The sequence below is a fragment of the Paenibacillus taichungensis genome (assembly GCF_013359905.1).
Taxonomy (GTDB): Bacteria; Bacillota; Bacilli; order Paenibacillales; family Paenibacillaceae; genus Paenibacillus; species Paenibacillus taichungensis.
Genome location: NZ_JABMCC010000121.1, coordinates 807,400 through 865,070 on the forward strand (window position 1 = coordinate 807,400; position 57,671 = coordinate 865,070).

The 57,671-nt window shown below is 46.1% G+C and carries 60 protein-coding genes (1 of these 60 running past the window's edge); 53 read left to right on the forward strand and 7 right to left on the reverse strand.

Features of this window, described 5'->3' with window-relative positions; translation table 11 throughout:
- The 15 genes from HP548_RS31510 to HP548_RS31580 all read left to right on the forward strand — a co-directional run.
- A protein-coding gene (locus tag HP548_RS31510; protein ID WP_175384038.1) for an inositol monophosphatase family protein crosses the window boundary here: on the forward strand, positions 1-68 show its end. The gene continues 733 nt to the left of window position 1, outside the view; only the last 68 of its 801 coding nucleotides appear in the window; its start codon lies beyond the left edge, outside the window; the stop codon is at positions 66-68.
- 42 nt (positions 69-110) lie between these two features.
- Positions 111-713, forward strand: a complete 603-nt coding sequence (locus tag HP548_RS31515; RefSeq protein ID WP_175384039.1) for an HD domain-containing protein — start codon at positions 111-113, stop codon at positions 711-713.
- Positions 714-758: 45 nt separating this feature from the next.
- A complete protein-coding gene (locus HP548_RS31520) occupies positions 759-1,208 on the forward strand; it encodes an NUDIX hydrolase (protein ID WP_175383871.1) in 450 nt (149 codons plus the stop codon).
- A gap of 20 nt (positions 1,209-1,228) precedes the next feature.
- A complete protein-coding gene (locus tag HP548_RS31525) occupies positions 1,229-1,561 on the forward strand; it encodes an HIT domain-containing protein (protein ID WP_163754937.1) in 333 nt (110 codons plus the stop codon).
- Positions 1,562-1,785: 224 nt separating this feature from the next.
- Complete coding sequence (locus tag HP548_RS31530; RefSeq protein WP_162842428.1) at positions 1,786-1,941, forward strand: hypothetical protein; 156 nt, start codon at positions 1,786-1,788, stop codon at positions 1,939-1,941.
- Between the two features lie 109 nt (positions 1,942-2,050).
- Positions 2,051-2,827 carry a hypothetical protein gene (locus HP548_RS31535; RefSeq protein ID WP_175383872.1) on the forward strand — a complete coding sequence of 259 codons (777 nt, stop codon included), beginning with the start codon at positions 2,051-2,053 and terminating at the stop codon, positions 2,825-2,827.
- Positions 2,828-3,025: 198 nt separating this feature from the next.
- A complete protein-coding gene (locus HP548_RS31540; RefSeq protein ID WP_175383873.1) occupies positions 3,026-3,454 on the forward strand; it encodes a hypothetical protein in 429 nt (142 codons plus the stop codon).
- A 297-nt stretch (positions 3,455-3,751) separates the two neighbouring features.
- Complete coding sequence (locus HP548_RS31545) at positions 3,752-4,318, forward strand: GNAT family N-acetyltransferase (RefSeq protein WP_175383874.1); 567 nt, start codon at positions 3,752-3,754, stop codon at positions 4,316-4,318.
- 104 nt (positions 4,319-4,422) lie between these two features.
- Positions 4,423-4,920 (forward strand): PH domain-containing protein, encoded by a 498-nt coding sequence (locus HP548_RS31550; protein WP_175383875.1) that lies wholly within the window; start codon positions 4,423-4,425, stop codon positions 4,918-4,920.
- Complete coding sequence (locus HP548_RS31555) at positions 4,917-6,452, forward strand: PH domain-containing protein (RefSeq protein ID WP_175383876.1); 1,536 nt, start codon at positions 4,917-4,919, stop codon at positions 6,450-6,452. The genes HP548_RS31550 and HP548_RS31555 overlap by 4 nt, the downstream gene beginning before the upstream one ends.
- Before the next feature lie 89 nt (positions 6,453-6,541).
- Entirely contained in the window at positions 6,542-6,904 is a 363-nt protein-coding gene (locus tag HP548_RS31560) for a DUF3139 domain-containing protein (RefSeq protein ID WP_175383877.1), read from the forward strand.
- An 11-nt stretch (positions 6,905-6,915) separates the two neighbouring features.
- Positions 6,916-7,695, forward strand: a complete 780-nt coding sequence (locus HP548_RS31565; RefSeq protein WP_175383878.1) for a Cof-type HAD-IIB family hydrolase — start codon at positions 6,916-6,918, stop codon at positions 7,693-7,695.
- A 103-nt stretch (positions 7,696-7,798) separates the two neighbouring features.
- Positions 7,799-7,969 carry a YHYH domain-containing protein gene (locus HP548_RS31570; RefSeq protein ID WP_094030628.1) on the forward strand — a complete coding sequence of 57 codons (171 nt, stop codon included), beginning with the start codon at positions 7,799-7,801 and terminating at the stop codon, positions 7,967-7,969.
- A gap of 286 nt (positions 7,970-8,255) precedes the next feature.
- The gene (locus HP548_RS31575; protein WP_175383879.1) at positions 8,256-8,918 is read left to right on the forward strand and encodes an HAD family hydrolase; all 663 of its coding nucleotides are present in this window, start codon (positions 8,256-8,258) and stop codon (positions 8,916-8,918) included.
- 91 nt (positions 8,919-9,009) lie between these two features.
- Positions 9,010-9,513 (forward strand): NUDIX domain-containing protein, encoded by a 504-nt coding sequence (locus HP548_RS31580; RefSeq protein ID WP_175383880.1) that lies wholly within the window; start codon positions 9,010-9,012, stop codon positions 9,511-9,513.
- Positions 9,514-9,754: 241 nt separating this feature from the next.
- Here the strand turns inward: HP548_RS31580 and HP548_RS31585 are convergent, their stop codons facing one another.
- Positions 9,755-10,912, reverse strand: coding sequence for a glycosyltransferase family 4 protein (locus HP548_RS31585; protein WP_175383881.1), 1,158 nt, complete (start codon positions 10,910-10,912; stop codon positions 9,755-9,757).
- Between the two features lie 243 nt (positions 10,913-11,155).
- Between HP548_RS31585 and HP548_RS31590 the strand changes: the two genes are divergently transcribed.
- The 3 genes from HP548_RS31590 to HP548_RS31600 are packed head-to-tail and all read left to right on the forward strand — an operon-like array spanning position 11,156 to position 12,590.
- Positions 11,156-11,731 (forward strand): DMP19 family protein, encoded by a 576-nt coding sequence (locus tag HP548_RS31590; RefSeq protein WP_090808513.1) that lies wholly within the window; start codon positions 11,156-11,158, stop codon positions 11,729-11,731.
- Positions 11,732-11,750: 19 nt separating this feature from the next.
- On the forward strand, positions 11,751-12,287 hold the full coding sequence (locus HP548_RS31595) for an AAA family ATPase (RefSeq protein WP_090808515.1): 537 nt from the start codon (positions 11,751-11,753) through the stop codon (positions 12,285-12,287).
- A gap of 12 nt (positions 12,288-12,299) precedes the next feature.
- The gene (locus HP548_RS31600; RefSeq protein ID WP_175383882.1) at positions 12,300-12,590 is read left to right on the forward strand and encodes a hypothetical protein; all 291 of its coding nucleotides are present in this window, start codon (positions 12,300-12,302) and stop codon (positions 12,588-12,590) included.
- A 99-nt stretch (positions 12,591-12,689) separates the two neighbouring features.
- On the opposite strand, the gene HP548_RS31605 is transcribed toward HP548_RS31600, so the two are convergent.
- Positions 12,690-13,463 carry a sporulation protein gene (locus HP548_RS31605; protein WP_175383883.1) on the reverse strand — a complete coding sequence of 258 codons (774 nt, stop codon included), beginning with the start codon at positions 13,461-13,463 and terminating at the stop codon, positions 12,690-12,692.
- Positions 13,464-13,688: 225 nt separating this feature from the next.
- Between HP548_RS31605 and HP548_RS31610 the strand changes: the two genes are divergently transcribed.
- The 20 genes from HP548_RS31610 to HP548_RS31705 all read left to right on the forward strand — a co-directional run bounded on the left by HP548_RS31610 (position 13,689) and on the right by HP548_RS31705 (position 33,680).
- Positions 13,689-14,360 (forward strand): class I SAM-dependent methyltransferase, encoded by a 672-nt coding sequence (locus tag HP548_RS31610; protein WP_246318306.1) that lies wholly within the window; start codon positions 13,689-13,691, stop codon positions 14,358-14,360.
- A gap of 57 nt (positions 14,361-14,417) precedes the next feature.
- The gene (locus HP548_RS31615; protein WP_175383885.1) at positions 14,418-14,858 is read left to right on the forward strand and encodes a cupin domain-containing protein; all 441 of its coding nucleotides are present in this window, start codon (positions 14,418-14,420) and stop codon (positions 14,856-14,858) included.
- Positions 14,859-14,877: 19 nt separating this feature from the next.
- Positions 14,878-15,420, forward strand: a complete 543-nt coding sequence (locus HP548_RS31620; protein WP_175383886.1) for a hypothetical protein — start codon at positions 14,878-14,880, stop codon at positions 15,418-15,420.
- Positions 15,420-15,959: a GNAT family N-acetyltransferase gene (locus HP548_RS31625; protein ID WP_175383887.1), complete on the forward strand. Its 540-nt coding sequence runs from the start codon at positions 15,420-15,422 to the stop codon at positions 15,957-15,959. The genes HP548_RS31620 and HP548_RS31625 overlap by 1 nt, the downstream gene beginning before the upstream one ends.
- Positions 15,960-16,006: 47 nt before the next feature.
- A complete protein-coding gene (locus HP548_RS31630; RefSeq protein ID WP_076290004.1) occupies positions 16,007-16,531 on the forward strand; it encodes a YfiT family bacillithiol transferase in 525 nt (174 codons plus the stop codon).
- A 36-nt stretch (positions 16,532-16,567) separates the two neighbouring features.
- The gene (locus HP548_RS31635) at positions 16,568-17,074 is read left to right on the forward strand and encodes a GNAT family N-acetyltransferase (RefSeq protein WP_076290003.1); all 507 of its coding nucleotides are present in this window, start codon (positions 16,568-16,570) and stop codon (positions 17,072-17,074) included.
- Positions 17,075-17,379: 305 nt separating this feature from the next.
- Positions 17,380-18,060, forward strand: a complete 681-nt coding sequence (locus tag HP548_RS31640; protein ID WP_246318307.1) for a class I SAM-dependent methyltransferase — start codon at positions 17,380-17,382, stop codon at positions 18,058-18,060.
- A gap of 72 nt (positions 18,061-18,132) precedes the next feature.
- Complete coding sequence (locus HP548_RS31645; RefSeq protein ID WP_076290001.1) at positions 18,133-18,873, forward strand: SDR family NAD(P)-dependent oxidoreductase; 741 nt, start codon at positions 18,133-18,135, stop codon at positions 18,871-18,873.
- A gap of 300 nt (positions 18,874-19,173) precedes the next feature.
- Positions 19,174-19,863 (forward strand): response regulator transcription factor, encoded by a 690-nt coding sequence (locus HP548_RS31650; protein WP_076290000.1) that lies wholly within the window; start codon positions 19,174-19,176, stop codon positions 19,861-19,863.
- Positions 19,860-20,864: a sensor histidine kinase gene (locus HP548_RS31655; protein ID WP_175383889.1), complete on the forward strand. Its 1,005-nt coding sequence runs from the start codon at positions 19,860-19,862 to the stop codon at positions 20,862-20,864. The genes HP548_RS31650 and HP548_RS31655 overlap by 4 nt, the downstream gene beginning before the upstream one ends.
- A 100-nt stretch (positions 20,865-20,964) precedes the next feature.
- Positions 20,965-21,720 carry an ABC transporter ATP-binding protein gene (locus tag HP548_RS31660; protein ID WP_175383890.1) on the forward strand — a complete coding sequence of 252 codons (756 nt, stop codon included), beginning with the start codon at positions 20,965-20,967 and terminating at the stop codon, positions 21,718-21,720.
- The gene (locus tag HP548_RS31665; RefSeq protein WP_175383891.1) at positions 21,717-23,642 is read left to right on the forward strand and encodes an ABC transporter permease; all 1,926 of its coding nucleotides are present in this window, start codon (positions 21,717-21,719) and stop codon (positions 23,640-23,642) included. Before HP548_RS31660 ends, HP548_RS31665 begins: the two co-directional genes overlap by 4 nt.
- A gap of 183 nt (positions 23,643-23,825) precedes the next feature.
- Positions 23,826-26,528 carry a LuxR C-terminal-related transcriptional regulator gene (locus tag HP548_RS31670; protein ID WP_175383892.1) on the forward strand — a complete coding sequence of 901 codons (2,703 nt, stop codon included), beginning with the start codon at positions 23,826-23,828 and terminating at the stop codon, positions 26,526-26,528.
- Between the two features lie 135 nt (positions 26,529-26,663).
- On the forward strand, positions 26,664-28,727 hold the full coding sequence (locus HP548_RS31675; protein ID WP_175383893.1) for an S-layer homology domain-containing protein: 2,064 nt from the start codon (positions 26,664-26,666) through the stop codon (positions 28,725-28,727).
- A gap of 180 nt (positions 28,728-28,907) precedes the next feature.
- Positions 28,908-29,390 carry a GNAT family N-acetyltransferase gene (locus HP548_RS31680; protein WP_175383894.1) on the forward strand — a complete coding sequence of 161 codons (483 nt, stop codon included), beginning with the start codon at positions 28,908-28,910 and terminating at the stop codon, positions 29,388-29,390.
- A 21-nt stretch (positions 29,391-29,411) separates the two neighbouring features.
- Positions 29,412-29,837 carry a GNAT family N-acetyltransferase gene (locus HP548_RS31685; RefSeq protein ID WP_175383895.1) on the forward strand — a complete coding sequence of 142 codons (426 nt, stop codon included), beginning with the start codon at positions 29,412-29,414 and terminating at the stop codon, positions 29,835-29,837.
- Between the two features lie 38 nt (positions 29,838-29,875).
- The gene (locus HP548_RS31690; protein WP_076289992.1) at positions 29,876-30,313 is read left to right on the forward strand and encodes a GNAT family N-acetyltransferase; all 438 of its coding nucleotides are present in this window, start codon (positions 29,876-29,878) and stop codon (positions 30,311-30,313) included.
- Between the two features lie 106 nt (positions 30,314-30,419).
- Positions 30,420-30,842, forward strand: a complete 423-nt coding sequence (locus tag HP548_RS31695; RefSeq protein ID WP_257219424.1) for a hypothetical protein — start codon at positions 30,420-30,422, stop codon at positions 30,840-30,842.
- A 185-nt stretch (positions 30,843-31,027) separates the two neighbouring features.
- Positions 31,028-32,248, forward strand: coding sequence for an RtcB family protein (locus HP548_RS31700; protein WP_175383896.1), 1,221 nt, complete (start codon positions 31,028-31,030; stop codon positions 32,246-32,248).
- A 253-nt stretch (positions 32,249-32,501) separates the two neighbouring features.
- Positions 32,502-33,680 carry a DUF4272 domain-containing protein gene (locus HP548_RS31705; RefSeq protein WP_175383897.1) on the forward strand — a complete coding sequence of 393 codons (1,179 nt, stop codon included), beginning with the start codon at positions 32,502-32,504 and terminating at the stop codon, positions 33,678-33,680.
- A 111-nt stretch (positions 33,681-33,791) separates the two neighbouring features.
- Here the strand turns inward: HP548_RS31705 and HP548_RS31710 are convergent, their stop codons facing one another.
- Positions 33,792-34,829: a LacI family DNA-binding transcriptional regulator gene (locus HP548_RS31710; RefSeq protein WP_175383898.1), complete on the reverse strand. Its 1,038-nt coding sequence runs from the start codon at positions 34,827-34,829 to the stop codon at positions 33,792-33,794.
- 552 nt (positions 34,830-35,381) lie between these two features.
- Between HP548_RS31710 and HP548_RS31715 the strand changes: the two genes are divergently transcribed.
- The 10 genes from HP548_RS31715 (at position 35,382) to HP548_RS31760 (ending at position 49,297) form a co-directional block, all read left to right on the forward strand.
- Positions 35,382-36,728 (forward strand): ABC transporter substrate-binding protein, encoded by a 1,347-nt coding sequence (locus HP548_RS31715; protein ID WP_175384040.1) that lies wholly within the window; start codon positions 35,382-35,384, stop codon positions 36,726-36,728.
- A gap of 116 nt (positions 36,729-36,844) precedes the next feature.
- The gene (locus HP548_RS31720; RefSeq protein WP_175383899.1) at positions 36,845-39,772 is read left to right on the forward strand and encodes an extracellular solute-binding protein; all 2,928 of its coding nucleotides are present in this window, start codon (positions 36,845-36,847) and stop codon (positions 39,770-39,772) included.
- A 75-nt stretch (positions 39,773-39,847) separates the two neighbouring features.
- Positions 39,848-40,759, forward strand: a complete 912-nt coding sequence (locus HP548_RS31725) for a carbohydrate ABC transporter permease (protein WP_064641001.1) — start codon at positions 39,848-39,850, stop codon at positions 40,757-40,759.
- A 2-nt stretch (positions 40,760-40,761) separates the two neighbouring features.
- A complete protein-coding gene (locus HP548_RS31730) occupies positions 40,762-41,625 on the forward strand; it encodes a carbohydrate ABC transporter permease (RefSeq protein ID WP_076289986.1) in 864 nt (287 codons plus the stop codon).
- A gap of 11 nt (positions 41,626-41,636) precedes the next feature.
- The gene (locus HP548_RS31735; RefSeq protein ID WP_175383900.1) at positions 41,637-43,103 is read left to right on the forward strand and encodes an NHL repeat-containing protein; all 1,467 of its coding nucleotides are present in this window, start codon (positions 41,637-41,639) and stop codon (positions 43,101-43,103) included.
- The gene (locus tag HP548_RS31740; RefSeq protein WP_175383901.1) at positions 43,084-43,704 is read left to right on the forward strand and encodes a YIP1 family protein; all 621 of its coding nucleotides are present in this window, start codon (positions 43,084-43,086) and stop codon (positions 43,702-43,704) included. The genes HP548_RS31735 and HP548_RS31740 overlap by 20 nt, the downstream gene beginning before the upstream one ends.
- A gap of 14 nt (positions 43,705-43,718) precedes the next feature.
- Complete coding sequence (locus HP548_RS31745; protein ID WP_175383902.1) at positions 43,719-46,304, forward strand: DUF5696 domain-containing protein; 2,586 nt, start codon at positions 43,719-43,721, stop codon at positions 46,302-46,304.
- The gene (locus HP548_RS31750; protein WP_175383903.1) at positions 46,301-47,200 is read left to right on the forward strand and encodes a carbohydrate ABC transporter permease; all 900 of its coding nucleotides are present in this window, start codon (positions 46,301-46,303) and stop codon (positions 47,198-47,200) included. Before HP548_RS31745 ends, HP548_RS31750 begins: the two co-directional genes overlap by 4 nt.
- A 32-nt stretch (positions 47,201-47,232) precedes the next feature.
- Positions 47,233-48,243 carry a carbohydrate ABC transporter permease gene (locus tag HP548_RS31755; RefSeq protein ID WP_175383904.1) on the forward strand — a complete coding sequence of 337 codons (1,011 nt, stop codon included), beginning with the start codon at positions 47,233-47,235 and terminating at the stop codon, positions 48,241-48,243.
- Between the two features lie 91 nt (positions 48,244-48,334).
- On the forward strand, positions 48,335-49,297 hold the full coding sequence (locus tag HP548_RS31760) for a glycosyl hydrolase (RefSeq protein ID WP_175383905.1): 963 nt from the start codon (positions 48,335-48,337) through the stop codon (positions 49,295-49,297).
- Positions 49,298-49,433: 136 nt separating this feature from the next.
- On the opposite strand, the gene HP548_RS31765 is transcribed toward HP548_RS31760, so the two are convergent.
- A complete protein-coding gene (locus tag HP548_RS31765; RefSeq protein ID WP_072734087.1) occupies positions 49,434-49,733 on the reverse strand; it encodes a SunI/YnzG family protein in 300 nt (99 codons plus the stop codon).
- 249 nt (positions 49,734-49,982) lie between these two features.
- Here HP548_RS31765 and HP548_RS31770 point away from each other — a divergent pair, with 249 nt between their 5' ends.
- Both HP548_RS31770 and HP548_RS31775 read left to right on the forward strand, forming a co-directional pair.
- Positions 49,983-50,528: a hypothetical protein gene (locus HP548_RS31770; RefSeq protein WP_072734086.1), complete on the forward strand. Its 546-nt coding sequence runs from the start codon at positions 49,983-49,985 to the stop codon at positions 50,526-50,528.
- Between the two features lie 140 nt (positions 50,529-50,668).
- Entirely contained in the window at positions 50,669-51,712 is a 1,044-nt protein-coding gene (locus HP548_RS31775) for a formylglycine-generating enzyme family protein (protein ID WP_246318282.1), read from the forward strand.
- A 36-nt stretch (positions 51,713-51,748) separates the two neighbouring features.
- Here the strand turns inward: HP548_RS31775 and HP548_RS31780 are convergent, their stop codons facing one another.
- The 3 genes from HP548_RS31780 to HP548_RS31790 all read right to left on the reverse strand — a co-directional run bounded on the left by HP548_RS31780 (position 51,749) and on the right by HP548_RS31790 (position 54,321).
- Positions 51,749-52,855, reverse strand: coding sequence for an MFS transporter (locus HP548_RS31780; protein WP_076289977.1), 1,107 nt, complete (start codon positions 52,853-52,855; stop codon positions 51,749-51,751).
- 88 nt (positions 52,856-52,943) lie between these two features.
- Complete coding sequence (locus tag HP548_RS31785; protein ID WP_076289976.1) at positions 52,944-53,474, reverse strand: TetR/AcrR family transcriptional regulator; 531 nt, start codon at positions 53,472-53,474, stop codon at positions 52,944-52,946.
- A 76-nt stretch (positions 53,475-53,550) separates the two neighbouring features.
- A complete protein-coding gene (locus HP548_RS31790; protein WP_076289975.1) occupies positions 53,551-54,321 on the reverse strand; it encodes a DeoR/GlpR family DNA-binding transcription regulator in 771 nt (256 codons plus the stop codon).
- Between the two features lie 262 nt (positions 54,322-54,583).
- Between HP548_RS31790 and HP548_RS31795 the strand changes: the two genes are divergently transcribed.
- The 3 genes from HP548_RS31795 (at position 54,584) to HP548_RS31805 (ending at position 57,408) form a co-directional block, all read left to right on the forward strand.
- Positions 54,584-55,549 carry a metallophosphoesterase family protein gene (locus HP548_RS31795; RefSeq protein ID WP_343054955.1) on the forward strand — a complete coding sequence of 322 codons (966 nt, stop codon included), beginning with the start codon at positions 54,584-54,586 and terminating at the stop codon, positions 55,547-55,549.
- A gap of 42 nt (positions 55,550-55,591) precedes the next feature.
- The gene (locus HP548_RS31800; protein ID WP_217504873.1) at positions 55,592-56,449 is read left to right on the forward strand and encodes a DMT family transporter; all 858 of its coding nucleotides are present in this window, start codon (positions 55,592-55,594) and stop codon (positions 56,447-56,449) included.
- A gap of 173 nt (positions 56,450-56,622) precedes the next feature.
- Positions 56,623-57,408 carry a glycoside hydrolase family 43 protein gene (locus HP548_RS31805; protein ID WP_343054956.1) on the forward strand — a complete coding sequence of 262 codons (786 nt, stop codon included), beginning with the start codon at positions 56,623-56,625 and terminating at the stop codon, positions 57,406-57,408.
- Positions 57,409-57,671: the final 263 nt, after the last annotated feature.

Here is a 57,671-nt window from a genome sequence, read left to right on the forward strand (position 1 = left end):
TGATTGCCTGCCATCCGGATCATCGTGAGTATTTCCTGAGTGTCGTTCGGGAGGGAATGAACTCATGATTAGCGAGCTTAATAAGCATGAATTCTATAATCCGAAGGAGAATGGTCGTGAACGAATCATTGCAGAGTCAGATTCAATTTCTTATTGAGATTGATAAACTGAAAACGATTGAACGAAAAACGAGAATCATCCATGGCGACAGACTCGAAAATGATGCAGAGCATTCCTGGCATCTGGCGATGATGGCCCTGATTTTGCAGAGTCACTCCAACAAGGAGGTGGATATTCTCAAAGTCATTAAGATGCTTCTTGTTCATGACCTCGTTGAGATCGATGCCGGAGATACATTTGCCTACGATACGGTAGGGCATGCGGATAAATATGACCGAGAGATCAAGGCTGCGCATCGACTATTTGGGATTTTACCTGAGGAACAAGCCGAAGAACTGTTGAACCTATGGCTGGAGTTTGAGGCAAAGGAGACCAACGAAGCGCAGTTTGCCTCGTCGATGGATCGGTTGCAGCCGTTGATCCACAATCATCAGAATGAGGGAGATACGTGGCAGAAATACAATATTACAAGTGAGCAGGTGTTAAATAGAAATCGGGAGATTGAGAACGGTTCCGAAACATTGTGGACGTACGCACAGCAGATTATCCAAAATTCCGTAGACAAGGGAATCTTGACTAAATCCAAGTCTTAGAGCACATTGCTGAATTTATCTGATTACAGACGGGGGAAAATCTTTATGGGATATATCATGGAGTTGAGAAAGCTGGTGGGTTCACGCCCTCTAATCATGGCTGGTTCATGTGTGTTGGTCTTCAATGAGCAGCGCCATCTGCTGTTGCAAAGACGTACAGATAGCCTGGATTGGGGAACCCTTGGCGGATCATTGGAACCGGGAGAATCTTTGGAGGAAGCTGCTGCCCGTGAATTATATGAGGAAGCCGGACTGAGAGCGGGTGCATATAAACTCATTACCGTTTTCTCAGGTCAGGACATGTATTACAAGTATCCGCATGGAGATGAAGTGTATAATGTCATGGCAGTCTATGAAGCTACTGAAATTCAGGGCGAACCAACCGTCATGGATGATGAAGGACTGGAACTGCGTTATCTTGATCTGAGTATACCCATCCCAGAGATTAACCCGTTCACGGAATATGTGCTGAAAAAAGCGGGATATATTAACTAAGTAGTGAAAGGGGATCATATATGACACAGGATTTTTATTGTGATGAAGTGCTTAGTGGTAATACCAAAGTAAATATCGTTATGGAAACAGACAAGGTGCTGGCTTATCATCATACCCGACCATACTACAAGCATCATATTGTTGTTATTCCAAAGATCCATATCCAATCATTCATTTCACAGGAAGAAGATAATAATGATGAACTATTATTGGAAATTATGCGCGTTATAAAAAAGGTTGCTGCGGACATGGTTGTCCAGACGGGTTCTTCCAAAATCGTAACCAACCTGGGCACTTACCAGGATTCGAAGCATCAACACTGGCATGTGGTAAGCGGTGAACGTATCCAATAAAATAAGTCTTAAGTAGAGTCTTCCTGCCGGATGTTCGGGGGAAGACTTTTTGAATTTAATGATTAGAATTCACTCTATCAAGAATGAGGAATTTGATTGGGGAAAGTAAATGGAGGTAAAATATGCTAAAATAGTTTGGTGAATTAATAAATTGAACTATTTATCAATCATGATGATCATATGAATTATGAATTCAGTACGTTGATAAAAAAGGAGGAAGTGTGATGAGCTTTTCATTCATTTCAACATTCGCAGTTTTATTTAACTTGGTGTTATTCGGTTTGGGTGTATATGCCCTCATTTTATTTATCAAACTTGCTAAACTCGGGATTCAGGCGTTGGACATTTATCTATATGAGAAACGAGGAGAACGGTTCTAAGCTGTAGAAATATCACTCAACAATAGAATTATCATTTTTCTCTCAGTGTTTTATTGTTGTTCTATTGATATGATTAATTCATCATTCAACTAAAGAGAGGGTAAATGACATGGATACTTTTTTAGAGCAAATCAACGAATTGCAGGAGCTTCAAAAAGATTTGGTCAGTATACATCCTTTATTGGCAGACTATTATCCCGTGGTTGTGGCATTTGAAACTTTATTATATATCTATGATTATTCGTCCAGGACACAGCAATATGAATGGGTGAAAACCGTCCCGGATGACCTGAATATTCCCGAAGGATGCCTTGCGGCGTTTCGAGTGCATCACATGGATGAGCGGATGTGCGCAGTGGTGACGGATGCGGCGTTCCAAAATTTTGAGCAGAAAGTCTATCTCTTTCATGAATTTGTCCATTGTTACGTAAATGAGCATTACACCGACATGGGTGACCGACTTGAGATCAAACATAAGATGGAGCAAATCAAACGTGTAACATGGGAACTGGATTATGAGTTTCCTTATGACAATGAGATGGTTGTCCAGCGGATCACTTCGTTGCTGTCAGCCTTGAAGAGTAAGGATCTCTTGCAAGTGAAAGAGGCAAGAGTAGCCCTGTTCAGCTCTTTGAGTGAAGAACAAGGGGAGTACTTCAACTGGCTGGAATGGAACGAAGGTTACGCCCGCTATGTGGAGAATCGAATTCGGGAGAAATTTGGACTGGAAATCAATCATATTGGGGATACAGCTCCGTTTAATCGTCTTGTTTTCTATGAGTGCGGGTCGGAATACATAAGCCTGCTCGTTAACGAACAGCCGGATCTTCATACGGATTTGGAGCAGTTATTTGTGAGGATACAAACAGAGCGAGTGCAGGCTTGAACACCGGGTATAGTTCCCAAATTCATTACGGACATAAAGATAAGTGCTTTCATGGCCGATACCTCCCAGCGTTTCTAAGTACTGCTCCAAGGATGGGACACTGAGCTGCAGCATGTCAGCATAAGCATCTAGAGCTAAATACAGATGATTACGTAGAGCGTTTACGCTCATGTTCTAAGTAAGAATCGGGAGGTTCATATGCTAATAAAAAAAGCAGGGATTTTCTTAGGTCTCTTCATGGTGCTCCTTGCAGGCTGCAATTCTACCAATGGAAGTAATTCTAAACCGAAGGAAGCTCTGCCTTCGCTCATTACATTAACCTGCAACCCCAACTTCACGATTGAAGCGTGTGAGGATGTGGAATTCAAAGATCCGGTTGAGATCGAAATCGTAATCGAGGCTATAAACAAAGCGGAGCGTATATCAGGAAGTCTTGATTATAGCGTGGAGTATAAAATGAACTTAACAGATGCAGATGGATCCTTAACCCAGTATGATTTTTCCATAGGCAAAGATCCCAAGCAGTCAGCCCTTCTGGTTAACCATGAGGATACCCACGTAGGATACAGCATACCCATAGAGGATGCAAACCGAGTGAGGAAACTGATTCAAAGTCATACGGACTGACACAGAAGATTACAGATTACCTTCGGTAAGTCAGTTTACTATATAGGTTCAACAAAAAATTCCACGATAACGGAGAGGACAGAAAAAACCTAAAGAAGTGAAGCTAAAAGCTTTCTGAAAGAAAGCTGCATCGGAAGCATCAGCGTTCGCCTTTATCCCCGGATTTTACCCTTTGAAAATAGGAATCAAAAAAAACTGGGGATAACAGCGATCGGAAGGTTGTTCTGTCATCGGAGTGGCAAGTGTAAATATTCTTTGGTTTAATTTATATATCTATTGAAACGGAGAGAAGGTCATATGAGTCACCTGATTACCATTCAACCTTTAACAGCATCGGATATGGCGGGTGCCTGGCGGGTATTCGAGACATCCATAACGAATGCATTTACACAGGAAGGGCTGGGTTCCCTGCACGAAGACATACGGGATGAAATTGAACACAAAAAAGCGATGCTTCACTCAGCTTTGCATCCTGACAACAAACAGGAATCGAATGTTTTCTTCTTGCTGGCCAAAAGGGAAGATACCGTCGTAGGCACTATTTCGTATGGACCTTGCGGCGAGGAGATTCAAGAATGCACCGACCACCAACTGAACTACGTAGGGGAATTGGGTAGTCTCTACGTCCTGCCAGAGGTTCAGGGTCGGGGAATTGGCTCTGCTCTCATTCATGCCTTGGCTACTGAACTTCAGAGACGTGAGATTACGCAATTTTGCCTGGATAGTGGATACCGGATAGCCCAGAAGAAATGGCAGCGGAAGTTTGGAGAACCCTATGCCGCGGCAAAGAATTACTGGGGTGAAGGCACGGACCATATGGTGTGGTTATGTAATGTGAAGGATTTTGCTGTAATAAATGACTAAGAGATGACGACCTGTACTGAACAGGGGTCATCTCTTTTATTAAGTCAATCTTTCTGCATCGATAGAGGACTATTCTTCGTACAGTAAGAAAAAGGAGTGAAGATATGCAGTACATACAGAGTACACCCGAGCAACGTTTATCGCCGGATGCCATAACCATATGGAGAATCAGTGCGATTATATTGAACGGAATAGGGTTGATTGTGCTTACAGCACTGCTGATTCTGGATTCCGTCTTTGGATGGAGGGCGTGGATTGGTTGGTTGCTGTGGGGAGTGACTGCCATATCAGTGCTGTATGCGGTGTGGGAGATTTTTATCCGGCCTTCATTGTTATACAAGCATTGGTATTACGATGCGAATGAGGAGTTCTTGCAATTGAAACACGGCGCTTTGAAAAAGGTACATCAGATCGTTCCCATGGCCAAAGTACAATCCGTCACGACGAACCAAGGTCCTCTTTTGAGAAAATATGGCCTATATTCTGTATCGATTGGCACGATGGGTTCATCTCACACGATCCCGGCGTTGCCAGAGGAAGTGGCGCTTGAACTGCGTAATCAGATTGCGTCCTATGCAAGGATTAATGAGGTGGATGAATGAACGAGATGAAAAGACAACACCCGTTAGCCATGCTCTGGAGTTTGTGGAAACTGGTGAAAAATTCTTTTGCATTTATCGTTTTTTTATTTATTCTCCGTCATGGCTCGGCGTCCACGTGGATTATGTATGGCAGAATCGTCTTCTATGTGGCTATCGCGTTAAGTGTGATAAGCATCATCTGGAGTTGGTTTACACTACGTTATACCGCTGATGATAAGGCTTTTCAGATCTACAGTGGGGTATTTAATCGCACAAGAAGAACGATACCCTATACCAAAATTCAGAACGTAAACCGGCATACGTCGCTGTTTCATCGTTTGTTCCGAGTCACATCTATTCGTTTTGAGACGGGTATCAAGGGAGAAGATGCTACTTTTCAGCTGCAAGTCGTTTCACTTTCGGAATCGGAGCGGCTTGAAAAGGTAGTAGCAGGGCATATGTCGGAAACGAATGTCGCCAGTGATGCTGTAGAACCAAATGAGGAACCAGTGATGCGACCTGAACACGTAACACTGGAAGAAGATATTCAACTACCTGTACAAGAAGAGATTGAACGGAATGTCCATTACAAGTCCACTCGAAAAGATATATTCAAAGCTTCGTTTACGTCGCTCAGCTTTCTGGTGCTTATTCCGATTCTGGGATCGCTCTATTCGTCGATAAAAGATTTCTTTCCCGATGAAAAAGTGACGGAGAGCATCCTATTAACGTGGCTGGATACCTGGTGGATTACCGCATTGATCATTACAGGACTTATTGCTGTTTCCATTATGCTAGGGATTGTCAGAACCTTTGTGAAGTATGGTGATTTCCAAATCTCCTCGGATCGCAAACGTATCTACATTACGAAGGGGATGTTGGAACAGACCGCATTTTCGATCCTGAAAGAACGAGTACAGGCGGTGAAAATCACACAGTCTCCGATGAAAAGACTGCTAGGATTGGCAGAAGTGGAACTAACGACAGCAGGTGGTGTGGGAGAATCCGAACAGGAAGTTAACTCGCTCTATCCTTTTCTGCCTGTGAAGCAAGCTTACGATATGATCTCGGAGATTTTGCCATCCTATCAGGTTACGCAGGAGATGCAAAAGCTTCCACGAAAATCATTATGGCTGCGCATGCTGACACCAAGCTGGGTGTGGATCATTGCAACAGGGTTACTGTTTTATTTCAAACCGCTGATTCTGGGACAGAATCAGGCATGGTGGATGATTTCCGCTATTCTGTTACTGTGGATTGGCATATGCAGAATAACTGATTTTCTCCATACACGATACATCCTGAATGAGAACTTTATCCAATTGCGAACGGGTGCATTAACCTCGACACTATACATCTCCAAGCGAGAGAAAGTCATTGAGGTACAGATCACCCGGAATCTACTGCAACGTTGGTTTGGAGTTGCTTCGATTCAAACCGTGAATCGTGCCAAACCTGTTCTGCATCATACGCTAAACGATATACCGCTTGAAGCGGTAGAGGCGTTTCAGCTGTGGTATATGGAGCGGAGCCAGAACGTCCAGACTCGATAATGTAAAGGCAAGTGCAGGAAGACTACTAAGTTTACTGTGCACTTGCCTTTTGTATGGAAGGTGGATTTTTAATAGCTTGGAGGTGTCTGATGAAAAAGAAGAAAAAATACGTGCTGTCAGCGGTTCTGATCATTATGGTTATTTTAGTATTGACCCCAATAATATATGTACAAGTAAACAAGCTGATCTATGCACATAGAGTTACTGAGTACTTAATCGAGGAAAAGAAATATACTCAAGAGGAAATTGAATCAGTGGAAGGCATATGGAATGTTAAGCTTCCGCCTTTCTCTGCTGAGGTTACATTTAAAGATGAACCAGATGTAGAATATATATATTTTGCACATAATGAAGTTCTTCAATTTGCTCATCGTATATCCGAAGAAGCACAAAGGAGAGGCAAAACCAAATCGGATCTGAAACATGTTGAACCAACGAATGACCGTGAGTAGGAGGTATCCTTTTGATTAAAATCGTATTTATGGATGTGGACGGTACGTTACTCAGTGAGAAGGATCGAAGTCTCTCTCCAAGTACAGAGGATTCCATTCGAAAATTGGTTCATAGGGGCATAGAGGTCGTGCTGGTCACTGGCAGACCGTACAATTTATGCCGAGATTTCAGAAAACTCGGGATTGATACCATGATTTCGGCTAACGGGGCATTGATCAAGTGCGGTGAAGAAGTGATACATAAATCGGTGCTTTCTGCACGAATGGTTAAAGAATTCAGTGAATTTGCCGAGCTGAACGGCAGCAGTATTTCTTATTTTACAGAGTCATTCGAAATGAATGGTTTATGTACAAGGGATGTACGTGTCACCGATGCATTGAGAGATACGCTCGGTCTGATGGAGTACCCATTGAGCATCAGTTCTTTGGACCAGGAAGTGTATTGCATTTGTTTATATGCCGATCAAGCCGAAGCGGAGAAATTCCATTCCAGATTTCCAGCATTAAAATTCGTGAGGTTTCATCCTTACGTGTCTAACGTACTGGAAGAGAACGAAGTATCCAAATCGATAGCGGCAGGGAAAGTACTCGCCCACCTGAATATATCAAAAGAGGAAGCAATGGCCTTTGGCGATGGTGAAAATGATATTGATTTGCTAGAGTATGTGGGTCTTGGCATTACGATGGGAAACGGAGGAGAGCGCGTCAAACAAAGTGCCGACTATGTCACGCTGCGAGCAAGTGAGGATGGCATCACACATGCGTTGAGGAAGTTTAAAATCATAGAATAAGAAAATTTTGGAGTAATAAGGATATCCTAATTATGGGTTTTCATGTAGAATGATGGAGGATGAATTAAGCCCTAAAGCATAGGGTGTGATCGAAGGGTGACTTATGAAAAAGGTTGTCATTGTAATCTTGTCTTTTGTCGTACTTATTGGTGTATCTTCTTCAGCGTATGCCCATCCAGGCAGACTTGACAAAAATGGTGGACATAATTGTTCCGCGAAATCCAAACAAAAGGGCCTTTGCACAGGCTACCATTATCACAAAAAGAAGAAATGAAAATGAGTTTTACAAGGTAAACCCAGCCCTGGTCTAATCTATGGTTGGGTTTGCATGTTTATAATTCATGGTAGTCGCAGCTAACAGAATACAATAAACATTACGTTAGAGGTGAGTAGTATTATCGGGTTTATTGGGATCATTTGTGTAATTATTATGACGGTCACACTCATCAGCATAGAAAGTAATACGAAACGGTTAATTCAAGAGCAGGCCGAAACCAATCGGAAACTGGAGCAACTATTGAGGAAATAACGTTTTACAGACAGATGGGAGGAGCATGACGATGGATCATATTAAAGCGATTATTTTTGATCTAGACAATACGATTCTCAACAGAACAAGTACCTTTGAAGGCTTCAGCCAGAGCTTGATCAACACTTATTTTGCTCATCTTGAGACTACGGATGATATTCTTAAACGAATTATTGAGCTGGATGAGGACGGTTACAAGGACAAAGATGTGTTGTTCAATGAGTTGCTCCATGAATTACCTTGGGCTGAGAATCCGCCTCACGCGGAGCTTATGGAGTTCTATGGCAGAGAGTATGTGAGAAGTGCTGTATTGATGGAGCAGGCGCGAGAAGTGGTTCAGCATCTAAGGGGAAAATATAAAACAGGTTTAATCACCAATGGTAAAACCGAGATTCAGTACGGCAAAATCGATCAACTTGGCATCCGGGATGATTTTGATCATATTATCGTTTCGGAAGAGGCTGGGGTCAAAAAGCCCGATCCTCATATTTTCAAATTGGCATTGGATCATTTCAACCTCTCTCCCGAGCAGTGTATCTACATTGGGGATCATCCCGTCAATGATGTTGAAGGAGCGGCAAAAGTAGGCATGAGCACGATCTGGATGAAGGTCAATCAGCCTTGGCAGGACAGCATTACAACCAAACCATTACATGCTATTGAGCATCTTGGTGAATTAAAAGGCCTACTCTAAGGGGAGATCTTCAGATTAGCTTCAAACAACACAACACAACACAACATTACATAACAGAACAGTGAGGTAGGTGCACATAGAGATCAGACAAATGGCTACGGCATTTTTGAGTAATGGCAACGACATGTTAATGATGAAGAAGGCAGGCAGCAGGCTGTTCGATTTTGAGTTCTGGGGTGGTATTGGCGGGCATTTGGAGCACGGCGAGCTTAATTCACCAATGACTGCCAGTTACCGGGAGATTGAAGAAGAGACGGGGTTCAAGCAAGCGGAAATTGAAAATTTCCGTCTTCGATATGTTTTGATGCAGTATAGCGACGGTGAAGTTCGGCAGCAGTTTGTATATTTTGGTGAGACGACACATCGAGCCTTTATTCCATCAGATGAAGGGGAGTTATTTTGGGTACCTTTGGATGAGCTATTGGATTTACACACATCCATTCTGATTAAAGCAGCGATCCGGCACTTTTTGCAGAATCAGGAGACCGACGAGATATGGATCGGTAATGTCCTAAAGGGGGAAGGGGCAACGGGTAAACCAAGGGTGGAATGGAGTATTATGCAAGACACGATATCCTTTGAACCCGTTGTGTAATGTTAGACGTCTTGACCGGGAAAGGGACCTATCTCTGATCGAAAAAGCCATACGTTTAAACGTCTGTAGGCGACTGTTATAAAGAGCGAGGATATTAGCCATCCCCGCTCTTTTTAATACCTCGTATTGAAAATAAATTCTCTTTTTAAAAGCATGATGGATACTGATATCCATACTTCAACAGGTGGGTCTTGGAGCGGCAATGATCATCCATTATTCAATTCGGTTTAATAAATGAAAATCAAGCTGTGATGATTCGATCTTTCGTGCGTTTTCTCCGATTCTCAATGGCTTCCTCATAATCTCCAACTAACCTGTCAAAAATGTGATCCCACGAACGCTGTTCAGCAAGTTTTCGACCTTCAAGACCCATATTCCTCAGTTGATCCATATGATCTCCCCAGAGGCATATCTCTCGAATCAATGCATCCGTATTACCCGGCTCGAACAGAACACCGCTTCGATGATGTGTGACCAAGTCTTTTACACCGCCACCATTCGCAGCGAGAACCGGCAATCCCGAAGCCATCGCTTCCAGCACCACATTGCCAAATGTTTCTGTTGAGGAAGGAAACACAAAGAGATCTGCCGAAGCATACATAGCAGCAAGATCTTCACCATGTAGATACCCCGTAAAGGTGACATTGGGTGGGGCTTGCATACGCACTTTGGGAAGCAATGGCCCATCGCCTACAATGATCCAGTGTACACGGGATTGCATATGTTCTGGCAACTGCTGCATGGCAAGGGTGAGGGTAGCGATATCTTTTTCCGGGGCAATACGTCCAACGTAGAGTAAAATTAGAGGAGCCGTTATGTTGTAGCGAGTACGCATATCGGAGCTTCGTTTATCAGGTGAATACAGACTGCAATCGATCCCGCGGGACCATAACTTCAGACGTTGAATGCCTTTTGATTGCAATGCGTTTAAGGTCTCCTGAGACGGTGTCAATGTTGCATCACAGGCTCGGTGAAACCATTGGATATACTTCCAGTACAAAGGAATGACACTTTTCAACTTGTAGTATTCGAGGTACCGATCGAAGTGAGTGTGGTAGGAGATGACATGTGGAAGCTGATACTTGAGCGCATATCTGAGACCAAAAAGACCCATATTGAACGGAGTGGCGATATGCAGCAGATCTGGCTGAAAGGTATTTAGCTCTCGATGGATGGATGCTCGATTAGGTAAGGCGATACGACATTCCGGATAGAGGAAAAAGGGGATGTTGGTAACCGAACGGACCGGAGCGGCATCATTGCCCTCAATAACAGACTGCGGTGTGAATAACAGATGCTCAATGCCTTTGCGGTTCAAGTGATTACTCAAGCGGTGCAGCGTACCGGCAACACCATTGGTTTCCGGAACATAGGTGTCAGTGAACAAGGCCAGGCGCATCATAACCCCTCCCAAGACTCTTGATGACAAGATCATAACAGCGGATCATTTTCCAAAGGTCAAGTGAAGGTTAACTTTATCCATATTCCGTGTAAAGTGTGCGGGGAAGTAATCTGGGGCAAACTTACATCGGATAAACTTATATAACATATTCTGCTATGATATATAGGCGTTTAGTTAAGTGGACCCGTGTGAAATCATTCGTCCAACTTATATAGATAGAGAGATACAGGAGGCAGAGAGATGAACAAATTACAGGAAGAATTGCAGCAATTATTACCCTTGGATCAGTTTGACAGCATGTCGGGTGAGGAAGTGGTGGGGAGTGTTGCCATGGATCTGTATCGCGCGGAATTTGCGACCATTCGGGAGTGTGGACCTGAACTTCCACAGGTATTGCGAGATACCATCCTGATCATAGATCTGGATACAGAGCTATCTATGAGCGGCATTACTGGTTTTCTTGAAAATTTGAGTGGGCGTTTTCTGGGTGAAACGACGGAAGCGATGCAGCGCATAGGCAATGATGCTGATGCAGAGATTCTGAAGAACATCCAGCATATGTTATCCGAAAGTGGTGTAACACCTGAGCAGTTAAGAGAAAATGTGAATGCACTCTCCGAACAGGATGTAACGACGACCCTGAATACGCATGGACAGCAGATCCATGAGGTTTTGCAACGGGTTGAGCTGGAAGCGGGTAATTTAAGCATGCAATCGGATAATGAAGAGGTATTTGAACTCCTTTATCAATATGTGGATACGAACAAAGATCGCCTGAAACAGGAGTTGGAGCACCTCTTGTCTAATTCAATCTGACACGCAGGAGGACTTCACTATGATTGTGATGATTAATGGGGCATTTGGCTCGGGTAAAACCTCTGCTGCAACCAAGCTGCAGCCGTTAATTCCGAACAGCATGATCTACGATCCAGAAGAGATTGGATACATGTTAAGAAACGTGATTGTGGATGACGTCCGAATGGATGTGGAGAAAACGGACGATTTTCAGGATATGGAGCTGTGGAAAGTCCTTACCGTGAAAGTCGCCCGTGAAATCAGGCAGAAGTATAACAAACATCTGATTGTTCCAATGACCATCTACAAGTCAGAGCAGTTCAGTTACATCCATCGAGGTCTGAAAGAGATAGATACTGACCTTTTTCATTTTACCCTGATGACATCCATGGAAACATTACATGAGAGATTGTTGAAGCGCGGGGATAAGCCTGATGGATGGACTTTTCAACAAGCGGTTAAGTGTGTCGAAGCATTCCATGGATCACGCTTTGAAGAGTACATTCAGACGGATGGGCAAACGACAGATGATGTAGTGAATTTTATAACTTCCAAAGTGTTGTCAAACCGTAAATGAGGAGGCAAAATGATGAGTATCAACAAACGATTAGGTGTGGAATCCCTGTTGGTAACTTTGCTATTCACACTGGGTTTTATGGCTTGGAATGTCGTTCAAGGCATGTTAATGACGCTGAATCATACACCTGAAATGATGCACACCGATTCATCCGTTATGATGTTGCAGTCCAAGGTTGACTTTGGCTCCATTGCCCGTTGGGATATGACTTCCATTCTGATCGCTGCCGTTGGATTTCTCTTGCTTGCTGCTGCATACTATGGACTTCGATCGGGGATACAGCGCTGGACACAGCGTTCCTGATTGTTTATTAATAAAAGAAAAACATATTTAAAAACAGTTCTACACCAATGAAAGTTGGTAGGAGAACTGTTTTTTGTTTTTGGATCTATTTTTAATAGATTATAGATGCTTGGAGATGATTTCTTCCAGACCTTGGGCAACCGAATCCGCACCCCGTGCAAGGTGTCTCTCGTAGAGATGCAGCCGGACAAAGCTCTCATCCGTCCCCATCGCCTCCGAGAAAATGCCACCGAGTCCAAGTGCGCGGCGGTCGATCTGAAGCAACAGTTCCAGTGAATCTCCCATCGGGTAAAACAATACTTCCAACTCATCCAAATAACCGCGGAATTTACTCGTTGGCACGAATTCAAATCCCTGTACAAATGGAAGATTGCCACCAAGCTTTGGAGCATAGTCATTGGTCACTTCACGCAGTTTGAAACCAAGGAGATCAATTGCATCAAGCACAGTGTTCATATCTTTTGTAGGAACTACATGGAGTCTGTCCCGGTCTGAGGGGTCCATGGCGCTTGAGATATCGAGGCCAGTTTCAACCCACACCTCTGCACGATGCAGTGTAATTGGAAGGTTTTCTGGTAGTTCAAATGAGAAGGACTTCTCCAGTTTGGCGCCAGGCTGTAATATAAAACCTTCGGTAAGCAAGTATTTGGCTACAACGGCAGTTTCATTTACTTTTCGATCATTGTGCTCCCGTATGTAATGGGTTTTGATCGTAAGGTAGATTCGGTCTACATTCTGTTCCACGTCTCCACCCTCGATGTACACGATCCCAGAGATGACTCCTCCAGGCGTAACCTCAGGTGTATGTAATTCTGTATTTACTTTGGCTGCTCCAACACCTACACTGGCTAACATTTTCTTAAAAAAAGACATTCATTCAACCTCCACATCCTATTGGTTTATCCAAGTGGCAAAATACGACTTCGAGCATAATACGGCGCCTACGAGAGAAGAGTTTCAAATTTTAACAAGCACAAGATGAGGATAGATAAAACTCTTAAGTGAGAAAAAAGTTAACCTATGGACAGGAAAATCGACTTATCTGTGTCGAATGTTGTTTAATATGGGATTTTCTTCTGGGGGGGATATCTATTGGGCATGGAATGGTATGACATGATCGGACAACGTAACGGAGGATACAAGGGCAGATCGGTATTTACATGGGAGGGCAATTCCGCAGAAGATGTATTTGAAGCGCGTTTAATGCAGTTGCTGCCTCAGTATAAATCTGTGCTTGATGCAGGTTGTGGTCATGGGGAATTCACATTAAAAATGTCGGCCTATACCGATCATATTACGGGTTTTGACAACTCGAAGGAGCTACTGCGTATCGCTCAGGCTGGGCTTGTGGCCAGTGACGCTGGCAATGTTGAATTTGTCTTCGCTACAACCAAAACAGAGTTGCCCTTCCAAGACGAACAGTTCGACCTGATCTATGACCGCAGAGGACCTACGTCGATAATTGAACATAGGAGATTGTTGCGAAAGGGTGGCGTGATCTTTGGCATTCATACCGATGTAAGCAAGGTACGAGAAAGGCTGCATACAAATCAGTATGAAAACATTGAAATTGAGGAATTCAATGAGGCCCTAATGGTCTTCCCTGATGAAAAAGAGTTCGCTATTTTTCTTTCCGATATCCCTGGCAACCCGGATTACACACAGCCTGAGTACCATGAGCAGCTTCAAGTTAAGCTGAAGGAAATTCAGATTGAGGGGAGACTTGCTGTGCGTGAGCACAAATATATCTGGAAGGCCGTAAGGCGTTAAAGAAAGATTATAAAATATGATTGCCTGACTTCGTATTTCAGATCTGGAGGTTGTGTTTTGGATAGAGAAACTTTAGAACAAAATTTAGGACCAGATAATGTGAATACCAGCTTCGAGCAGATGGCTAACGGGGAACGGAAATACAAGATGGTTTCAGAGGATGGCGGTTATTATTGCAGAACGATAGCTTCATCTCAGGGAGCATGGCAAAATAGCCATTTTCATAACCATATAACCGAGTTCTATGTTGTGCAGTCTGGTTGGATTGCTTATGCAAATTTTGCGAATGATCAGACGCTTGAAATCAGAGTTATGGGCGAAGGAGATCACATCATTGTGGAACCGGGAGTACACCATAATTTATATATGTCAGCCAATAGCGTTATCCATACGATTAAATATGGTTTGAATACAGATAGTGATTGGTCTGCTTCTCCGGAACTGGACAGCGTTACACAGGCACTAATGGAGAGCGAATTACTTCAGACTTACGGTTAATCAGCTTGGGGGTAAATACATGCGTAGAAGTACGATATTTTGGCTAACTGGAGTTGCAATTGTTATTGTAGCAGCTTTCATTGTATATAATAATCTGGCTCCAAGCGTTACAGCGCAGGATGTTAACATGAAGGGCACGATTCGGCAGACAGCTACGGATGAATACGAGGTGCAATTAACCATTACACGCACAAAAGAAGACAAGGGTCAGCATACCGTATATCCGCTTGTACCTGGCTGGGGCTCAATATCTTTTGATGACAAAAAGGACAACCGATTTATTCGACCTACCTCCGTCGGCAGCACAGGTGCAATGGCAGAGATTCTTCGTCAAGTGTTACAGAGGCAGTCATCAACAGCGATTACTGAATTTGCGGGGTTCTCCATACCTGATGCAGTGGGCACGTACAAGGTTCGTTTTACCATTCATCCTTTGGGTGAGGAGGCAGAACTGATTCGGCAACCGATGATCTATTATGTTCATCAGGAAAAATTACTGGGCAAAGACCTGAGCTGGGTCTCAGGAGAGCCTCTGGAAATCATTAAGGAGTATGCAGAGTGATGCTAATCTATCAATGGAATGAGATCACGGTACGTTTACTGGATGAACAGGATGAACAGCGCCTTGTTCAATGGTTGTCTGACCCAGTAGTACTTCAATATTACGAAGGCCGTGATCAGCCGCATGAACTGAATTTGGTCAGAGAACACTTTTATAGACAAGAGGATACGGCACATCGTTGTATGGTTGAACACGAAGGTAAACCGATCGGCTATATCCAGTTCTATGAACTGGAGGAGGAAGAACGGAATGAGTATGGTTATGGAGACACCGATGAAATCATCTATGGAACAGATCAGTTTATTGGAGAAACTGATTACTGGAACCGCGGTATTGGCACACAACTAGTAAAATCTATGTTGGGCTATCTAGTCAACGAAAAGCAAGCTCGGAAAGTGGTCATGGACCCGCAATCATGGAACGAACGAGCCATATCCTGTTACGAGAAGTGTGGTCTCAGGAAGGTCAGACTGTTACCAGAACATGAGCTGCACGAAGGACAGATGAGAGACTGCTGGCTGATGGAGTATGCCCCATAGGTAGTGCGCGGTGCTATATAAACCATTTAACCAAGGAGGAATGATCGATGGATTTGAGGTACCCAATTGGAACATTTGAACATACAGGCGAGGTTACATTAGAGCAGCGGAAGCAGTGGATTCAAGATATTGCGGAGTTGCCGGAGCGCGCCCGCGAAGCGGTCAAAGGATTGAGTGAAGAACAATTGAGGTTACCCTACCGGGAAGGTGGCTGGATGCTCAAACAGGTCATACACCATATGGCAGATAGCCATATGAATAGCATGGTTCGTTTCAAGCTGGCACTGACGGAGGATAACCCCACGATAAGACCATATTACGAAGAACGATGGGCTGAACTGAGTGATTCGCGGGAGCTGGATGTCGAGTTTTCTCTGCAAATCCTGGATGCGCTGCACCGTCGTTGGGTAGCGCTATTAAACACATTAACGGATGCAGACTATGCCAAAACCTTTTATCATCCCGCTTCCAAAGAAACGACCAGACTGGACTATAATTTGGGCGTATATGCATGGCATGGCAGACACCACATTGCCCATATTACCTCGCTTAGAAGCAGATTGGGAATCTAGTGGTGAAATAAATAACTTATTAAGGAGATTACATCGATGAATATACATATCAGACTTTTGGATGAGGGCGATCCGGTCGTAATTTCGCAGGCGTTTCAGGAACAGGGTTGGGCGAAATCGGCGGAGCAGTACATTCAATATCTTGCAGAGCAGCAGAATGGTGAGCGAGTGACTTTGATAGCGGAATTGGATGGAGCTTTTGCCGGTTACGTGAATGTATTGTGGAATTCGTATTACCCTTCGTTCAGGGAACAGGGTATTCCGGAAATTAATGATTTCAATGTGCTGATCAAGTATCAGCGTCAGGGAATTGGATCACGTTTGATGGACCGGGCAGAAGAAGTCATTCATGAGCGAACCGAAACTGCCGGGATTGGTGTCGGGGTGTTCTCCGATTATGGCAAAGCTCAAATTCTGTATGCCCGTCGTGGATATATACCAGATGGACAGGGCATTCACAAGCATGATCGTTATCTAAAATGGGGCGATGAAACGATCATCGACGACGATGTAGTGCTCTATTTAACGAAGAAGTTAAGCTGATCGAATCCTGAATAAAAAGGATTATAACGCTGTTGAGAGGACAGGGAATTACTTTCTTCTAAACAGCGTTTTTTACATATAATCAGACTGTTTTCGGCTCTAATCTTACAAGAAAAATAGAGTTGGATTGGGTGAAAATGTTATAATAGAGGGTAGTTGATTTAGCGTATAAACCGTGATGAAGCGGGCGATTTAAAGGGAAAGAGATCAATACATAAGAGGGAATGTGCAGGATATTTTGTATGAATTCGAGGAGGAATGTGTTCGTGGAGAAGACGATTAAAAATGTCCAGGATCTATATGACATGCTTGACGCAGAATTCAGATCAGCGAAGCAATTTTGGGAACCTTTTTACGCGGATCGGGAGCGACCAATCCCCTTCTTTCCAAACAAACCGGATGAAAATCTGGTAGCACATGTGAACTCAGGAATATTACCTGGGGGCAAAGCATTGGAGCTCGGTTGTGGCCCGGGAAGAAATGCAATATATCTAACACGTCAGGGTTATAAAGTAGATGCTTATGATCTTTCAGAGACAGCCATTGCCTGGGCCAAGGAAAGAGCTGTGGAGGAACAGCTTGAAGTGAATTTCGAATGCAAATCAGCATTAGAACTCACGCCACATGAAGAGTACGATCTCGTCTATGATTCGGGCTGTCTTCACCATCTGCTGCCACATCAGCGAATTCCCTACATACAGAAGATTCAGAACGGACTTAAACCTGGAGGGTATTTTGGAATGACCTGCTTTGCTCCAGGATTTGGCGGTCAGGGTGGACCGGAGAGCGTTATGGACGATTGGGAGGTATACCGTGAGAAGTCGATGAAAGGTGGTCTGGCTTTTACGGAAGAAAAGCTTCGCTATTTGCTGGAAGATCCTTTTGAATGCGTGGAGCTGCGACCGATGAAGGCGATGGATCAGGATGAAGATTGTTTTGGCTTGCCCATCCTATGGGTGACATTGTGGAGAAAACCAAACGTGTAGTCATAGAGGAAGGATCATAGATTTGACGTGTTTAACCAATATTGCACAGAGTGAGAGAAAGGCGGGGAGAATATGGGACAAAGGTATTTTATCATTACAGGTACATCCAAAGGAATCGGCAAACAGCTTGCGGAATTGTTATTGGAAAAGGGAGATCACGTCTACGGTATTGCACGCGGAACGTCTGACTTGGAGGAAGCTTACGAGCGTTACCAGCATGTTCAGTTTGATCTGGCAGATATTCATAGCATCGACGATCTTGTCTCAGGCATATTGGAACAGATTCCACCGCAAGAAGTTGAATTCATCGGGCTCATTAACAATGCAGCGATGCTGGAACCGTTGAAATCGATAGATCGGTGCAGTGCAGAGGAGATCAGTCTTAATCTGAACATCAGTTTGGCAGCGCCTATGATTCTGACTTCATCTTTTATACAACATACCAATCACCTGACCACACGCAGAAAAATAGTCAATGTATCGTCCGGGTCAGGCAGTTATCCGGCACCTTCAATGGCATCTTACTGTGCCTCCAAAGCTGGAATAAACATGTTCACCCAGTGCGTAGCGATGGAACAATCCGGGCAACCCAATCCCGTTGAAGTGATTGCATTCGATCCAGGGATGGTAGATACTGAGCTACAGGCTGTGGCAAGAGGCAAAAATGCAGAGGAATTTGCACTGTCTGAGGTATTCGGTCAGGTCTATGAAGCAGGCCAATTAAGATCGCCACAAGATGTCGCAAAGCAATTAATCGAACGGATGGAAGAAATCAGTGATCCAAGCAAGGTCCTCCATACTATGGAGGGATAACAGATTAACAGTTATACGTTTAGATTCATCTAAATTGATAAGAGATTATGGGTTTTATTTTGCCTCGAAATTTGTATTGATCTATTAATAGCGGTCGGAGTGGAAGAGACGGAATCGATTCTGAAGAAGCGGTAGCGTTCGCCTTTGTCACCTAATTTCTACATTTAATAAATCTAATAAAGGAAATTTGGGGACAACTGCGATCGGAAGAACGATCCGTATCTGGAACGGTCCCTCGTAGATTGTCAAACAATATGCTTCGGGCAATGCCCAAGAAGAACAGAAACGTGGTGAAGGTATATGTTTAAAATTATGCTCATTGAAGACGATGAATCGTTATTCAGTGAAATCAAAGAACGGTTATCCCAGTGGTCATATGACGTGTATGGCGTGCAGGATTTTGGCAAAGTGATGCAGGAATACAGTGCCATTCAGCCACAGCTGGTCATCATTGATATTCAGCTTCCCCAGTATGACGGATTTCATTGGTGTCGCATGATTCGAGCCCATTCCAATGTGCCGATTATCTTTTTATCCTCACGGGATCACCCGACGGATATGGTCATGTCGATGCATTTGGGCGCAGATGATTTTATCCAGAAGCCCTTCCATTTCGATGTGCTGATTGCCAAGATCCAGGCGATCCTGCGTAGGGTATATAACTACAATACAGAGCGGATTGAGCTGCGCACATGGCGTGGGGCTACCATTGAATATGTGAAAAATACGCTTACCTATAACAATGAATCTGTCCTTTTGACCAAAAATGAAATGTTCATTCTCAAAGTGCTAGTGGAGCACAAAAATCAGATTGTGACCCGGGAAGACCTGATTCGCAGTCTGTGGGATCATGAACATTTTGTGAGTGACAACACACTCACGGTCAACGTGAATCGCCTACGCAAGAAGTTGGAGCCGCTAAATCTGGATGGCTATATCGAAACGAAAGTTGGTCAGGGCTACATGGCAACAGAAGAGGCGGAAATATGATTGGTAAGTACATACGGGAAAAGCTAAGCTGGTTAGTGTTGCTTATAAGCATGCAGCTCATCTTTTTATTTGTAGCCTATATCGACACGTCCATTCCATTCCGATCCGTATCCTATATCGTCGTGCTGAATGTGGTGGTATGCATCGTTTTTATCTGGGCGAGATATCCAAGAGAGACTCGTTTCTACAAAAGATTAACTGCCTGGGATCATACCTATGATCCAGGGGATTTGGATATCGCTGAAAGTCCTTATGAACGGATTGTGCACGATGCCGTGACTTCCCAGACCGAACGTTATCGGAAGGAGTCCTCATCTCATTTTATTTTGCTGGAGCAAGAAAAGGATGAGATGCTGTCCTGGATTCATGAGGTGAAGACGCCCTTAACCGCGCTGCAATTAATGATTGAGCGAATGCATGATGACAAGCTGCAGGGTCAGATGACGTATGAATGGCTGCGAATTCATCAACTGCTCGATCAGCAGCTTCACCAGAAGCGTATTCCATTTATGCATAATGATTTGTTTGTGGAAGAAACAGAGCTTGAACCGATTTTGAACGGCGAGATTAGAGCTTTGAAGTCATGGTGTATATCCAAACGGATTGGCTTCGACGTGTCATTAGATGTGACAAAGGTGCTGACCGACAGCAAATGGTTAGGTTTTATCATACGGCAGCTGCTTAGCAATGCGGTGAAATATAGCCATTCCTCTGACATTGTCATTGAAAGCAAGGAACAGGATGGGCACATTATATTGACCATTCAGGATTATGGACGAGGGATCGAAGCGCAGGATTTACCACGTATCTTTGATAAAGGCTTCACTTCAACTCAGGGTAGACTGGAAGGAACGGCAACGGGAATGGGCTTGTATTTGACCCGACAGGTGGCACAAGCACTTCGTATAGACGTTAAAGTACAGTCTGCTCCCGGAGAGGGCACTAGTGTCAAGCTAACCTTCCCGAGAAAAAATGACATGATCCACCTAGCAGGCGTGTGACAACATTGTCACATGCTTTTTGGTTTTGTTCGGTGAATCGCACGATTAATTGGAGCATCCAGCCTATGATAAAGATATACCAAAGAGGAGTGAGTGGGATATGTTGATACTGGAAGCCAAAAAAATTCATAAAGTCTATGGCAACAAATTAAATAAACAGGAAGTCCTCAAGGGGATTGATCTCGGGGTAAGTAAAGGCGAATTTGTTGGGATTATGGGGCCCTCGGGTTCGGGGAAAACGACGCTGCTGAATGTTCTTTCTTCGATCGATCGGGTCAGCCAGGGCACGATTGACATTGAGGGTCAGGAGTTCACCGGTATGAAGGAGAAACAGCTTGCTGAATTCCGCAAACATCATCTCGGGTTTATTTTTCAGGATTATAATCTGCTGGATACCCTCACGGTGAAGGAAAATGTATTGCTGCCGCTCTCGATTACGAGTATTCCGAAGCATGAGGCACACCTGAAGTTCGAACAAATCGCCCGTGAGCTGGGCATATATGAGCTGAAAGACAAATATCCATCCGAAATCTCGGGTGGACAGAAACAGCGAACTTCAGCCGCCCGTGCGTTTGTGCATGATCCGAGCATTATTTTCGCTGACGAGCCGACGGGTGCACTCGATTCCAAATCGGCTTCGGACCTGCTTGGCAAAATGAGTGATATGAACAGGAAGCATCAGGCTACGATTATTATGGTTACACATGATCCGTTTGCCGCAAGTTATTGCAGCAGGGTGATTTTCATCCGGGACGGTCAGATCTACACCCAATTAAATAAAGGAGACGAGTCCCGACAAACTTTCTTCAACGATATTATCAAAACTCAGGGCGTGTTGGGTGGTGTGCAGCCATGAGCCTGAACTACATCATCTTTCGCAATCTGAGGAAAAATCTGAAAAATTATTATCTTTATGTCTTTGCCCTGATTTTTAGTGTGGCCCTGTATTTTTCCTTTGTGACCTTACAGTATGATCCCTCCATGGATGAGGTTGCTGAATCAACGAAAGGAGCGGCTGCGATCGGCGCATCCTCCGTGTTACTGATTGTTATTGTGGGCATTTTTCTGCTCTATGCCAATACGATCTTTATCAAGCGACGCAGTAAGGAGATCGGTTTGTTTCAGCTGATCGGACTCACGAAGGGGAGAATATTTGGCATCTTGAGTGCGGAGAATTGCATTCTCTACTTTGGTTCTATGGTAATCGGTATTCTAATCGGGTTTCTGGGTTCCAAGCTGATATTGATGATTTTGTTCAAAATTATTGGCGTTGATGTGATCACGAAGCTATACTTCTCACCGATGGCGCTAGTGCAAACGCTAATTGTCTTTGCCGTCATGTATCTACTTATCATGTTGATGAATTACACGTTTATCCGAGCACAGAGTATTCTATCACTCTTTCGGGTGTCTTCTACAACAGAGCAGCAGGTAAAGAAGTTATCTGTGGGGCAGATTCTGATGGGCATCTTGGGTATTGCTCTGATCGTGTTCGGTTACATCCTGTCTGCACGGCTGTTCAGCGTTGAGAAATTGGATATGCAGCAGTTAATGTACACCATGATTTTGATTTTGTTTTCGGTTATTTTGGGGACTTATCTATTCTATAAAGGTTCCGTCAGTTTTATTTTTAATATGATTCGCAAAAGCAAAAAAGGCTACCTCTCCATTAACGAGGTATTGTCGTTATCCTCCATCATGTTTCGCATGAAGTCGAATGCCTTGCTGCTGACCATTATTACTACTGTATCGGCACTCGCCATAGGTATGCTGTCGCTCAGTTACATTTCCTATTATTCGGCAGAGGCACAAGCCAAGGAAAGCTTGCCGGAAGATTTTTCATTTGCTCAGGCTGAGGTGAAGGATCGTTTTGTAGCGGAGTTGGATAACAAACAGATTCCATACGAAGAAAAGCACAGACAACCTTTATATATTGAAATTGATGCACATAAGGTGATGAATGACTCCACAATGGAGGAGCTGTTGTTCAGCAGTGTAGTAAGTGACAGCATGGTGGATAACATTGATCTGAAACCAGGTGAAGTCATTTTCATGGGATATGGCAATGTGATTCAGCAATTCTTTTCCATTCGGGATGAAGGTCCCATTGTTCTGCACGGATTGAAAAATACGATTGACCAGCAATTGATTGGAACCTCCAAACAGGGCGTGCTTCCCGTATATTACAACAAAGGTACGCCAGTAGCGGTTGTGGATGAATCGGTTTATGCGGAGCTTGCGCAGGATCTTGATCCGACAATTCAGGAGGTGGAAAGGACAGATTATTACGGTGTGCAAATTACAGATTCAAGTCAAGACGAGAATGCGTATGCCATTTTTGCAGATCTGAAATTGGAAGCTCCAAGCTTCTCCCAGATTGAATTCAGAAATAATCAACGTACCAGTATGGGCCTAATCATGTTCATTGTTGGTTTCCTGGGACTGACTTTCTTGATTACATCCGGGTGTATCCTCTATTTCAAACAAATGAATGAGAGCGAAGAAGAGAAATCAAACTATACCATTCTGCGCAAACTTGGATTTACGCAAGGCAATTTGTTACGCGGAATTCAGTACAAGCAGTTGTTTAATTTCGGCATTCCACTTGTCGTGGGACTAAGCCATAGTTATTTTGCCGTGAAATCAGGCTGGTTCTTCTTTGGCACCGAACTTGCCACACCTACTGTAATCGTCATGATTGTGTATACGTTGTTGTATTCAATCTTCGGCCTGTTGTCCATATGGTATTACAAACGTGTGATAAAAGAATCATTATAGATCAGAGGATGAGCAACAAAGGAATACAGTAAAGAATTCAGAAGAAGGGGTAACTGTATGATATACAGTCTGCCCTTTCTTTTTTTTGTGAAAAAAAGGAGGATGACGCAAGACTTCCGTTCAAAAATGTGTGGGGCATGGCCGTGGTTCCTTGTATACTTAGGGTATCTGAATGTACATACAATGAATCGGAAAACGGGCACCATGGTGCTGATTCAGGAGGATCTCATGCAACAGGAACATACCGCTGGTCTCCACGGAGACTGGCTTCAATTTATGATTTTAACAACCAAACTGGAATTGCCACCCTTGCCAGCGGATACAATGGACCGTCCACGGCTCAGTTTGCAGCGCAAAGAATTGTTTCGATCCAAAGTCACTTTGTTAACTGCCCCGGCCGGTTCAGGGAAATCCACACTTCTAGGCAGCTGGGTGAGAAATGAAGCAGTACATGCGGCCAGTGTCTGCCTGGATGATAAAGATCAGGACCCACTTCAGTTTTGGCTCTACATTATTCATGCATTGGATCGAGTGAGAGAGGGGCTCTGCGGAGATGTTCTGCCACACTTTTTGCAACGGTATCCGATAGATCCAAGGTCAGCTTTAATATTATTGTTGAACCGTGTTGCCCAGGCCAATCAACAGGCACTGCTTATTCTGGATGACTATCATGCAGTAACTCAGCCTGAGATTCATGAGCAGATGCAATACTTTATCGAAAATCTTCCCCTGTCCATTCATCTGGTACTGTCAAGTCGCACCTATCCTCCATTCAAGCTTGAGAAGCTGCGTCTGAGAGGTGAATTGAAGCACTTCACGCTTCAGGAACTGGCGTTTACGACAGAGGAGGGCATTGAATTTTGCCAGGAGATTATGCAATTGGATATTGCGGGGGAGGATGCGCGTTGTTGGGTACAGCAGACGGAGGGATGGGCTGCCGGATTGAAGCTGCTGGCTTTATCTCACGCATGGGGTGCAGACTCTTTGGTCAGTCCATCCACTTCCCTGTCTCGTGAAGATCACGGGCAGCCTGGGGAGAGGACAATTTCGGATTACCTGCTTGAAGAGGTGTTTCAGCGTCAGTCACCCGAAATGCAGCAATTTCTGCTCCGGACAGCGATCACTAGAAGAATGAACAACAGTTTGTGTCAGGTATTAAGTGATATGCAGGAAGCTCCGCACTTGTTAAGGCAGCTGGAAAAGGAACATCTCTTCCTTGTTCCACTGGATCGGGAAAGGCACTGGTATCGGTATCATCATTTGTTCTCTGCATTTCTAAAGCGTGAGCTGGCTCGTTATGGCACAGAACAGGTGAATGATTTACATGCCCTTGCTGCACTTTGGTATGAGCAGCAAGGGTACCCGGCTGAAGCACTGGATCATTATATTCTTGGACAGCACATGCAGGATGCAGCCCGACTGCTGGAAGAGCTGTTTGCCCACTTTATTATGGGAGAGTGGTGGACGCTCCGGCGATACTTCGATGTTTTGCCACTGGAGATCGTGAAAGCACGTCCGAAGTTATATATGTCCTACCTGTTTCTAGTTGCGCGCGAAATGCCTTATGGACAGATGGTGAAGCAGCTTGATGAACTGGAACACGTCATCCGGGTGCATCTTCAAGGGCAGCTTGAACCTGAGATTATCGGGTATTTGCTGCAAGTCATTTGTGTGATGCGAGCCTACATGGCTTATCTGAACAGAGATTTGGATGGGCTCACTCATTATTTGGTGTCCTATATCGATCAGGGATATCCCGATGATATTGCCTTTCAGTATATGGATTATGATCGGAGAGAGAGCATGCGCCTACGCAGCTTTCATGGCGTTAATGGCTATTTACGGCGTGCGGAAGCTTGCTTTGGGGCAATTACGGAACGTTGGTTAGCTGAACATGCCTATGTAACGTCCTACTATGGTGTCGGATATGGTGAAATTTTAATGGAACAGGATCGGTTATCAGAAGCGGTAAGTTATGCAGATCGAGCCCTTGAAGTGGCTTTGCAGATCAAGGTAGCTGCGCTGCTCGTTCCTGCGTATGTACTCAAAGCCAGACTTGAACTTACATTGGGTCGACCCGAGGAAGGCATGAAGCTGCTTCAACAGGTCACAGGATTGTTATCTGTGAAGGATATGGACTACTGGCAGCCAGCACTGGAAGCACATCAACATCGAATTTTACTTGAAGTGAGTCCCGTGGAATCGGCTCAAACCATTCTGGTTAAACCAGCAGGCGAAGGCAGTATGGCAGCTGAGACCAGCTGTGATCAAATCTTCCATTCCATGGTTCGCATTCGTGCAATGATTGTCCTTGAGCATTATGATTTTGCACAAGAGGAACTGGGACGAATCCGTAACCAGGCTGAAGAACGGGATTGGCTGACTGAACAGGTAGAGTGTGCTCTGCTGGAATCCATCATGCTGCAAAAGCAAGGATTCACAGATGCCAGTGTTGCAGCATTATCCCGTGCCTTGGTGTTGGGGGGACCGGAAGGATATATACGTTCATTCGTTGCAGAAGGTGAGCAGATTAGGCGGTTGTTGCAGGACTACCTGTATTTACGCCGTACGAAGGCGATACAGGATGATGGTGTGAAAATGGCTTATGTGAAGCAGTTATTATCGGCATTCGCAAGAGACAAACGGGCAAGGGGCCTCTCCTCTGTAGGGGAGGCAAAACTGGATACGAAGGAAGTGGGGCTCAGTCCGATGGAGCAAAAGATATTCGGTTATATCGCTGAGGGCCTGACCAGCAAACAGATTGCTGTCGAGTTTGGTATCTCACCCGGCACTGTTAATACACACATTCGCCGAGTGTTCGCGAAGCTGGGTGCGAGCAGTCGCACTCATGCTGTACAAATTGCTGAGCAGCGGGGATTGTTATGATGAGCTGAAACGCTGTCTACTCTTTTGTAGACTGTTTTCCAACTATAGTCTCTCCTACAATGAAAATAATCAAATAACGCTGACGAGTCTTTGCTGACTCCAGGGTTATGTTCATGTAGGAGGTAACATTAAGTGATGACAACACGTATATCCAAACAAAAATTTTGTTCTAAAAATAAGAACCGTAGGGTCTCGCCTTATTTGGCGGCTCTTCTGTCTTTATCAGTCATTACTGTTCCCGGAACAGTGAGCGCAGCGACCGATGCAGTAAGTATTCGTGACTTGCATCAGGCAGCACCGTGGGCAAGGCAAGCCATTGAAAGAGCTGCTGAGCAACAGATGATTCTGGCGGACGAAGCAGGGAACTTCAACCCGAGCGCAACGTTGACAAGAGGGGACCTTGCGTACACACTGGCACAACTAATGGAAATGAACATGTTGTCGTCAGCTCAGCTTCCAGATCTGTTATTTAAAGATCTGGATAGTAACGTTGAGAATGGATCCTATATTCATGCTCTCAAATTAGCCGGAATCATGAATGGTTATCCGGATGGTACGTTTCGTCCAGGCGGTCTGGTGACAAGGGAAGAGCTGGCAACGACGATTATACGAATGCTCAAGAGTAAGGGATATGATGAAGCGTTACAACTGACCAAAGAATTGTCATTTAAGGACACGTCCAGCATCAGTACCTGGGCTTTGCCAAGTGTACAACAGGCCGTTGAATTGGGGATTTTGAAAGGGGACAATGGAAACTTTGCTCCGAAGCGCTCCACTTCCAGACAGGAAATGGCTGTGATCGCACTACGCACAACTGAAGTGATTAAAGCGCTTGAAGAAGCTGCGAGTCAAGGGGGCGCCAATCCGGAATCCAATGAACCAGGAATAACTGAGGTGCAGGGTACAACTTCAGGCGGCAATGACGCAGGAAACGGTAAAGGAAACACAAACGGTAATTCCGAGGCGACGCCAGGAAGTGGAAATGGAGGTTCGGGTGGAGGAAGTGGATCTGCACCAACAACACCGACGAATCCTTCCATTCCCTCCAATCCAGGTACGGGAAACAGGGCTCCAGTGATCGTTAGTGGCGGATTGCCTGATCAGGAACTTACATTGGATCACGCCTCACTGGACTGGCAAGCCTCCTCTTATTTTAGTGATCCAGATGGTGATGAATTGCAGTTCAGTGTCATAGCAGGAGATGAAACCATCGTTTCCTCCACTGTGGTGGGCCAAGTAATTCGACTTGTACCACAGGCTGTTGGAGAAATAACGCTGACGATCAAAGCTGTCGATGATCAGGGTGCAAGTGTCACGGCGAAACTCAAAGTTAAGGTACTGGCCAATACGATAAGTCGACAATTTCCTGATCCATATTTGGCTGGAGCCATTGCATATTGGTTGCAAAAGGATGTGGATGATCCGCTGACCAAAGATGAATTGGCGGAAGCTCTCGTTCAGACAAATGGGGGGTTGTATGCGAGGAATGCAGGCATTTCCGATCTGACAGGAGTCGAGATATTCAAGGGGTTAAATATAACCGAGATAGATCTGTCCGGAAACGAAATAAGCAAGGCCGATGCCTCCGGATTCGATCGCTTGAATTGGCTGAATTTATCCGGTAACCAACTGACGGAGATCAATGTTACGGGACTGGATCAGCTGGAATATCTGAATCTCGCGAATAATCGACTGGCTTTCGTGGATGTTAGCGGACTACATTCCTTACAGGAACTTGATATGAACAGTAATGAGCTTGTTCATTTACCCATTGGAATTGCTGAACTGTCTGATCTGCAATACTTGGATGTGAGCAACAATTCCATATCCCTGAGAGAAGAGCCTGATTTCACACTGCATCACACGTTGCTGCAACGTGTGTACATGTATGATTTTGATGATGCTCCCCCCGTGCTGGTGGAGGCACCTGCGGGTAATACCGCTTATGTTAATGGAGATGAGATTGAGATCGACCTGTCCTTCATGTTTGAGGATGAAGATGACGCTAGGTCAAGCCTCAAACTTATGGCTGACTCACCTGATCCACAATTGGCAGATGTCAGAATGGTTGGACAGAAATTATATGTTAGAGCACTGGGGACGAGTATTGAGCCTATTCAGATTGAGGTGAAGGCTACGGACCCACTGGGCAAAATGGCTATAGGTCACGTGTACGTTGATCTAAGAGAATTAGAATAGAGTATTCTACATCAGGTATAACTGGACTATAGTAAGTTAAACTAACGTGCCTTCCCTATATGGAAGGGACGTTGTTTTTATTTTGTAGGAGATAAGTTCATGTTAAAATATGCAAGAAACGAATGTGGCTTCGAGTGACATCGTCAAACGATGATCAACTGGAAAGAAGGAAATAATCTCATGTTATCGATTCATCAAGCGGAGTACCAACAGAAATCAACTTTGCGCAATCTGATGGAATTGTACAAATACGATTTTAGTGAGTATGACCCGGAAGATGTTAACGAAAACGGGTTATATGAGTATGTGTACCTGGACCATTATTGGACAGAAGCGGGCAGACATCCTTTTTTGTTTCGAGTAGAAGGACAATTGGCGGGATTCGCACTGATTCGTGAAATTGAGAGTGAACAGGGGACGAGTGTATACGAAATGGCAGAGTTTTTTGTAATGAAAAAATACAGAAAGCTGGGAGTGGGTGCGCAAGCCGCCATTCATGTGTTCAATCTTTTTCCTGGAACATGGAAAATAGCGGAGATGGAGACGAATGAGCCTGCTCAGATTTTCTGGCGTAAGGTCATTGCACGCTTCACCGATAATAAATACCAAGAGCTTAGAGAACCTGACTGGGATGGTCCTATTCAGATATTTACTACGAAGTAAGAACGAGAAGGGGAGAAGATGATGACCCAAATCAATATCTATCCAAGTACTCCGGAGGATTCAGAATATGTTCGCCAGCAACTTATCGCATATAATGCTGCGCATGTGAGCGAGGAATTAAGGCATCGTTACGAAGAACTGAATTTCAATATCAAAAATGAGACCGGCGAGATTGTTGCAGGTGTGCTTACTACACTTTGCTGGAATTGGCTGGAGGTTGATATACTTTGGGTGAATTCTGAACAACGGCATCGGGGATATGGTTCTCGGTTGTTGCTTGAAGTTGAGCGAATTGCGCGAGAGAAATCTTGTGATTTTGTCATGTTGAACACATTCTCATATCAAGCACCGGAATTTTACAAGAAGCATGGCTACCAATTGATCACAACGATCGACAATGCACCGACCGGACACAGTCATCATTATTTTAAGAAGGACCTAACTTAAGCAATGTATGCGAAATAGGACAAATCAGGAGGATTATTATGGTTACCATTAAAGCAATCGAACTTGAGGATCTACCGGCGCTAAGTCAGTTATACAACGAATTGATGGGTACACCGACTAATGAACAACAGATGCAGAAGATGTTTCACTATATCCAGCAAAATGGACACTACCATGTACTCGGTGCATTTTACAATGGCGAACTGGCCGGATCAGTTATGGGTATTGAATGTATGGATCTGGCGGGTCAGTGCAATCCCTTCATGGTTGTGGAGAATGTGATTGTATCCGATCAGGTACGCAGACAAGGAATTGGTCAGAAGCTTATGCTTCAGATTGAGCACATTGCGAGAGATCTTGGATGTGAATACATGATTCTGGTGTCTGGCGATCAGCGCAAAGAGGCTCACATTTTTTATGAAAAGCTGGGCTTTAAAGATGAGAAGGTTCAGGGTTATCGGAAGCATTTTAATTAATCAATATAGCACGGAAAATGTCTAATCGGTAGAAGGACTACTTAAGGAGCAGGGCGAATAAGGCATAGTCTTGAAATAAATGAACTGATATGAGGGAGGCACTCTCGTGTTCAAAAAATGGGCTAATGTCTTGATGATTCTGAGTTTGGTATTCGCTGTATGTTCCCCAACATCCTATGCCGCTGCCAAGACGGTTAAAGTAACCGTGACGCTTGTCAGTGCAGAACTGGTGGAAAACAATTCCGTTGGTAATGAATGGGCCATTGGGGCAAGTGTGAACGGCAAGAGCCTGGAGGAGGGTTCGTCGGTCACGTTGAACCTGAAACCTACAGATACGCTTAAATTACAAGCGAATGCCGAAGAGCAGGACAAAATTCCTGATCTGGGAAGCAAAAGTATGAACGTTAAGGTTTCCTCCATTTCCAAATCAACCAACAAGACTCTATCGGTTGTCGTGACGGAGAACAGAGGCCGTTATTCGGGTAACACAGCGACGTGGGAGTTCAAGTTTAAGATCAGTAAGAAATAAAATAGGGCCCGATCATGTAAAAGAGAGCCTAGCGCTCTTTTTTTTACTTTATACGGATAACCTTGAACTGAAGGAATGTATAGTTTCGGGAAGGATCTCTCTTTGGTAAAATAAAGAAAGTTATGGGCAGGGACGTATATATTTCATTAAAGTTGTAGTGAAGACAAAAGGAGGTTAACCAGATCATGCGTATCGTAGATAACATTAAAGTCTGGGGGGAGCCGCTGGAGAATGCGGTAAGTCAGGCGGTGACTTGCTCGCAGTATGGAGATGTACTGGGCGTGGCTCTAATGGCAGACCATCACAAAGGATATTCACAGCCCATCGGGGGCGTGGTTGCCTACCGGAACATGATCAGTCCGTCAGGGGTTGGATATGATATTGCCTGCGGCAACAAGGCTGTGCGCACCAACCTGATGTGGGATGATATCCGGAATCAGATTGCTGTCATTATGGATGACATTAATGCAACTATATCCTTCGGTGTAGGACGCAACAATCCAAATCCTGTGGAGCATGAGTTGTTCGATGATGCCAGCTGGAAGCTGTTTGATTCCATTGAGCATGGGCTACAGCACAAATTGAAGACACTCGCACGCAACCAGCTCGGGACGGTAGGTAGTGGCAATCACTTTGTCGACATTTTTGTGGAAGAGGCGACGGGTAAAGTATGGATTGCAAACCACTTTGGCAGCCGTGGCTTTGGGCATAAGGTCGCCAGTGGTTTCCTGAACCTGGCTGCCGGACGTGCATTTAGTGGCAAAGCGCCGGGAGAATCGATGGACCAACCACCAACACTGTTTGACCTCAAGAGTGAAATGGGTGATATGTATTGGGACGGGATGACTTTGGCCGGCCGGTATGCATACGCAGGGCGAGATTATGTGATTGAACAGGTGCTCGGCATTCTCGGGGCGAGCGCAGAGTATTCGGTTCATAACCATCATAACTTTGCCTGGAAAGAACGGCATATGGGCGAAGAAGTGGTGGTGGTCCGCAAAGGAGCAACGCCGCTGGCACCGGGCCAGCTCGGTTTTGTGGGCGGAAGCATGGGAGATATCTCGGTAATCGTGGAAGGAATCCACAGCGAAGAGAATACAGAGTCTTTCCGCAGCACCGTGCATGGTGCAGGTCGGATTATGAGCCGAACCCAAGCGGCTGGCAAAATGAATTACAAGCTGCGCACACGTATGGGCGGCGAGATCAGCGAGGAACAGATGCGAGCGGCAATTCGTGCATATGGTGTGGAGCTTCGGGGTGCAGGAACGGATGAAAGTCCTTTTGTGTACAAGAAACTGCAGGATGTGCTGAATGCGCATGCGCATACCTTGAAAATCAACCATACCCTTCGCCCCGTAGGTGTCGCGATGGCCGGGGGCAACGAATTCGACCCGTATAAGGACTAGTTAGATATGTTCAACTCAACATTTACACAACAACGGAGAGGACAGAAATAACTTGAAGAAGCGAAGCTAAAAGCTTTCTGAAAGAAAGCTGCATCGGAAGCATAGACCTCGCCTTTATCCCCGGATTTTTCCCTTTGGAGAAGGGAATCAACAAAATCTGGGGATAACAGCGATCGGAAGGTTGTTCTGTCATCGGAGTGCCAGTGTAAATATTTATTAGTTGAACTTATATAGAAAGAAGAAGGTGAACCTCATGAGAAATTGTGCGATATACAGCTCGCAGTTTGACCTAGATCAGTTGTTTGAAATAATTCAATCCATATACCCTCAGGATACAATTGAGCGTAAGGAAGACAAAACCCATATTCAAGTTACACGCAAGAAGTTATTTAGTAAGAAGACAAAGGGCTTCAATATCATGACGAGCCAGACCCACCCTGAAGAATTTACGGCTATGATTCAGGGGATGCTGGGGTTTCTGAGTCAAATTGAGGGAAAGAATGCTTCGCTGCAGGAAAAGGTACTGATTAAATGCTCTACACTGAATATGGTTGTTGGCATCGAGACGGAAGAGGACATTTCCGAAGAATTCTTTAATGAATTATTACATCTGGCCGATGCCCTGGATGCAGTCATTTTCTGGGGAGGTGGCTCCTTGCTGAATGCGCAAGGTCAGCTGCTGTTGGATGTCAACGGAGAATCCGAAGTAGAGGATTACAAAGTGACAGCGCACACCAGTTTTCTGGATGATGTCAGACCCCCGTCGGAATCTGCAATGCTGCGCAAAGAGCGCTCCGAGCAGCTTCTAAACGAGCAAGGAATCCCATTCAATGTTCATTTGCCTGCAAGAGCGGGGGATGAGCATACTACGATCCGTAGTGTGGAACAAGTTGCAGAGCGCGCGGTAGCCCTTTGTATTGCAGCTCTCAAAGGTGAATGCCTTGGAGCGGGGGAGAGCGCAGAAGATACAACAGCGCTGGTCCAGGAAGTAATCGACAAGTATGATGCAGCTTCATTCTTTTCACCTGTGGAGAGAAGATTTGTGGAGCAACATGGGGCAGAGCATCAGGAGGTTATCTCCTTTTCATGGGGATATGAGGCTTATCATGTGATGTTATGGGCGCTTGGCTACGTCAAAGAACTTGGAGCACCGGTAAATCTTTGTAACGTAGGACAAGATGTAGGATATTTGCAGCAATGTGACGATGTTGAAGCCTTTGTAGCCGGGGCACAATTTCGCTCCAAAAGCGAGATTTTGGATGCAGCTGATCTAATCTACCGGTACAACTGGGTGTGTGTAGACAGTCGTGTGAAGGAGCAAACACCTCCTGGGGGTCTGAATGGCGGAGTGGCCTACGAACGTCACCGTGCGCTCAATTGGTTGATCTGTTATCTGGATCAAGATTGGGATGATGTACGGACAGATACGTAGAATGGACTTTTAACATCAACTATTTTTTATATGGTATTCAAATTCAAATACCCCCAAGCCAGTCGAATACTGGTTATGGGGGTGTTTTGCTGTCTATGGGTACCTTATCTTTTAGCCGTTATGTCTTCCATACTGTTCCCGAATCATCACATCAGCAAGAATCAGCTTTTTCTCTACATTACTCTCCGGGTTTACAATTCGCCATAACATCTGGTCGACCGCACGTGCACCAAGCAGTTCCTTGTTCACATTAACTGTGGCGAGTACAGGGATATTATCATACACATTATCGAAACCGGTGACTACGCACTGATCGGGTACACTAATCCCTATGCTCTCCAGAGCCTCGATGGTGTATAGCGCATAGAAGTCATTGGCACAGACAAAAACCTCAGGCAAATTCCCCTCATGAATGACCGAAGTGAACGTCTTGTGAAAATCATCCACATCCGGGCTGCTTAGTTCGGGGATCTGATTCATTTCCAATCCATGACCCATCAATACGGAAGTATAGGCGACCCATCGTTCATAGAAGCTGTGAGCGTCACTGGTGTTTCCAACAAACTGAAACCGCTTGAATCCCTTGCGTAGAAGGTAGAGCATAATGTCACGCATGGAAGCAAAATTGTCTGTGAAAATACTGTCACTGTGAAAGACAGGGTCGAGGTGATCCACCATGACAACAGGAATGCCCAGACGTTTAATTTCAAGAAGAATGGGTGTTGAGATGGAGCCAACCGTAATAATGCCCCGAATGGCATCCGGATTCAGCAATGTGAATAGTTGATCCGCCGAAGGCTCTGTCAGAGTAAGAATATTGATGCTTTTCTGGTTCAGTCTGGAGGATATCCCGTTAAAGACAGGCCCCCAGTATACGGATTCCTGATTCTGATAACGAACATTAGGAAACAAAATCAAAATGGTGCCACTCCACCGCGTGTTTTGCGGGTCCTGAAGTTCATTGCTGCTATACATATCACCAGACAACATGCTGTTATCTTTGAAATATCCAAGTTTGCCAGCGGCCTTAAGAATAACGTCCCGTGTCTGCTCACTAACACCTGATTTTCCGGACAGTGCTCGTGAGACCGCAAATTTCGACAGACCTGTAAAATGTGCAATTTCCTGAATTGTTACCTTCGTCTTCATCATACCATCCTTACACTCGTAGTTCTGCCGTATTCCTAACATTGTGCAATAAAGCTGTTTCTAGTATATCATGTTGTATTTCTCTTAATCTAATAACGGCTGTAGAAGTTAAAATGTTAGTGTCCCATACATGTAACGACGGAGATAGACCACGGTGATGGACATGTTGCAGGAGAAAAAGGCGAATTTTGAATAGTTTATTATCTTTTTGTTATTTTATAAAATAACAAAATAATTAAAATGATTTTCGTTTTGGATATGGGAGTACTCAGAATGGTATTCGGATAATATGCTATATGATAAGATTTTAAAGCGGTATAACAGCATTTTATCAGAATGATTAGAAAATGTTAACAATAAAAATGTTGACGCTTACATTATGCTATGTTAAATTTTGTTTGTCAAAACCAAACTATAAAATAACAAATGGTGGTGATCATCGAATTTCATTAGGATAAATGGGAGTCAGGGAGTTATGCCGGACCATGATTTGTATACACATTCGGGGAGGTTGTTAAAATCGTGACTAAAAAATGGAACGTTTTGCCGCTCATGTTATTGGCCGTAATGCTTTTTGTATCCGCTTGCAGTGGTGGGGGGACGGCTCAGCCGGCTGATGATGCTCCAGCGAATACGGGCAATAGCACTGGAACCGTCGAGACAGACAAAGAAGGCGGAACAGAAGAAGTGGCAGTCGATGTACCTGATTTGGGTGGGCGTGTCATCAAGGTTGCGGCCTGGTGGGATCTGAAGCCAGCGGGGGAGACCGCTTCGGATAAAGCGAGACTAGATAAAATCGCTGAAGTCGAGAAGAAATACAACGTAAAAATCGAGTTCGTGAATGTACCATTCGAAGAATACATGAACAAATTTACAACGACAGCGCTGGCTGGCGAACCGTTCGCAGACATCGTTCAGATGGAGTACAAATCCGCATTACCCGCCATCCTCAAAGGGCAACTGCTTCCGATCTCCGAATTCACCACAGCTGAGAATAACATCAACCAAGAGGCAAATCTGATCGCAAAATACCCTGCCATTGCAGGCAACTACTACGCATTTGAATCTCCAACCAGCATTGGTCTGGGACTTCACTATAACCGTGACTTGTTCAAGAAGCTGTCGTTACCTGATCCTCAGGAGCTTTATAACAAAGGCGAATGGAACTGGGATAAATTCTTGGAACTGGCGAAACAAGCGACCAAGGATACAGATAACGACGGAAAAATTGACGTATACGGGTTCTCCGGCTGGGCTATTGACGTGCTTCGTCACTTTACTGCAGCTAATGGCGGCACGATTGTAGATGACGAACATTCAAAAGAAGGATTGTCCGATCCGAAAACGATTGAAGCTGCCGAATTTGTCAAACGCTTGTATAACGTCGAGAATGTTGTAAAAGTCAAAACAGGTGACAAAACGAACTGGGAGGAAAGCAACACATTCAAGGATGGAGATGTGGCTTTGTTCACTGCTGCGGAATGGCAGTTGGGCGATATCACCTTTGCTGCCGGAGTCGTACCAATTCCGAACGGTCCTCAGGGCAGCAAGGATGTAACATACGCCAACAACGCTGCCTCAGCAAAATTCATTCCTAAAGGTGTGGAAGATCCTAAGATTGTATACCAAATCTATGAAGAAACCTTCGACATTCCACAGATCGAAGAGTACCCAGGTCAGGATTACCTGGAAAGCCGTTATACCGACGAGAAGGACATCGCCATGATTCGGGAGCATATCGCTGGAACGGGCCGCATCCTGCTGGATGACGCCTACGCGGGTTATCCAATCGGTGACTATGTAAACGACATTATCAAAAAAAATGCTTCCGTTACAGCAACAGCCGAGAAGTATAAAGCGCAGGCACAAGCAGCAGTCGATAAGCTTGGCAAACAGTAATTTCAGCATGATTCAGACAGGGGTGCCTCGTGTCCGGGCTCACGCACGGGTACCTCTTTTTCTGTATCACGAACTAAGTATTGCTGGCATCAGCCTTGATGAGGAGGGCTCGTAAGATGGCTGGAATTCTACAACGAAAGAAATGGATCCTGCCCATAGTCATTGCAGCATTAGCTGCCTGCGTCATACTTTTGCTTACTTCCGGTGCAGGTGTAAAGAGTGCAGTTGTGCCTTCTGGCAGTTTGCCTGCCATTGAGGTGGATGCCATTTTGCAGCAGACGAGGCAGAAGAACGGATATGAACAATATTTGTCCCAAGCAGGTGAGGCCTCAAGACCGAATGTGGATATGACCATCGAAGCAGGAGACTACATACGGGCAGAGGGTGAAGAGGTACGTAAACTGAAGGATTATGAAGGCAGGCCGGGTGTATCGCTTCATACTGGGGAGACAGGCGAGATCGACTGGGTAGTTGACGTACCGGAAACCGGGCTGTACAACCTCTCTGCTGTCTATTTTCCCGTAGAAGGCAAGAGTTCGGCCATTGAGCGTGCATTGTACATTGACGGTGAACTTCCGTTTGCGGAAGCCGCCTATTTGCAGTTTGATCGGGTATGGGGCAATGAGAAGCAAGCTGTTGAACAGGATAATCAGGGCAATGATCTTCGTCCAAAACAAGTGGAGAAGCCCCGCTGGATGGAGGAAACATTTCAGGACTCGGACGGGTATGAACAGGCTCCATTCAAATTCTATCTGGAAAAAGGGAAGCACACGTTAACGCTGAAATCCTCTCGCGAACCCATGGTAATTCGATCCATACGACTATTCAACGAGAAGCCAGCCGTTGCTTATGCGGAAACCGCAGGGGCTAAGCAGACGGATTCTTCCGGTCAGCCTAAGGATGTGCTCATCCGAATTGAAGGGGAAGCGGCAGTTGCCAAATCTTCACCTACGTTATATCCAACCAGTGAAAGATCAAGTTCAGCCGTATCTCCGTACAGCGCTTCCCAGGTGCGTATTAATACGATTGGTGGCTTTAACTGGCGTCTGCCAGGACAGTGGATCGAATGGGAAGTGGACGTGTCGAAGAGTGGACTTTATCATATCGGTTTTACCGCTCAGCAAAATTTTGTCAAAGGCATCTATTCCACACGCAAGCTGACCATCGATGGCGAGATTCCGTTTGCGGAGATGACGAAAGCCCCGTTCCGTTACCAAAGCGACTATCGCATTGATGTGCTGGGCGGTGAGGATGCTTACAAGTTTCAGTTGGATAAAGGCAAACATGTCATTCGGCTGGAGAACAGCCTGGGCGACTTCGCACCACTTATTCGCAATGTGGAGGACAGCCTGTACAACCTGAACTCCATGTACCGGAGAATTCTGATGATTACAGGCACCAAGCCGGATGAATTCCGGGATTATCGGGTGGAGAAGCAGATTCCGAATCTGTTGGAGGTATTTAGCGGAGAAAGCAAACGCCTGAAGGAAGTGGCAAGGCAACTTCGTCTTCTGTCAGGCCAGTCCAGCGATCAGGAAGCGTTGATCAAAACGATGGCCCAACAGCTGGATGAGATGATCGATAAGCCGGATACCATTCCAAGAAGACTTGCTGCTTACAAAACGAACACGGGCGGACTGGGGACTTGGGTGCAGCAGGCTCGCGAGCAACCGCTTGAGATTGATGCCCTCTATGTAGCTTCATTAGACAGTAGCATTCCCGGAACGGGTATGGGTCCGCTGGCGAAGCTTGGTCATGAAGCGAAGACATTCTATCATTCGTTCTTCATTGATTATAACCAGATCGGGAACGTAGCCACATCAGAGGATCAGCGCACGGTGACGGTCTGGATCGGCAGTGGTCGTGATCAGGCGAACACGATGAAAGCGATGATTGATGAGACATTCACACCGGAGAGCGGCATTAACGTTAATTTGAAACTGGTCAACATGGGTACGCTGTTGCCAGCGACCTTGTCCGGTGAAGGACCGGATGTCGCGATGCAGATCGGCAATGATCTGCCGGTGAATTTTGCCATGCGGAACTCGGCGGTGGATCTCACCCAGTTTAGTGACTATACCACGGTGGAACAGGAGTTTAGAGATAGTGCCATCGTACCGTACGCCTATGATTCAGGCGTGTACGCCCTGCCGGAGACACAGACCTTTAATATGTTGTTTTATCGAAAAGATGTGCTTGCAGAGCTGGGGCTTGAAGTTCCTCAAACGTGGGATGATGTCGAGAGCCTGCTGGCGATTCTGAGCAAAAATCATATGGAATTTGGCATGCCGGTGGTGGCCCAGGCCAACATGCAGGGGGTCAATATCCCGCCTAATTCGCAGTATGCAACGATGCTGCTGCAGAACGGCGGCTCCTTCTATCGGAATGACGACAAGGAATCGGATCTGGATTCGCGCATCGGCATCGAGACCTTTAAGAAGTGGACAGAGTTTTATACCGATTACAAGCTGGAGCGGGAGTATGACTTTGCCAACCGTTTCCGGACCGGACAGATGCCGATTGGTCTGACGGATTACACGATGTATAACCAGTTGTCCGTATTTGCACCGGAGATCCGTGGATTATGGGGATTTGTTCCTGTTCCGGGGACTGTGCAGCCGGATGGAACATTGAATCGGGACGTTCCGGGTGGCGGCAGTGCGGTCATGATGCTGGAAAGTGCCAAGGATCAGGAGGCGGCGTGGGAGTTCATGAAATGGTGGACCAGTACACCGGTTCAGGCTGAGTTTGGCCGCGAGATGGAAGGGCTGATGGGTGCGGCTGCGCGTTATCCGACGGCCAACATCAAGGCACTCGATTCACTTCCATGGCCTGCTGAGGACTATGCGAATCTGAAGGCACAATTCGAGACAGTAAAGGGCATTCCCGAAGTACCTGGTGGTTATTTTACCGGACGTCATCTGTTCAATGCATTTTACAAGACGGTTGTTGGTCAAGTGGAAGCCAGGGAATCCATCATGGATTACACCCAGTACATTCAGGACGAGATTCGAGTCAAGCGTAATGAATTTGGTCTTCCGTAAGCAGAGGGAGGGTTAACAGTGTCACAAATATCACTCCGAGACGGACAAAACAGTCCTCCTGAGAAAACACCAGGCATGGGCATGAAATCATGGTGGTCCTGGAAGCTCAAGGAAATGAAGGCCAGCAAACATTCCTATGTACTGCTAGCTCCTTATATGATCCTATTCATCATGTTTACTGTGATTCCGGTGGTCATCTCCATCATACTCAGCTTCACCTATTTCAACATGCTGGAGTTTCCGCGTTTTATTGGCTGGCAGAACTATACCCGGCTGTTTCTGGAGGATGACGTATTTCTGATTGCCATCAAAAACACGTTGCTGTTTGCCATTATTACCGGACCCATCAGTTATATTGCCTGTTTCGTATTTGCGTGGATCATTAATGAATTAACGCCCAAATGGAGAGCGTTCATGACGCTGATCTTCTATGCGCCATCCATTTCGGGGAATGTCTATTTTATCTGGTTGATGATTTTCTCGGGGGATCGCTACGGTATAGCCAATGGATTACTGATCAAATGGGGATTTCTGCTGGAGCCAATCCAGTGGTTGAAAACGGAAGCCTACATTATGCCAATCCTCATTCTGGTGCAATTGTGGCTCAGTCTTGGCACAGGCTTTCTGGCTTTTATCGCCGGTTTGCAGACCGTAGACCGGACGTTATATGAAGCAGGTGCGGTAGACGGGATCAAAAATCGCTGGCAGGAGCTCTGGTATATTACCCTGCCTTCAATGCGTCCGCAACTGATGTTCGGTGCGGTCATTCAACTTACGACCTCATTCGCCGTGGCCGATGTATCTATTGCGCTGGCGGGGTTCCCAAGTGTGAACTATGCGGCGGAGACGGTGGTGACCCATTTGATCGACTTTGGTACAACGCGGTTTGAGATGGGATACGCCTCGGCGATTGCAACCGTACTGTTCATGATTATGGTGGGCACCAACTTGCTGGTACAGAAACTGCTTCGAAGGGTGGGGGAATAGCTATGGCTGCAATTGCAACAGGCAAAAAGCGGGTGAACCGCTCCTTATCGGGCAGCATCTCCCTGTTTACCCTTCTGCTCGTATTTGGTGCTTTCATGGTGCTGCCGCTGATCTATGCGATCAATAATGCGTTCAAACCGCTGGATGAGATTTTTACTTTTCCACCAACGCTATTTGTCAAAAATCCAACGTTCAGCAATTTCACGGATCTGCTGAATCTGCTGAGTGACTCGTGGGTTCCGTTCTCACGTTATATATTCAATACGGTATTTATTACAGGCATTGGCATCGTGGGCCATGTGCTGCTCGCATCGGCAGCGGCATACCCACTCGCCAAGCACAAATTTCCGGGCAAAGTGTTCATGTTCCAGGTTGTTGTGCTTTCCCTGATGTTCACGCCTGCCGTGACGGCCATTCCCAATTATATGATCATGTCATGGCTGGGCTGGATTGATACGTATTGGGCCGTCATTATTCCGGCATTTGCCTATTCATTGGGTCTGTATCTGATGAAGCAGTTCATGGAGCAGATCCCGGATGCGTTGCTGGAAGCAGCCAAAATTGACGGTGCCAGTGAATACCGAATTTTCTGGTCCATTGTCATGCCGAATGTAAAGCCAGCTTGGCTCACATTGATCATTCTGCTGTTCCAGATGCTGTGGGGCAGTGATGGCAATGGGTACATCTACAGTGAACAGCTCAAGACCTTGCACTATGCGGCGGGTCAGATCATTCAGGGCGGGATATCCCGGGCTGGGGCAGGTGCTGCGGTAGCACTTATTTTGATGAGTGTGCCCATTACGCTATTCATTTTCTCCCAGAGCCGCATCATTGAGACGATGGCGAGTTCGGGCATGAAGGAATAAGGGGGGACGATATGGCACGCACAGTGAAAAGATGGCTTGTTCTCCTGGCGGCAGTATCGCTGCTGCTGGTGAATTCCGTGCCTGCGGCGGCCTCCCCGGCGCCGTATGAGAGTTATAACTACAACTACTGGAAAGAGGCCGTTCCGTCACCGGATGCCTATCTGCCCAAGCAAACCATTTCGGGCAGCGACCTGGGCATTGGCGAATTCAAAGACCCCGGTGATGTAAACGTCTCTCCCTCCGGGCAGATTTATATTTTGGACAGTGGCAACAGCCGAATTGTTGTCCTTGACGCGCAGTATAAGCTGTTGCGGGTAATCGAAGGATTTATGATGGACGGCAGCAAGGAGAGTTTTAATACGCCAGGTGGATTATTCGTGGATGAAGAGGATCGAGTATACATCGCAGATACAGGGAACAGCCGCGTAGTTGTCCTGGATGCGGAAGGTCAGCTGGTCCATACCATTACGAAGCCAGAGTCTGATATCCTCGCGACCAATTTTCAATTCCAACCGTTGAAATTGACTGTGGATCGGGTAGGCAGGGTGTATGTGGTGGCTCAGGGTGTCTATGAAGGAATTATGCAGTTTGACGAGCACGGTCAGTTCATTGGATACGTTGGTACGAACAAGGTGGAACGCGACTACGGCGAATACATTTGGCGGATGCTCTCAACCAAAGCCCAGCGGGCGCAGATGGTTTTGTTTGTACCGACCGAGTTTTCCAATGTGGATATCGACTCCAAAGGGTTCGTATATGCGACCAATATCGACCCAGGTTCCAGCGAACCGATTAAACGTCTCAATCCATCCGGTGAGGATGTGCTGAAGAGGTTTGGTTATTTTGAAGTCAAAGGAGATATCAGATTCCGCAATAACCCGGGTCCGTCCAAGCTGATTGATGTGAAGGTACTGGGTAACGGTATGTACAGTGTGCTGGATGCGACGCAGAACCGGGTGTTTACTTACGATGATGAAGGTCATCTGCTCTACGTATATGGAGGCAAAGGAAATCAGGTGGGAACGCTCAAAACACCAGTCGCCATGGAACAGTCCGGGGATCATCAATTAGTGTTGGATCGGGGAAAAAGCAATCTGGTTATCTATGAGCCAACACGGTTTGGAGCCAGCGTGAATGAGGCGGTTGCCCTTCATTATCAGGGCGAGGATACAGAGGCTGTTCATATCTGGAAAGAAGTGCTGAAGCTGAACGCCAACTATGATATCGCTTATATCGGTATCGGCAAGTCCTTGCTGATGGAGAAGAAAAACGAGGAAGCTCTGGGTTACTTCGAACTGGGAATGGATCGCAAAAGTTATTCTGTCGCGTTCAAAAGATATCGGCGAGAGATGATGAAGGAACATTTCGGCACCTTTCTGACGCTTGCCATCGCACTGATTTTCATGCTGATCCTGGTCCGAGTGGCGGTTAAATGGAGACGGAGGAGGCAGATTGACAGTGAAGCAGGATTACATTAAGTTTCCGCTGCATCTCATTTTTCACCCCATTGATGCATTCTGGGATATCAAGTCGGATCAGCGGGGAAGGTTGACCGTTGCTTTTGGAGCACTGGCGCTTACCATTATCATGATGATTTTGCAAAAACAATACGCGGGGTTTCTCGTCAATTACGTCGATCCTCGCACAATCAACAGCATAGGGGAGATCGCTACGGTTGCAGTGCCATTCTTTCTTTGGTGCATAGCCAATTGTGCTGTAACCACCCTGATGGAAGGTGAAGGGAAGTTCAAGGAGATTTTTCTGGCAACAGGATACTCGCTTATTCCGATTATTTTGATCTATGTCCCGATGATTATCATCAGCCGCTTTATGGTACAGGAAGAGACGGCTTTTTATTATTTATTTAATAGCATCGCGTTCTTCTGGTTCGTGCTGCTGCTCTTCATTGGCACGATGACGGTACACCAGTACACCGTGATCAAAACGATTCTGACGATGCTGCTGACGGTAATTGTCATGGGCATAATCGTGTTCCTCGGAGCATTGGTGTTCAGCATGTTGCAGCAGTTATATGAATTCGGTTACAACATCTACCGCGAGTTGATTTTTCGGACCTAAAGGAGGCGGCATCCGTGAACAAAAGGCAACGAATATATACGGTGCTGGCCAGTGGTGCTGCTGTGATTCTGATCGCGGCTGGACTGCTGTATATCAATAACAGGGGAGTACCTGCTGTGGAAGCAACGGCTTATCTTGAAGCAACAACAGAGGCTATGCCAACCGAGACGGAATCATTGCAATTCCTTACCGATTCTTCAGAGGGTGTGCCGGGTATGCAACTGGTCGTCGAAGACCAGGGACTGGCGCTGTATTACAACGAGGAAACGACGGAAATTGCCGTTCGTGATGGAGCGAGTGGTCAGATCTGGTACAGCAATCCGAACGAACGTAATCAGGATGGCCTGGCTTCTGCTTATGAAAAGGAGGTGCTGTCCTCCCAGCTGAACGTGTCATTTCGGGATGCAATTGGTACGCTGGAGAATTTTCCGAACTTTAGCTCCAGTATCAGCAACAAACAGTTCGCAGCTACCAATGTGGATCAGGGTATTCGCGTTACATACACGCTTGGGGATACCTCGCTCGGCATTGAAGCTCTACCCAAACTGATCAGCAAACAGCGTCTGGAGGAAAAGGTTCTTTCGAAACTGGATGCGACAGTTGCAAGATACACATCGGCTCGTTATTATCCAACCAAAAACAACCCGGATGTGCTGGAACGCTTGGATGGACAGATATCTAAGCAGCTTGTGCTGAACAAGATGCTGGATGCCTTTGAGGCGGCGGGGTACACTGCTGACGATCTTGCTTTTGACAATGAGGAGAATGGAGTCGAAGGCGGGGGCTCATCGGATAAACCAAGCTTCGTCATTCCGGTGGAATATCGGCTGGATCAAGGTTCGCTGGTTGTAACCGTGCCACTAAGTCAGGTGAAAGAGAGCGGTCAGTACCGCATTCGTAATATCGATCTGCTCGCTTATTTTGGTGCCGCGGATACGAAAGGTGAAGGTTATATGTTTGTACCTGACGGTTCAGGCAGTCTGATTCATCTGAATAACGGAAAGGTCAAAGAGGAGCAGTACGTACAGCGTGTGTACGGTGCAGATCCGAGTGACAATTCACTCAGTCGCCCGCAGGTTAGTGAATCTGTGCATATGCCTGTCTTTGGTTTGAAGAACGGTGAACATGCCTGGTTTGCCGTGATTGAAAAAGGGGATGGCATGGCCAGTATCTCTGCGGATATTGGAGGTAGGCAAAATAGCTACAACCACGTCTACGGCACGTTCTCCCTGCGGGGTGAGGATGAGCTGGAGATGTATACCTCGCAAAAGATGCAGGAGATTCAGCTATTAAGCGAGGAACCATTCCGCGGGGATATTCAGGTGAGATACCATTTTCTTAATGGTAAGGATGCCAGCTATTCCGGTATGGCCCGTTTGTATCAGCAGCAATTGGTGAAGCAGAACGTACTGAAACCGCTGGAGGACGTATCAGCCTTGCCTTTTTACGTGGATGTGTTAGGTGCAGTGGACAAAAAAGCTTCATTCCTGGGTGTACCTTATCGGACCACATTGGCTATGACGACGTATGAACAAGCGGCTGAAATGGCTGCGAAGCTGCAGCAGGAAGGTGTGAACCGCGTGCAGATGCGGTATCAGGGATGGTTTGGCGGGGGGGTCAGCCACCATACACCTACCCAGGTCAAGCTGGACAGTGAAGTGGGCAGTCGTTCCGAGTTGCAGGATCTGTCTGAACAACTGAAGCAGTCCGGTGGAGCGTTATTCCCTGATGTGGCGTTCCAGCGTATCTATCACGACGATTGGAACTTTGCTCCTTCCTCCGATGCAGCGCGATTTGTCACCAAGGAGACGGCTGAATTGTATCCATACAGTCCTGCCCTCAACCGGATGGATCAGAGCAAAGATAGTTATTATCTGTTGTCGGCCGCCAAGCTGCCGTATGTGGTGAGCGAGTTTGCAGGGAAAATCAACAGACTGGAATTCAGCGCATTATCGCTACGTGATCTCGGGCAGGTATTGAGCTCGGATTATCGGGATAGTCGTGTCATCCACCGTGAAACCGCGAAGAACATCGTGAAGGAGCAACTGGGCAAGCTGCAGCAGGAATATCCGAACATAATGTTATCATCCGCTAATGCTTATGCGTGGGGATATACGCAGCATATTGTTAATGCTCCCTCAGGCTCCAGCCGGTTCAACATTACCGATGAGGAAGTTCCTTTTTATGAAATGGTCATTCATGGATATATGGACTACGCTGCTTCCGCAATGAATACGTCAGGGGATCAAGATCTGCGCAAACAGCTGCTCCGCAGTCTGGAGCTGGGCTCAGCTCCGCAATTTCAATGGACGTATGAACCATCATCCAAGCTGAAGCTGACCAATTATGATTCGGCTTATGCCACTGACTTTGCATATTGGGTAGATGACGCAGCTGCATTATACAAGGAAGCGAATGAAGTATTAGGTCATTTGCGGAACCATCCAATAACCGAGCATGAACGAGTTCAGGATGGCGTAGTGCGTGTCACTTATAGTGGCGGTGCAACGATTTTGGTGAATTACACGGCTGATCCGGTAACGATTAATGGAATTACCGTTGGCGGGGCGGACTATGCAGTGGAAGGAGTGAACCAATGAGAAGCCTTCGTTTATCTTTGAAATCACGGAGAGCGCTGCTTGGACTTGCGTTTATTTTGCCATGGCTGATTGGTTTCATCTTCCTGTTCGCTACGCCGCTGCTGCAATCGATCCGGTTCAGTTTGAGCAATCTGTCGGTTGCCCCGGGAGGATATGTACTGGATTTTGTCGGGCTGAAAAATTTCAAGGATGCCATCCTGGTCGATGCAACATTCAACCGGATCTTGGTGGATTCGGTCGGAGCGATGCTGCTGAATGTGCCGATGATTCTATTCTTCAGTTTATTTACGGCGACATTGCTTAACCAGAAATTCAAAGGGAGAACGATGGCACGTGCGATTTTCTTCCTGCCAGTCATACTGGCCTCCAGTGCGGTGGCGGCGGCCGAGTCCGCAGGTTTGATCAATCTGATGGGGGACGCCAGTGCGATTGAATCGTCTACCGAAGGGGGAGCTTCGTTCAACGTCGTTTCAATCGTGCGAATGCTGAATGATGTGGGGCTGCCAATGGCATATGTCGATTACATCGTGGAAGCCATTATGCGCATCTACGATATTGTCAGCAGCTCTGGCGTACAGATTCTGATCTTCCTCGCTGCGCTGCAATCGGTACCTGGTTCCATGTACGAAGTGGCCAAAATTGAAGGGGCAACGGCCTATGAATCCTTCTGGAAAATTACGTTTCCGATGGTGAGTCCATTGATCCTGACAAATGTCATCTATACGATTATTGATTCCTTTGCAGGCAGCCCGGTGACGGAGGCCATTTACCAGACGGCGTTTAAAACCCAGAACTTCGGTCTGAGCTCAGCCATGTCCTGGCTGTATACGCTGGTCATCGGCCTGGTATTAGTTGTTGTCGGATGGGTACTGTCACGACGGGTTCATTACAACTGAAAGCTAACGAACGTAGAAGGAGGCATGAGACTATGGCTGTGTCGGGAACGGATCGTATGGTGGTGGTTCCGAAAGAGAACTACCGCATGCAGAGGGTACGAAACAAGACATCGGACCTCCTGTATTCCATCTTCAGATATGCATTGATTATTGGTATTTCATTTATTATTTTGTATCCATTGTTTCTTAAAATCTCGGTTGCGTTCAAGGATAAACAGGATATCTATAATCCGACCATCTATATGATTCCCCAGCATTTTACGCTGGATAATATCAAGCTTGCGGCGCAGGTGATGGATTATTTGCCTTTGCTGGCGAATACGCTCTTGTTCGTCACGATTACAACGCTGCTCACAGCGATATCCTGTGCGTTAGCCGGGTACGGCTTCGCCCGCTTTTCTTTTCCCGGCAGCAATGTGCTGTTTGTATTGGTCATCCTCACTATTTTGGTGCCAACAAGCACCCTGATGGTGCCGATGTATCTGCATTTCCGCAACTTTGACATCCTTGGAATGGTTCATCTGTTCACGGGACGAGAGGGGATCAACCTGCTGAATACATACTGGCCGTCCATGATTACTGCGGCTACGGCTGGTGGGCTGAAGGCGGGGCTGTTCATTTATATTTTCCGCCAGTTCTTCAAGGGCATGCCCAAGGAAATTGGAGAAGCTGCACTGATTGATGGAGCGGGCGGATTTCGGACATTTGCCCGAATTATGCTGCCGAACGCCATTTCGCCGCTGATCACAGTCATTCTGTTCTCGTTTGTCTGGCAGTACAACGATACGTTCTATTCCGCGCTATTCATGAGTGAAAGCCCGCTTATCTCGCTGAAGGTGGCTTCATTGCCTGCCCAGGCGAACCAGTTAATTCCCCAATTGATGGGTTTTGGTTCGAACTCGGGCATGAAGGCAGACCCTAATTATGTTGCCATGATCGTGGATACAGGCATTCTGCTGGCGATTGCACCGCTCATTATTTTGTATTTGTTTGTACAACGCTATTTCGTCGAGAGTATTGAACGTTCAGGTGTAGTTGGTTAACCGGGTTTGGAGTAGTCGTATAGGATGCGTAATTCGGGTGTTTTTGATATTTGGGTCGCTATGTGCCCTGCATGGGAATGGGGGATTATCAATGACGGAGCAAAAGATAAGCAGTAATTTAGTGAATAAAGATGCGACTTCCGAGGCTAGAGAACTGATGAAGTATTTGGCGGACCGTTATGGAAAAGGGGTACTGTCAGGTCAACAGGATTACGGCAATCTGAACTGGATTAATGAGAATACAGGCCGCAAGCCGGCGGTAATTGGATTCGATCTCATGGATTATTCTCCATCAAGGACAGAACGCGGCGCGATCTCTCAGGAGATTCGGGATGCGATTGCATGGCATCAGCAAGGCGGAATTGTGACATTATGTTGGCACTGGAATGCACCTGCTAATCTGATCAATGAACCCGGTAAAGAATGGTGGCGCGGCTTCTATACGGATGCCACCACCTACGATCTCGCGTCAGCGCTGGCTCACCCTGAATCGGAAGAGTATACCTTATTGATCCGGGATATCGATGCAATTGCAGTACATCTGCAAGAACTCAAGGAGGCTGGGGTGCCAGTGTTATTCCGGCCGCTTCATGAAGCGGAAGGAGGCTGGTTCTGGTGGGGAGCCAAAGGACCTGAACCTGCCAAACAGTTATATCGCCTAATGTATGATCAATTGGTCAACAAGTATGAGCTGGGTAATCTGATCTGGGTGTGGAACTCGGAAAAGCCGGATTGGTATCCGGGTGACGATGTGGTGGACATTGTGAGTGTGGATGTGTATCCAGAAGCAGGCGATCACAGCCCATTAGCTAAGCGTTATGAAAATCTGCGTGAACTGGTGAATGACAGCAAAATCATTGCCTTAGCCGAGAACGGCTCCATTCCAGATCCAAAGCAGATGAAAGAGCAAGGTGTACATTGGAGCTGGTTTTGTACCTGGACGGGAGAATTCCTACAGGGTGGTAATCATAATACCGTGGCGTATTTGAAGGAAGTATATAATAGTGAAGAAGTCATTACGCTGGATCAATTACCGAAGTGGAGTTGGAGATAGGGATATCATTTGAACTTCTACCGACGTGAAAAAAAAGGGGACTGTTCCACAAGTCATGAACATGACGGTGGACGCCCCTTGTTCGCGTTAATTTGGCCTGCCTTGAGAATCGGACCTTTAAGGTGCGCTAGATTCGTTAGCACGTTGCAAGTTTGACGCATTCCGCTTCACCTGAATTATTGGATAGCATGGCACTGATTTTTGGAAATAAAGTCTCACTGGAAGTGAACAGGATATAGTGTTGATTGGTTGTACGGATTAGAATTGTTTCGGAAGAGCCATACGCTGCGCCGATTCGAACGGCTGAAGGCTCACTTCCACCATATGTATCATCAAGGGTAACTGTTTTAATATCTGAGATGGGAATTTCTATTTTGGAAAGCTGCCAACGGATGATGAGTTGATTCTCTACTTGCTGTACTTTTATGCCTAACATACACACAACCTCCTCCCTTTAAGCTTGTTGAAGATAAATGCCCTTTTATTAGTTTATCACTTATTGGACGGAGAGTGCTGGATCATCCTGGAGAAGCGAAGCAGCGATCGGAAGATGGTACTGTAATTGAAATGGCATAGTGTACCAGAGGAAATGGTTTGCTACAGTTATTTCCATACATGTTGGCGTGATGTACACTATGACTAACGAAAACGGGGGACGAAGAGATGTACATGGAGGTGGTGCCGTATGACAGATCTGAAAGCGTATCATTATTTTGAAAAAAGGGTTGGACCATTCCGCAATCTCTCCAGTTTGTCCGAGCAGGATGCAGAAGCCGTTGCGCAGCATATCAGGCAGGGAGGCCGGAATTTTGCCAGTCAGCGATCAGCAGATTACATGATGATTCGAAGAGAACTTGAGCGGAAAGCGTACGAGCAGTTTATCTCCAAAGGTGGGAAACCGACCAACCGTTATCCTCACTATATGACCCTGGGTGCATGCGCGTGGTTGGAATCTTGGTATACCGAACCGGATTGGGTCACGATCTCATGGGAGAATCTGCCTGCTGATTCCGTAAGTTTTACCTACGGCGATTTGTTTCCAACGATGCGTTATATCGATGATAAACCTTATCGTAAGCAGGTCTACACGAAAGATGAAATACTGGACATTATTCAATCCTATGGCTGGCCTCAGGAATGGAATCAACAGGGTGATCTCGGACCGGAGCGTTATATCGAAGTACAGGTGTGGAACGAGAGAATTATCAGACCATATCGTTACCTTGATTGATATGCGAAATGGATGAAGAAATTCAGTTGAATGGACTGTTCAAAAAAGTAGGAGCAGGAATGATAACACCACCGTATCCGAATATTCGTCCTGCCGTGTACAATAGGGGGAAAAAGTCTTAAACCTAACCATAGAAGGGGATGCTTGAGATGCATGATCGGCTGCCAAAGAAACCCTCTTCCTGCTGCTGCGCTGCAAGCCGAGACGGTAAGTTGGAGGAAAAGAGTCTGCCAGAGGAAACGGCTGCAGCGGTAGAGGCTGTTGAGGACAAACCATCCAGTCATACCAGTTATACAGCTGATTTCACGATAGCTCTAACCAATAGAGCAGAGAAGAAAGAAAGCATTCGTATTGAAGGTGGGCGTTTCTTGATGGGTACGAATGACCCCGAAGCTTTTGAAGCAGATGGGGAAGGCCCCGTCAGGGAAGTTCAGGTGAAATCCTTTTATCTGGATGCCTGTACGGTAACCAATGCAGAATTTGCACAGTTTGTTCGTGAGACGGGGTATCGGACTGAGGCGGAGCGGTTTGGCTGGTCTTTTGTTTTTCATCTGTTCGTTTCTCCGGAAACGGCGACTCAAGTTCGAAACGTGGTTCAACAGACACCCTGGTGGTGGGTTGTTGAAGGTGCGGATTGGGCTCATCCCGAAGGACCCGAATCTCATGTGAATGATCGCTCTGATCATCCGGTTCTTCATATCTCATGGAATGATGCCAATGCCTATTGCCGCTGGGCGGGTAAACGTCTGCCCACAGAAGCCGAATGGGAGTACGCAGCCCGAGGTGGCCTAATTCAGAAAAAATATCCCTGGGGCGATACGTTAAGGCCAGATGGACAGCACTATTGCAACATTTGGCAGGGGGTATTTCCAACGAAAAATAATGCAGCCGACGGTTATGCAGGCACCGCTCCATCTCAATCGTTTCCTCCCAATGCATACGGACTTTATAATATGTCAGGCAATGTATGGGAGTGGTGCGCAGACAACTACGTTACGGATCATGAGAAGGCTACGGCTGCTGACACGGAATTATCTCCTCATGAAGATCGCAAGGTGTTAAAAGGCGGTTCCTACCTATGCCACCGTTCCTACTGCAATCGCTATAGAGTGGCGGCGAGAATTCCCAACACGCCTGATACATCTACTGGGCATATTGGTTTCAGATGCGCAGCGGATGTATAGTATGTTGGTTTGCTTGTTTGTAGAATAAGGCTCGGTCTATTTCACCCGAATGAGTAATCCAAACAGACCCAGTACAGAAAAGGCCAGAAATGCTGTAGTGTTGGAGAACATCTCAATGGTGTAACCCGCTATCGATGAACCTATGAACTGCCCCGCACCAAGCGCGAGAAAAGCAAGGCTGATCCCAATGGACGTATTTGGACGAAATAGCCTGGTCGCCCACACGATGAATACACTGGTCAGGAAGATATAGGTACTGCCAAACATAACGGCTGAGACCAGGCTGGCGGCCATCGATGGAAGAAGGATAATGCCAAGTGAAACAGATAACAGCAGAAGGCCTATCCGATAGGACCATCCAATTCCGATGCGTTCAATAATGCGGCCAGCACACCCGCCGAGAATCCCCATAATCCCCATCACAATCCAGAACAGCACGGCTTCCGAATCGGAGGCCCCCTTTTCGTCCGTAAGGAAGTTTCGGGCAAAGGTCCAATAGATCGCAGAACTGATACCTGTCAGAAGGGAAGCCATGAGCAGAGCTACACCGGGTCTGGTCGGCTTCATGCATCTCCAAAGGGACTTGGTACAAGGCTCTGTTTTGCGTGGGGAAAGAACACGTCTATTCCATAACACCACTACAACACCGAGTACAGCGAAGAAGATGTAGGTCAAACGCCAATACTCGGTGAATAGCCAGTAGATCGGACCGGATACGATAATGCCAAAGCTGGTACCTGTGTTAATCCAGCTGTTTCCTCTGGCTTGCTGATCAGGCGCAAGCTCAGCATAGACGGTGTTACCCAATGCAGGAGAGGCTAAGCCTGTACTTAATCCGGCAAGAAATACGCCTAGTGTGAGAACAAATACGTTTGGAGACAAGGCAATGCCCAATAAACCGAGCACAGCACTAACACCCGCTATTTGAATGACATGATAGTGCCCGATGCGATTAATTAACAGTGGAGCACTAAGTAGAGACAGGCAGTACGCAATGTAGGTTGCGGAATTGATTGCTCCGGATTGGGCATCGTCCAGTTGGAGTGCTTCCGAGATCTCTGGCATAAACAGCCCATAGCTGAATCTCCCGAATGCATAACATACAGCGATAAGGGCAATCCCTGGGAAAATAATTTTTTTCATCAAATCCACCGCCTTTTAGATAGAACGATCATTATATTTTCTTTGAAATAAAAAAGTGAGTTGAACTACTAACTCACCCGGTGTGGGACTACTTGAAACTATTTTGCGTCATGTCAATGAGTTCCCGACATACGCTATTTACATTTTCTGTCTCAGCGAGTGCAGTAGAACCCTCCAGCAGCAGGTTAAATTGCAGCACTGCACGATCACTTGCGGCAGGATCAAGATTTTTGATCAAGGTCATCACATGTTTCTTATGCGCGTTGACAGTTTGTACTATGACGTTGTCTGGATCTCCGCCAAATTCCTCCTTGGCACGCAGAAACAAACATCCTCTTGACTCATGCTCCATCAACCAGCGTGAATGTCCTTCCGCCAGATTGAGGAATACGTGCTGCGCTTTGTTGTCGGCATACTGCCGCAACTGTTCCAGATAGCGCTGTTCTCGCCGCCGAAGTACTTCAACAATGAGATCATCCTTGGAGTTGAAGTGATTATATAATGTCATGATGGCAATCCCGGCATCTGTGATGATTCGCTTCAAGCCGATAGAATGAAAGCCGTGCAGGTAGAATAATTCCTCAGCCACGTTCAACAGCATTTCCTTTTTGCTGCTCATAGGAAGTAATACGCTCCTTTCAGAATAAGATAGAACGATCATTATACTTCTAAAATATAGAAAATGGCTCACATTGTCAAATGCTGTGAACCATTTCGATTTCCATTTGGTGAAGAGCATCTGTCCATTCTGTGGGACATCCAGAATCTGTGATCACCATGGATATTTGATTTATTGGTGCAATCTGGGCGAAGGTGGAACGTCCAAACTTGGTATGATCAGCTACCAAAATGGCTTCCTCCGCACGCTCCATCATTTTGCGGGAGATGAGTGCCTCTTCCAGCACATAATCTGTGATCCCATCCGTTAACGAAACGCCGCCTGCTGAGATGAACGCCTTGTTGACTTTGAATTGACTGAGTAATTCATGAGCAATGGGTCCAGTAGAGGCTTGTACGACCGGGGTGACTTCTCCTCCTGCGAAAATGATTTTGCCTGCAAACTCCTCCAGTGCACAGGTAAGAATGGGGACGGAGTTGGTTATGACGGTCACCTGAGACCGATGTCGCAACTGTCGCATGATCTCTAGCGTTGTTGTGCCGTTGTCCAGCATTACGGTCTCTCCATCCTCAATCAGAGAGGCAGCTGCCACGCCAATAGCCTGCTTTTCGTTCAGTTGAAGCTGCGCACGCTTTTGAAATGGAGCTTCGATCATGCCTGAACGTACACGTACAGCACCTCCGTATACTTTGCGCAATTCGCCTTCCTTTTCAAGTCGGTCCAGATCCCGCCGAATCGTCTCCGTGGATACCTGGAACAGATCCGCCAGAACCTGTACCTGAACTTTGCCCTGGGTAGCAAGTTGGATAAGAATGGTGTGTCTGCGTTCTTCATACGTTAAAGACATGTTTGTGCCTCCTGAAGTTTCGATTCTAAGTTCTATTTATTCTAGAGTTGTGAGATAGTGTGGATTGTTGTTGCTTTAATAGTTTATGTTGGAGAGAAGACCTTGTCAATTTTGAAATGGATATAAGGAGTATATTCTGTTCTTAATATGTATTGACAGCAATATGATGTGACGATAAGATCATATAAAACAACGTAAAACCACAACAAACAACATTAAAAACTTTAGTCCATAGTACATGGATCAACAGGGAGGAAAAAGGGTGAAACGTCAGCTTGGTTTTCAAAAAAATGGAACATTCAAAATCGTGCAATTTACAGATCTACACTGGAAGGATGGGCGACCTGAAGATCTTCGGACCGGGCAGTTAATGAAGACGGTCATTGAAGCGGAACAACCCGATCTGGTTGTCTTTACAGGCGACGTCATTTACACGGGACCGGTTGATCCTGGCAATAAGGAATGTGAACACCCGGAGCAGGCATTCCGGGATGCTGTGTCGGTAGTGGAAGAGCGTGGTATTCCGTGGGCTTTTGTATATGGCAACCATGATACAGAGAATCGGATTACCCCCGATGGATTAATGGATGTGATTCAGGAGCATGCCCATAATGTGACAGAACCTGGTCCACGTGAAATTGCGGGACTAGGCAATTACACACTGGAGATTGCCGGAGCGGATGGCCGTCCGGCAGCAGTGTTGTATTTACTCGATTCAGGGAACTATTCCCAGTTCGAGTCCATTCCCGGTTATGGGTGGATTCAGCCCAATCAGATCCAGTGGCTGATGTCTGAATCCACACGCGTCAATCCCGGCCGCTGCCGCGGGGAGAAGCTCCCAGCCTTGGCGTTTTTCCATATCCCGATTCCTGAATATCAGTCCATGTGGGACACACAGACCTGTTACGGCAGCAAATACGAACCTGTCTGCTCTGCCCAAGTGAACTCGGGTCTGTTCTCTGCACTGCTGGAGATGGGCGATGTGATGGGGAGCTTTTGCGGACATGATCATGTGAATGATTTTCAGGGGACTTACCATGGCATTCGTCTCTGCTACGGGCGTTCGAGTGGACACAGCACATATGGAAGGGAAGGTATGCTGCGCGGAGGACGGGTTATTCAATTGCAGGCGGGACAACGCAGCTTTGATACCTGGCTTCGACTGGAAGACGGATCGGTCGTGAAGGAACAGCCAGAACATCAACCTGAGAGCACTTCCGCACATTAGAGAATATAGAAGAGCAAGGCATTAGAGAGGAACGTTTTGATTATGATTTTACCTATAGTTCTGGTGCTCGCTTCCGGGATGGCTCACGCTGTCTGGAGTATGTTCACCAAACGCAGTTTAAACAAAAGTGTGTTTTTATGGTCCATCATGATGATTCCAACCGTAATACTGCTGCCTGTGCTTATTGTGGAATTGGTACGGGAACCTTTATCCATGCCAGCCTATGCACTACTCGTGTTATCGATGGCGCTGCAAGCCTTGTATTCCTGGCTGCTATCGCAGACGTATGAATTGGGCGATTTGTCGCAGATTTATCCGATTATGCGGGGAACGAGCACCTTGTTGGTGCCATTGATCGGTGTTGCTTTTCTGGGGGAAACGTTATCCATGTTCGGCTGGCTAGGTATTGCCTGCATGATTGTAGGATTTACGGTGCTGAGTGGTGTGGGAAGTAGAGTTGGCAAATCTGGCTCAAGTGTAACAGGATCAAAGCCGGTGCTTATGGCCTTATGTGTCGGGTTATGTACAACCAGTTATGTGTTCGTGGACAAATTAAATCTAGAGCATATTTCACCCCTGTCGTTACTTGAAGTGACGAACATTGGCTTTGTTGCCGGCTTGACTCCGGCGCTGCTCGCTTCCCGCCAACTGCGTCAGGAGTGGCAGAAGAACCGATCAACCATTATGCTGGGAGCGCTGCTGAATCCGGGCTCGTACTTGTTGTTTCTGTTTGCATTGCAGCAGGCGCCAATGGCTAGACTGGGCCCGCTTCGGGAAGTAGGAACGGTATTCGCTGCCTTCCTCGGTATTTTGTTATTGAAAGAACAGCAGGGGAAGAAGCGCATTCTCTGTTCCATCGTTATTTTTGGCGGCATATTGCTGATTGGTATGTGGGGTTAATGGAATTCCAGTATTTGGAGATATGGTGTATACTCATGGTTAATGAATCGCTTTCATGAGGAGGATGAACCATTGAACGTGCACCGTTTAGAAGATATTCATTTTCGTGATCCCTACATACTGGCAATACCATCGCGCAAGAAATATTATTTATACGGCTCTATCGGGCAAATGTGTGGAAAGGCCCAGCCATCGGTTTTGATGTCTATGAGAGTGAAGACCTGATCCATTGGAGCGGTCCTTCCCCATGCTTCCGTGCACCAGCGGACTTCTGGTCCGATCACCACTATTGGGCCCCGGAAGTCTATGAATGGGAAGGACGCTTTTATATGTTTGCCAGTTTCAAGGCAGAAGGTGTTCCACGGGTAACAGGAGTGTTGGTGGCTGATCAGCCGGAAGGGCCTTTTGAATTGTGGTGTCGCTCCCTGACGCCTCCCGATTGGGAATGCCTGGACGGTACATTGTATGTGGACGATCAGGGTGATCCGTGGATGATCTTTTGCAAGGAATGGGTGCAGGTGGAGGATGGTGAGATGTACGCGGTACGTCTGAAACCCGATCTGAAAGGAACGATAGGCAAACCTGATCTGTTATTCAAAGCTTCCGAAGCCTCATGGTCTGTCGGAGGTGGAGAACAGCGAAACCGTTATGTCACGGATGGTCCGTTTCTGTATCGGATGCAAAATGATGAACTCGTCATGATGTGGTCCACATCCGGTCAAGACGGTTATACACTGGGACTAGCCCGCTCGGTGTCCGGCAAACCGCAAGGTCCATGGAAGCAGGATGAGAAGCCGTTGTTCGCCAATAATGGAGGACATGGGATGCTGTTTCGAACGTTTGAAGGACAATTGTGTCTCACCATTCATGCTCCGAACAATCATCCGAATGAACGACCTGTTATTTTCCGCATGCAGGAGAATCATGGACAACTGACGCTTATGGTTAACCCAACGTAACGTAAAATGCAGAAAATGCAGATCACGTATTCGGAAAAGGCAGGCACTGGCCTAATCGCTTATTCAATCTTCTTCATTTGATCCCCTCAGGGTAAATGATCTTAAGGAACATCTGTTCAGATGAGCCTAGGATGACTGCCTGAGGGGATTTGTTTATTTTATCGCAGGTACTCAAACATGATATATTGGAAGGAGTAGCGTGTCGGTAATGTAAAAGTGAGCAGTGATAGCTCTATAATGAAATGGACAGAGTGACGGGGAGA

Excerpts from the sequence above, each read along its gene's own strand:
- HP548_RS31515 (WP_175384039.1), top strand. The coding sequence starts at position 111 with ATGGTCGTGAACGAATCATTGCAGAGTCAGATTCAATTTCTTATTGAG.
- HP548_RS31520 (WP_175383871.1), top strand. The coding sequence starts at position 759 with ATGGGATATATCATGGAGTTGAGAAAGCTGGTGGGTTCACGCCCTCTA.
- HP548_RS31525 (WP_163754937.1), top strand. The coding sequence starts at position 1,229 with ATGACACAGGATTTTTATTGTGATGAAGTGCTTAGTGGTAATACCAAA.
- HP548_RS31530 (WP_162842428.1), top strand. The coding sequence starts at position 1,786 with ATGAGCTTTTCATTCATTTCAACATTCGCAGTTTTATTTAACTTGGTG.
- HP548_RS31535 (WP_175383872.1), top strand. The coding sequence starts at position 2,051 with ATGGATACTTTTTTAGAGCAAATCAACGAATTGCAGGAGCTTCAAAAA.
- HP548_RS31540 (WP_175383873.1), top strand. The coding sequence starts at position 3,026 with ATGCTAATAAAAAAAGCAGGGATTTTCTTAGGTCTCTTCATGGTGCTC.
- HP548_RS31545 (WP_175383874.1), top strand. The coding sequence starts at position 3,752 with ATGAGTCACCTGATTACCATTCAACCTTTAACAGCATCGGATATGGCG.
- HP548_RS31550 (WP_175383875.1), top strand. The coding sequence starts at position 4,423 with ATGCAGTACATACAGAGTACACCCGAGCAACGTTTATCGCCGGATGCC.
- HP548_RS31555 (WP_175383876.1), top strand. The coding sequence starts at position 4,917 with ATGAACGAGATGAAAAGACAACACCCGTTAGCCATGCTCTGGAGTTTG.
- HP548_RS31560 (WP_175383877.1), top strand. The coding sequence starts at position 6,542 with ATGAAAAAGAAGAAAAAATACGTGCTGTCAGCGGTTCTGATCATTATG.
- HP548_RS31570 (WP_094030628.1), top strand. The coding sequence starts at position 7,799 with ATGAAAAAGGTTGTCATTGTAATCTTGTCTTTTGTCGTACTTATTGGT.
- HP548_RS31575 (WP_175383879.1), top strand. The coding sequence starts at position 8,256 with ATGGATCATATTAAAGCGATTATTTTTGATCTAGACAATACGATTCTC.
- HP548_RS31580 (WP_175383880.1), top strand. The coding sequence starts at position 9,010 with ATGGCTACGGCATTTTTGAGTAATGGCAACGACATGTTAATGATGAAG.
- HP548_RS31585 (WP_175383881.1), bottom strand. The coding sequence starts at position 10,912 with ATGCGCCTGGCCTTGTTCACTGACACCTATGTTCCGGAAACCAATGGT.
- HP548_RS31590 (WP_090808513.1), top strand. The coding sequence starts at position 11,156 with ATGAACAAATTACAGGAAGAATTGCAGCAATTATTACCCTTGGATCAG.
- HP548_RS31595 (WP_090808515.1), top strand. The coding sequence starts at position 11,751 with ATGATTGTGATGATTAATGGGGCATTTGGCTCGGGTAAAACCTCTGCT.
- HP548_RS31600 (WP_175383882.1), top strand. The coding sequence starts at position 12,300 with ATGAGTATCAACAAACGATTAGGTGTGGAATCCCTGTTGGTAACTTTG.
- HP548_RS31605 (WP_175383883.1), bottom strand. The coding sequence starts at position 13,463 with ATGTCTTTTTTTAAGAAAATGTTAGCCAGTGTAGGTGTTGGAGCAGCC.
- HP548_RS31610 (WP_246318306.1), top strand. The coding sequence starts at position 13,689 with ATGGAATGGTATGACATGATCGGACAACGTAACGGAGGATACAAGGGC.
- HP548_RS31620 (WP_175383886.1), top strand. The coding sequence starts at position 14,878 with ATGCGTAGAAGTACGATATTTTGGCTAACTGGAGTTGCAATTGTTATT.
- HP548_RS31625 (WP_175383887.1), top strand. The coding sequence starts at position 15,420 with ATGCTAATCTATCAATGGAATGAGATCACGGTACGTTTACTGGATGAA.
- HP548_RS31630 (WP_076290004.1), top strand. The coding sequence starts at position 16,007 with ATGGATTTGAGGTACCCAATTGGAACATTTGAACATACAGGCGAGGTT.
- HP548_RS31635 (WP_076290003.1), top strand. The coding sequence starts at position 16,568 with ATGAATATACATATCAGACTTTTGGATGAGGGCGATCCGGTCGTAATT.
- HP548_RS31640 (WP_246318307.1), top strand. The coding sequence starts at position 17,380 with ATGCTTGACGCAGAATTCAGATCAGCGAAGCAATTTTGGGAACCTTTT.
- HP548_RS31645 (WP_076290001.1), top strand. The coding sequence starts at position 18,133 with ATGGGACAAAGGTATTTTATCATTACAGGTACATCCAAAGGAATCGGC.
- HP548_RS31650 (WP_076290000.1), top strand. The coding sequence starts at position 19,174 with ATGTTTAAAATTATGCTCATTGAAGACGATGAATCGTTATTCAGTGAA.
- HP548_RS31655 (WP_175383889.1), top strand. The coding sequence starts at position 19,860 with ATGATTGGTAAGTACATACGGGAAAAGCTAAGCTGGTTAGTGTTGCTT.
- HP548_RS31660 (WP_175383890.1), top strand. The coding sequence starts at position 20,965 with ATGTTGATACTGGAAGCCAAAAAAATTCATAAAGTCTATGGCAACAAA.
- HP548_RS31665 (WP_175383891.1), top strand. The coding sequence starts at position 21,717 with ATGAGCCTGAACTACATCATCTTTCGCAATCTGAGGAAAAATCTGAAA.
- HP548_RS31670 (WP_175383892.1), top strand. The coding sequence starts at position 23,826 with ATGAATCGGAAAACGGGCACCATGGTGCTGATTCAGGAGGATCTCATG.
- HP548_RS31675 (WP_175383893.1), top strand. The coding sequence starts at position 26,664 with ATGACAACACGTATATCCAAACAAAAATTTTGTTCTAAAAATAAGAAC.
- HP548_RS31680 (WP_175383894.1), top strand. The coding sequence starts at position 28,908 with ATGTTATCGATTCATCAAGCGGAGTACCAACAGAAATCAACTTTGCGC.
- HP548_RS31685 (WP_175383895.1), top strand. The coding sequence starts at position 29,412 with ATGACCCAAATCAATATCTATCCAAGTACTCCGGAGGATTCAGAATAT.
- HP548_RS31690 (WP_076289992.1), top strand. The coding sequence starts at position 29,876 with ATGGTTACCATTAAAGCAATCGAACTTGAGGATCTACCGGCGCTAAGT.
- HP548_RS31700 (WP_175383896.1), top strand. The coding sequence starts at position 31,028 with ATGCGTATCGTAGATAACATTAAAGTCTGGGGGGAGCCGCTGGAGAAT.
- HP548_RS31705 (WP_175383897.1), top strand. The coding sequence starts at position 32,502 with ATGAGAAATTGTGCGATATACAGCTCGCAGTTTGACCTAGATCAGTTG.
- HP548_RS31710 (WP_175383898.1), bottom strand. The coding sequence starts at position 34,829 with ATGAAGACGAAGGTAACAATTCAGGAAATTGCACATTTTACAGGTCTG.
- HP548_RS31715 (WP_175384040.1), top strand. The coding sequence starts at position 35,382 with ATGTTATTGGCCGTAATGCTTTTTGTATCCGCTTGCAGTGGTGGGGGG.
- HP548_RS31720 (WP_175383899.1), top strand. The coding sequence starts at position 36,845 with ATGGCTGGAATTCTACAACGAAAGAAATGGATCCTGCCCATAGTCATT.
- HP548_RS31725 (WP_064641001.1), top strand. The coding sequence starts at position 39,848 with ATGGGCATGAAATCATGGTGGTCCTGGAAGCTCAAGGAAATGAAGGCC.
- HP548_RS31730 (WP_076289986.1), top strand. The coding sequence starts at position 40,762 with ATGGCTGCAATTGCAACAGGCAAAAAGCGGGTGAACCGCTCCTTATCG.
- HP548_RS31735 (WP_175383900.1), top strand. The coding sequence starts at position 41,637 with ATGGCACGCACAGTGAAAAGATGGCTTGTTCTCCTGGCGGCAGTATCG.
- HP548_RS31750 (WP_175383903.1), top strand. The coding sequence starts at position 46,301 with ATGAGAAGCCTTCGTTTATCTTTGAAATCACGGAGAGCGCTGCTTGGA.
- HP548_RS31755 (WP_175383904.1), top strand. The coding sequence starts at position 47,233 with ATGGCTGTGTCGGGAACGGATCGTATGGTGGTGGTTCCGAAAGAGAAC.
- HP548_RS31760 (WP_175383905.1), top strand. The coding sequence starts at position 48,335 with ATGACGGAGCAAAAGATAAGCAGTAATTTAGTGAATAAAGATGCGACT.
- HP548_RS31765 (WP_072734087.1), bottom strand. The coding sequence starts at position 49,733 with ATGTTAGGCATAAAAGTACAGCAAGTAGAGAATCAACTCATCATCCGT.
- HP548_RS31770 (WP_072734086.1), top strand. The coding sequence starts at position 49,983 with ATGACAGATCTGAAAGCGTATCATTATTTTGAAAAAAGGGTTGGACCA.
- HP548_RS31775 (WP_246318282.1), top strand. The coding sequence starts at position 50,669 with ATGCTTGAGATGCATGATCGGCTGCCAAAGAAACCCTCTTCCTGCTGC.
- HP548_RS31780 (WP_076289977.1), bottom strand. The coding sequence starts at position 52,855 with ATGAAAAAAATTATTTTCCCAGGGATTGCCCTTATCGCTGTATGTTAT.
- HP548_RS31785 (WP_076289976.1), bottom strand. The coding sequence starts at position 53,474 with ATGAGCAGCAAAAAGGAAATGCTGTTGAACGTGGCTGAGGAATTATTC.
- HP548_RS31790 (WP_076289975.1), bottom strand. The coding sequence starts at position 54,321 with ATGTCTTTAACGTATGAAGAACGCAGACACACCATTCTTATCCAACTT.
- HP548_RS31800 (WP_217504873.1), top strand. The coding sequence starts at position 55,592 with ATGATTTTACCTATAGTTCTGGTGCTCGCTTCCGGGATGGCTCACGCT.